The organism is Aliiroseovarius sp. YM-037 (genome assembly GCF_048060095.1).
Lineage (GTDB): Bacteria > Pseudomonadota > Alphaproteobacteria > Rhodobacterales > Rhodobacteraceae > JBLUOA01.
The window spans coordinates 1-56,185 of the sequence record NZ_JBLUOA010000003.1; the positions used below are offsets into that span (position 1 = coordinate 1).

Consider the following 56,185-nt stretch of genomic DNA (forward strand, 5'->3'; position numbering starts at 1 on the left):
ATCGCGGCATCGACGGCGTTGCCGCCTGCCTCCATCATCTGAACCGCCACCTTGGCCGCCAGCGGATGCGAGGTTGCGCACATTCCGTTGATTGCAATGACGGGGGATCGGCCGGGCAAATGAAGGTCGCGCATTCTGGGTCTCCGAAATCTTGGGGGAACCCTAGATGCGGTGCGGCGGTAAGAAAAGTCCTGTGGGGAAATACCTCGGCGTCGCGCACTGGGTGGGGGCTGTGAAACACGACGCCGAGGGAAGCTTTGTAGCTACCCTTTTTGTGTCGCGTTCGTATTTGTCGGCGATGCGGAGGATATGGGGCAGTTTTGTGGCATTGGGCCGGTTCGCACCCGTTTTCTGGCACGGCGTTTCGCAAAGGCTGAACGCAGCCTGTGGATAGTCAACCGGAACAGTGATCGGCATGGGGGATTGTGAAGCACAGACGATTCTGCCCGCCGGTGCGATGGTAATGCAGATCGGTCGTCATCTGCCGGATCAGGCACCAGCCGAATCCGCCTTCCGGTAGATCCGCGCGGATACGTTCTGGTGTGGTCGGCGTCGATGGTCGCAATGTATGCGTTGGCAAGGCGTGCCCGGCGTCATCAACCCGGCAGAGGATACCGTGAGGCGTCGGTGCAACCTCCAGCCTGATCGTTCGGGTGTCGTCGCCCGCATAGGCGTGTTCGACCACGTTGTTCAGAACCTCGGCCAGCACGAGTTCTGTCGTCTCGACCATATCCGCAGGCTGCCCGCCCTGCGCCAATGCATCCGCCACGGACGCCAAGGCGTGACGGACCGATCCGAAATTGGACTCGATCGTCAGCGTGGTTATGGCCTGCGCGTCCGTCACCCTGTTAGGCGGTCAAGAGGCCGCCGAATGGGACAGCGCCGCGTCAGTATTTTCGTGAATGACAAAGACCGAATCCATCCGCGTCAACCGGAACACCTTTTGCACCGTCTTGGTCAGCCCACAAAGTTCCAGCACCCGCCCCGGCCCCAACTGCTTCATCGCCGCGACGACCGCGCCAAGCCCGCTGCTGTCCAGAAAGTCGACCTGTGACAGATCAAGGATCACCCGCGGCGGGCTATCCCCGGTCAGTTCGCGCATCTTGTCCTTGAACTGAATGGCGGCCGATGCGTCGATCCGCGGCTCACCCACGGTGATCAGCCGCGCGCCGGGGACATCTTCGGATTGAAGGTTCATATTACTCTCCGTCCTTGGTATTCGATGGCACGCTAGACGGGATTTCTTACCATTCGGTATGCAAGCCTCGATGAACCAGACTTTCGCCAGAAGGATATGAGCCAATGAAAGACGTTGTGATTGTAGGCGCGGCACGGACGCCGATGGGTGGCTTTCAAGGGGATTTTGATGGTGTCGATGCGCCTGTTTTGGGTGGCGCGGCGATCAAGGCGGCGCTGGAAAATGCGAAAGTCGAAAGCACCGATGTCGAAGAACTGCTGATGGGTTGCGTTCTGCCCGCCGGGCAGGGGCAAGCCCCCGCGCGTCAGGCGGGGTATCAGGCCGGGCTGGGCGATCATGTGCCCGCGACGACGCTGAACAAGATGTGCGGATCGGGGATGAAAGCCGCGATGATGGCCTTCGATCAGGTCGCACTGGGCCAAAGCAGCGTCATGGTCGCGGGCGGGATGGAAAGCATGTCGATGGCGCCCTATCTGCTGCCAAAAATGCGCGGCGGCGCGCGGATTGGGCATCAGGCGGTGCAGGATTCGATGTTCCTTGATGGGTTGGAGGATGCCTATGACAAGGGCCGTCTGATGGGCACCTTTGCTGAGGATTGCGCCGAAAAGTTCCAATTCACCCGCGAGGCGCAGGATGAATACGCCCTGCGGTCGCTGTCAAATGCGCTCGACGCGGAAAAGTCCGGCGCTTTTGAAGGAGAGATTGCGCCGGTGACGCTCACGACCCGGAAGGGCGACATTGTGGTTGCGGCGGATGAGCAGCCTGCAAAGGCGCGGCCAGAGAAGATCCCCCAACTTAAGCCTGCGTTCCGCAAAGACGGATCGGTGACGGCGGCCAATGCGTCGTCGATTTCCGACGGGGCGGCCGCATTGGTTGTGGCAAGCCGGGAGGAGGCGAACGCGAAGGGGCTGACCGTCCGTGCGCATATTCGCGGCCATGCCAGCCATGCGCAGGAACCGGGTTGGTTCACGACCGCGCCCGTGCCTGCCGCGCAGAAACTTCTGAAACAGGTCGGTTGGTCGGTTGACGACGTCGATCTGTGGGAGGTGAACGAAGCCTTTGCCGTGGTCCCGATGGCCTTCATGCACGAAATGGGAATCTCGCGGGACAAGATGAACGTCAACGGCGGCGCCTGTGCGCTGGGCCATCCGATTGGCGCGTCCGGCGCGCGGATCATGGTGACGTTGCTGAATGCCCTCGAGAAACGCGGATTGAAACGCGGCGTCGCGGCGATTTGCATTGGCGGCGGTGAAGGAACGGCCATCGCCATCGAACGGCCATGAGGGCGGATTACCCGACGCTTGCCCAGACCATCGCAAGCCTGACCGAAGGCGAAACTGATACCGTCGCCCTGATGGCCACCATCGCGTGCGAGGTGCATCATTTCGACGACCGTTTTGACTGGACCGGGTTCTACCGCAACGTCGGCAACGACACCCTGAAGATCGGGCCGTATCAGGGTGGGCACGGCTGTCTTGTCATCCCGTTTTCGCGCGGGGTTTGTGGCGCTGCGGCCCGGACGGGACAGGTGCAGCTTGTGCCGGATGTCGATGCGTTTCCCGGCCACATCGCTTGCGCGTCGTCCACACGATCAGAGTTGGTGATCCCGGTCTATGACCGCGCGGGCGCATTGCTGGGTGTGTTTGACATCGACAGCGATCAACCGGATGCGTTTACGAAGGCGGACGCGGAGGCGCTCGGGGGGATTCTGCGGGGTGTGTTTGGGCGTCGGAACTGATTCAAATGAACGGGCTACCCTCAATCGGGCCGCTCATCTAAGATTGCTCTATGAACGATTCCGGGGAACGTCATGCAGGTGGGTGCCTGTGCGGGGCCGTGCGCTATGAAGTAAACGGTCCGCTCAGAGGTGTGGTGAATTGCCACTGCACCATGTGTCAGAAACTGCACGGAGCCTTTGGGGCGCATACAAAGGCCGACAAGGGGAATATCACCATACTCGAAAGCCGCGGTCTCAGGTGGTATGCAAGTTCGGATCGGGCGCGGCGCGGATTTTGCGGTGAGTGCGGTTCAAGCCTGTTCTGGGAACCGGTGAACCAGCCCGGAACCGGCATTCTTGCCGGCTCGCTAGATCAGCCGGCAGGGCTTCGCACCATCGGGCACATATTCGTCGGCGAAAAATGCAAGTTCACCGAGATCGCCGGCAATGCGCCACGTTTTGAAGAGTCCTCCGCCGGAGCGCTCGATGGCGATGAACTGTGACACGAAATGCGTCTTGTCAATCCGGTTTTGGGTCGGGATTTCCCTGCTGAGCATCCGGGTCGAATCCGATTTGGCACGAGGTAGTCAATATCGATCCAGCGCTGCGTGAAAATTATCTTGAAAATTTCATCGACTCACCGCATCGTGAAAAATATCACTGATTTTTCACGGTTCTCTGATGCAGCATTCCGACCCAACCCAAGCCCTGACCCTCGGTGCCGACCTTCGCGCGTTGCGGCGGGCGCGGGGGTTGACGCTTGCCGACCTGGCTGATCGTCTTGGCCGCTCGGTCGGTTGGCTAAGTCAGGTTGAGCGGGATAAATCCGATCCGTCGATCACCGACCTGCGTCATATCGCGGCGGCGCTTGACGTGTCGATCTCGGTGTTTTTCGGCCAGACGGCGACCCCTGCGGATGAGCAGGGCTATATCGTCCGCAAAGGCGCGCGCCGGGCGATTGGGTCCGGTGTGACCGGGTTGGTTGAAGAGCTGCTCTCCCCCGACCTTACCGACGATTTCGAGATGGTGCATTCAACGTTTGAGCCGCATTCCGATCCCGGTGAAACCATCACCCGCCCGACGCAAGAGGTCGGGTATCTGATCTCGGGCAAACTCGACCTCGAAATCGGTGATCGGCGCTTCACAGTGCATCCCGGCGATTCCTTCCGCATCCGGGGAGAGCCGCATCGCTGGCTGAACCCTTATGACGAACCCGCTGTCGCGATCTGGGTGATCGCGCCGCCGGTCTATTGAAAGGACACCTATGCTGACAGGAACATGCAATTGCGGCGCGGTCGGGTTTGAAGTGCACGGCACCCCGGCAAGCGTGACGGTCTGCCATTGCGGACAATGTCGCAAACAGTCAGGCAATACGTGGGCCTCTGCCGTGGTGAAACAAGCGGAGCTTCGGATGACCGAGGACACAGGGCTGAAATGGTATGCCGCATCCGACACCGCGCAGCGCGGGTTTTGCGGCACCTGCGGCGCGTTCCTGTTCTGGAAGCACAACGACGAAGATACGATTTCATTCAGCCTTGGGTCGCTTGACGCACCAACGGGGCTGAAAATTCAAAAACACATCTTTGTGGCGGACAAGGGCGATTACTACGACATTGCCGACGATCTGCCGCAGCAGCAACAATAGGGAACTGTCATGGCCGATCTTCCAACATCCGCCCGCGTGGTCATCATCGGTGGCGGGGCCGTCGGGGCCTCGTCCCTCTATCATCTGGCAAAGGTCGGGTGGACCGATTGCGTTCTGCTGGAAAAGAACGAACTGACCGCCGGATCAACTTGGCACGCGGCGGGGAACGTGCCGACGTTTTCGACCTCTTGGGCGATCATGAACATGCAGCGCTATTCGACCGAGCTTTACAAGCGGTTGGGGGAAGAGGTCGACTATCCGATGAACTACCACGTCACCGGGTCTGTTCGCCTCGCGCACAGCAAGGAGCGGATGCAAGAGTTTGAACGCGCCGTTGGCATGGGCCGCTATCAGGGGCTGGACGTCAAAATGATGTCGATTGCCGATATCAAAGAGGCTTACCCCTTCATCGAAACCCATGACCTTGCAGGCGGGATGTATGACCCCGACGATGGCGATATCGACCCGGCGCAACTGACACAGGCGCTGGCCAAGGGTGCGCGGGATCTGGGGGCGAAAATCTTCCGCTTTACCCCCGCAACCGGAGTCAGCCGCGAAAACGGCGAATGGATCGTTCACACTGAAAAGGGCGATATCCGCTGCGAATACGTGGTCAACGCCGCCGGATACTACGCCCAGCGGGTGGGTGAGTGGTTCAAACCCCATGGCGGGCGCACCGTTCCGATGATGGTGATGAGCCATCAATACATGCTAACCGATGAAATCCCCGAGATTGAGGCGTGGAGCAAGGAGACCGGCAAGAAGCTGCCCCTGCTGCGCGATGTCGACACGTCCTACTATCTGCGGCAGGAAAAATACGGGCTGAACCTCGGGCCGTACGAGAGGAACTGCAAGGCCCATTGGGTCGATCCGAGCGACCCGATGCCGGACGATTTCAGCTTTCAGCTTTACCCCGACGATCTGGACCGGCTGGAATGGTATATCGAAGACGCAATGGCCCGCGTGCCCTTGCTGGGTCAAAGCGGCATTGGTCGGGTCATCAATGGCCCGATCCCCTATGCGCCCGATGGCCTGCCCCTGATCGGCCCGATGCCCGGTGTGCCCAATGCGTTTGAGGCGTGTGTGTTCACCTTCGGCATCGCGCAATCCGGCGGCGCGGGCAAGGTGCTGGCCGAATGGATCACCGAAGGCGCGACCGAATGGGACATGTGGGCCGTCGATCCGCGCCGCTACACGGATTACACCGATCAGGATTACTGCGTCGCCAAGGGGATGGAGGTTTATGGCCACGAATACGCCATGCACTTCCCGCACCACGAATGGCCTGCGGGCAGGGATAAAAAGCTGTCTCCGGTCCATGACAAGGTCAAGGAACTGGGCGGCGTGATGGGCGCCTATAACGGCTGGGAACGCGCCAATTGGTTTGCGAAACCGGGCGACGATACCTCGCTAGAGGCGACGCATACTTGGGGCCGTTCCGGCCCGTGGGAACAACGGGTGAAGGAAGAATGCGAGGCGGTGCGCGACGGGTGCGGCGTTCTGGACCTGCCGGGCTTTTCGCGGTTCTGGATACAGGGCGATGGCGCTGACGACTGGCTGCGCGGTTTCTGCACTGGGGGCATTCCGAAGGCCGGGCGGATGAACCTGATCTACGTGTCCGATCACCGGGGCCGCATCCTGACTGAAATGTCCTGCATCCGTTTGGGCGAGGACAACTTCATCCTTATCACCGCCGCGACCGCGCAGTGGCATGACGGCGAGCTGATCCGCGCTTCGGTGCCCGAGGGCGTCACCGTCCGCGAAACAACGACAGAACGCGACGCGCTTATCGTGACCGGCCCGAAATCGCGCGACGTTTTGTCAGGCATCACCGATGCGGACCTGTCCCAAGGCTGGCTGACCCATCAGCATTGCACCGTCGCGGGGCAAAAGGCGTTCATAATCCGAGTGTCTTTCGCGGGCGAACTTGGTTGGGAAATTCACGCCGAAAACGCCAACATGCCGCCGATCTATGACGCGGTGCTGGCGGCGGGGGCGAAACCGTTTGGCATGTATGCGCTGAACAGCCTTCGGATCGAAAAAGGCTATCGCGCCTGGAAGGGCGATCTGTCCACCGATTATTCCCTGCTGGAAGGCGGGTTGGAGCGGTTCGTGAAGCTCGACAAGCCGCAGGATTTTACCGGCAAGGCGGCGATCCAGAACGAAAAGCAGCAAGGCGTGAAGAAGCGCTTTGCCATCATGACGGTTGAAGCGGGCGATTGCGACGCGCCATATATGTCGACCCTGTGGCATGATGGGCAGGTGGTGGGGGAAACGACCTCTGGCGCGTGGGGGTATCGGGTCAACAAATCCGTCGCGCTTGGCATGGTTCGGGCCGATCTGGCCGAACCGGGAACGGAGCTTGAGGTTGAGATTTACGGAGAGCGTCACAAGGCGACGATAGAGCCCGATCAACCGCTATGGGACCCGGAAAATGAGCGGTTGCGCGCATGACCGAACGCCTGACGCCCCCGGATGCTCCGCCAGATTGGTTTGATGTGCATAGCGGCCCGGTCGCCAACCCCGACTGGACCGCGCGACAGGCGTGGGAATACGCCGAACGGCACATGCCGCTATGGGCGATGGTGGCGATGGGTGTCCGTAGCCTCGTGGTCTGGCCATTGGGTCTGCATGCCGGGCGCGGGCAGACGAAGGGGATCGCGCTTAGCCGTCTGCCGGTCGTCGAGGAACGCGCGGGCGCCTTCGAAACCGGGCTGATCGACAGGCACCTGACCTTCACCCTGCGCACGGAACTGAAAGACAGCCATGCGACGATCACGACCCGGATCTGGTTCAACCACTGGCTTGGTCGCGTCTATCTGGGCGTTGTCTGGATCGGTCACAAGCTGATCCTGCGCCATGCGCTGCGCAGCCTTGCGACCGCCCGGAAAGGAGCACCCGCATGATCCTTCCGGCATCTGCCAAACACGTCATCGAAACCTTCCGGCTTGGCTATGTCGCGACCGTCACCCCCGGCGGGCGGCCCAGCGTGTCGCCCAAAGGCACGTTTGTCATCATTGATGACAACACGATTGCCTTCGGCGAAATCCGATCCCCGCAGACGCTGACGAACCTTAGCCACCTGCCGGAATGTGAGGTCAATTTCATCGATCCCTTCGCCCGCAAAGGTGTGCGGGTGCGCGGTGCGACCAGCACTGTCCGGCGCGACACCGAGGCGTTCGCCACCCTCTACCCGCAATGGGAAACCCTTTGGGGCGACCTTGCGAAACGCATCAACGTGATCGTGAAAATCGCGGTGGCAGAGGTCAAACCCCTGACCACGCCGCCCTATGACGACGGCGCGACCGAGGAAGAGATGGTCGCGCTCTACAAACAAAAATATGCGGAGATTTACCCATGACCGGCCTGCCTGACAAAGCCCGCGTCGTCATCATTGGCGGCGGCGTGATCGGCTGTTCTGTTGCCTATCACCTGACGAAGCTCGGCTGGAAAGACGTTGTTTTGCTGGAACGCAAACAATTGACCTCGGGCACCACATGGCACGCTGCCGGGCTGATCGGGCAGCTTCGCGCATCGTCGAACATGACGAAACTCGCCCGCTATTCGGCTGAGCTTTATCTGGGTCTGGAGGAAGAAACCGGCGTGGCAACGGGCTTGCGGCAGGTCGGGTCGGTATCCGTCGCGCTGACGGATGAGCGGCTGGAGGAGCTTTATCGCAACGCCGCCATGGCCCGCGCCTTTGGCGTTCCGGTTGAGGAGCTTTCGCCGTCCGAAGTCAAAGAACGCTATGATCACATGAACCTTGATGGCGTCACGGGTGGCGTTTGGTTGCCGACCGACGGGCAGGCGGACCCTGCCAATATTGCGCTGGCGCTAGCCAAGGGCGCCCGGCAGCGCGGCGCGACCATCAAGGAAAAGGCCAAGGTCACAGGGGTTACTCGCGAGGGGCGACGCGTCACTGGCGTTGATTATGAGATGGGCGGAGAGCCGCAGCAAATCGCCTGCGACATGATCGTGAATTGCGCCGGAATGTGGGGGCGCGAGGTCGGCAAGATGGCCGGCGTCAACGTGCCGCTTCATGCCTGCGAACACTTTTACATCGTGACCGAAAACATCACCGGCCTGACCCAACTGCCTGTTTTGCGGGTGCCGGACGAATGCGCCTATTACAAGGAGGATGCTGGAAAAATTCTGCTGGGCGCGTTTGAGCCGAACGCAAAACCGTGGGGGATGGATGGCATCCCCGACAGTTTTGAATTTGACCAGTTGCCCGAGGATTTCGACCATTTCGAGCCGATCCTAGAGGCCGCCTGCGAACGGATGCCGATGCTGGCAGAGGCGGGGATTCACACGTTCTTCAACGGCCCCGAAAGCTTTACGCCCGATGACGCCTATCACCTTGGCCTTTCGCCTGAGATGGACAATGTCTGGGTTGCTGCAGGCTTCAACTCCATCGGTATCCAGTCGGCGGGCGGTGCTGGTATGGCGCTGGCGCAATGGATGGAGGATGGCGAAAAGCCGTTCGACCTGGGCGATGTCGACATCAGCCGGATGCAGCCGTTCCAAGGCAACAAGACCTATCTGTTTGAACGCTCCAAGGAAACGCTGGGGCTGCTCTATGCCGATCATTTCCCCTATCTGCAAAAGAAAACCGCCCGTGGCATTCGCCGGACTCCGTTCCACGATCACCTCTTGGAGCAAGGCGCGGTGATGGGTGAAATCGCCGGGTGGGAACGCGCCAACTGGTTCGCGAAGCCGGGGCAAACGGCGGAATATGAATACAGTTGGAAGCGGCAGAACTTTTTTGACAACGTGGCCGACGAACACCGGGCGATCCGCGAAAATGTCGGCATGTATGATATGTCGTCCTTCGGCAAAATCCGCGTCGAAGGACCGGACGCCGAGGCGTTTCTGAACTATGTCGGCGGCGGCAATTACGCCGTCCCCGTCGGGAAGATCGTCTATACCCAATTCCTGAACTCCCGCGGCGGGATCGAGGCGGACGTGACCGTCACCCGCTTGTCTGAAACCGCGTATCTCGTCGTGACTCCGGCCGCGACACGGCTTGCCGATCAGGCGTGGATGCAGCGGCATGTTGGCGATTTTCGCGTTGTCATCACTGATGTCACTGCGGGCGAGGGTGTGCTGGCCGTCATGGGGCCGAATGCGCGCGAGCTGTTGCAGAAGGTCAGCCCGAACGATTTTTCCAACGATGTAAACCCTTTCGGCACCGCGCAGGAGGTTGAGCTTGGCATGGCCCTCGCCCGCGTCCATCGCGTGACCTATGTGGGGGAGCTTGGGTGGGAGATTTACGTGTCGTCCGACATGGCCGGCCACGCCTTTGAAACCCTGTGGGACGCCGGGCAGGACATGGGGCTGAAGCTCTGCGGGATGCACATGATGGATTCCTGCCGGATCGAAAAGGGCTTCCGCCATTTCGGCCATGACATCACCGCCGAAGATCACGTGATCGACGCCGGGTTGGGCTTTGCTGTGAAAACCGACAAGCCTGATTTCATTGGCCGGGAAGCGGTCTTGAAACGCAAGGAAACCGGCCCGAAAAACCGCATGGTGCAGTTCCGCCTGACCGACCCGGAACCCCTGCTTTATCACAACGAACCTGTGATCCGCGACGGAGAGATTGTGGGCTATCTCAGCTCCGGCAACTACGGCCACACGCTCGGCGGGGCGATGGGGCTGGGCTATGTTCCGTGCGAGGGCGAGAGTGCTTCGGAGGTGCTGGCCTCGACCTATGAAATCGACGTGATGGGGACGCGGATCAAGGCCGAAGCGTCTTTGAAACCGATGTATGATCCGAAGTCGGAGCGGGTGAAGGTTTAGCTCTCACGCCTCATCTGTTTCCCAAAGACCCCGGCCTCGGTTGGGGTCTTTTTGCGCGGACCCTAGTCGGGCTTGGAGTCGTAGGCGAGGTTTATCAGCGCGGCGGGGTCGTTCTCTCCCAAACCTGCTTTGATGGCGGCGTCGCCCGTCGCCTCAAACGCATCGAGCATCGGTGATGTCAGGCCGAAGGAGTCGACGACGCGCTTGAAGACATCGGTGTCCTTCAGCGCGGCGTTGATGGTGAAGCCAATCTCATCATCTTTGCCCAGAACCTTGTCGATCCGGTCCGCAACCATCGGCAATCCGGCAGGCCCGCCGCAGACGATGCGCAACACGGTTTCAAGGGGCAGGCCCGCCTTTCGGGCGAGCGGCATGAAATCCGCGAGGCCGTTGAAATAAGCCTGAATCATTCCGTTATTGATGACCTTCATCGCCAGCCCCGCCCCAAGTGGGCCAACATGGAAAATACGCCCAGAGATCGCAGAAAGGCAGACTTCGGCCCGTGCGGCGGCGTCTTGGTCGCCACCAATGAAGATGCCGCATTTGCAAGCCATCACCAGCTCCGGCCCGCCGGAAATCGGCGCGTCAACGGCGGTGGCCCCCAACGCTTTGATCTGATCAATGCGGGAGATGAGGACGTCGGGCACAACGGTGCTGGTTTCGATGATCTGTTTGCCCGCCAGATCGAGGGATAATAGCGCGTCGAGAACGGCAGAGACTGCCGCATCATCGAAAAGGCTGAGGATAAGCGTGTCACTGTTCGCGACCAACGTCTCCAGATCCGCGGCACTTTTCACGCCATCAACAGCCCGGCCACTACGAGTCCAGCCAAGAACCGACCGCCCCTCCGTCGCCATCCGCCGTGCGATGGCGCTGCCCATACGGCCAAGCCCGATTACGCCAATCCGATCCATCAACACGTTCCTTCGGAGTTTCAGAAGCCAACAAGTCTACGACAAAAGTGACGGGTCAGATACTACTGATTGGCTGGACTGTAATATCCGCCTGAAGAACATTATTTCAACCGCCGAGATTGATCACCCGACCGCCGATCATTGTGTGAGTCAATCGCCAGTCATCCGAACAATCCACCACGACAATATCGGCCCTGCGGCTTGGTGAGATCTGCCCCCGGTCGGTGAGGCCCATTGCGGCGGCGGGGTTTCCAGCGATGAGGGTCCATGCGTCGGAGAGGGGGAGGACGCCGCGTTGCGTCAGGCGCTCGGCGGCGTGGAACAGGCTCGGGTAGTAATAGTCGGAGGCGAGCACGGTGCAGAGGCCGTCGCGGATCGCGTCTTCGGCGGACAGATTGCCTTTGTGGCTGCGCCTGCGGAGGGTGTTCGGGGCGCCCATGACAACGTGTTCGCCCTTGGCAACCGCGTCGGTCGCGACCTCGGACGACAGGGGAAACTCGCTCACCCGCATCCCGAGGGCGCGATGTGCCTCTCGGTCGCTGACTGTGCTTTCGTCATGGGCCAGCATGATCGCGCCGTGGCTTTGGGCTAGGGCTGCGACCTCTTCGATCTTTGCCGGAACGTCGGGTGCGCGGGCCGCTGCCAACTCTGCCGCAGCGACATAATCGCTGAGCGAAACGCCAGCCCGGCGCGCCCATCTGTCGAGCGTTGCTTGCCCGCCCGCCCGCAGCGTATCAAGCGTTTCCGTCGCGTGATCGTTGAACGCAATCGACGGGGTCGGCCCGTGGGAAAGCCAGCCCGCGAGGTCGTCGATGGTGTCGTGGGCGAAGGTTTCCCACCGCAGTTGGACATGGTGATTGGCGATCAGGCGGGGGCGAAGGGCGCGGATACCCTCCATAAACTGCCGGGCGGCGGGCAGGCCGCGCGCACCGGGTTCCCACGACACCGAAAGGCCGTGGAACGCGGTGGTGATGCCATTCATAACAAGCTGCTTGTCGACCGATCCCATCGCGATGCGAAAGTCCATCTCGACGCCTGGACGGGGATGGAGTTCAACCTCAAACGCGTCGCCATGAACATCGACGATGCCGGGCAGCACGTGGCGCCCGCGACAGTCGATGCGCGTTGCATTTTGCGGCGCGGTGCCGACGATCAGGCCATCCGCGATGTGAACATCCGCGACGCCCAAACCGCCATCCGGGGTCAATACCGTGCCGCCGATCAGGCTTATTGCGTCGGTCATGTCACGCCCCTCCCATATTCAAAACGGACATTTCGCAGAGAACCGCATTCCCCTGCCGCCATCTGGGTGGCGCAGGCTAAGGCTTTCGGCGTGGAGCATTAGGCGCGGGGCGTTGCGGGCCTCTCCGCTTGAGTAGAACGGGTCGCCAAGGATCGGGTGGCCGATTTCCTTCATATGCACACGAAGTTGATGGCTCCGCCCCGTCTGGGGGTATAGCCTTATGCGTGTCGCACCCTCCTCATGCCGCACGACACGCCAGTCGGTGACAGCAGGTTTGCCATTTTCGTGATCCACATGCTGAAGCGGCCGATTGGGCCAATCGACGATCAGGGGCAGATCAACGGTGCCGGTTTTCTCGGTCACATGGCCCCAGACGTGGGCGACGTAAACCTTCTTCATTTGCCGCTTTTCAAATTGCAGCCCAAGATGCCGTTGGGCTGCGGGTGTCATCGCAAAGACCATAACGCCGGATGTGTCACGATCCAGCCGATGGACCAGAAGCGCTTCGGGGAACGCGGCCTGAACGCGGGCGATCAGGCAATCGGCCAGATGCGGACCCTTTCCGGGCACCGACAGCAACCCCGCCGGTTTGTTCACCAGCAAAAGCTCATGATCGTCGTGGATGATATCCAGCGGATCGGTTGGGGGATCATACTCTGCGCTCATCCCGTGGCGGGTAACACGCGCGAGGGGCAAAGGGGAAGGGGCGGACGGGATCACCTTTTCACGCGGGCTTTTCGATTTCTGGTAGAGTGGGAGAACCCCAATCGAACAGAGGGCGGCATGATCAAGACGGAGCGGCTTTTGCTACGCCGGGCGCGGATGGATGATCTGGAGGATCTGCACCGGATTTTCTCCGACCCTCGCGCCATGCGCTATTGGGATTGCCTGCCGTATGCGGACATCGCGCAGACCGAGCACCTGTTGGCGGCCATCGTCGCGGCCTCACCCCCTGCAAGCGATGATTTCGTGATTGAGCATGAGGGTCAGGCCATCGGCAAGGCAGGCTGCTGGCGCTCGGGAGAGATCGGTTTCATCCTGCACCCCGATCATTGGGGCAAGGGCTTGGCGCAGGAAGCGTTGAGCGTGGTCATACCCCATGCCTTTGAAAACCTGCCAATTGACCGGTTGGAGGCGGATGTCGATCCAAGGAACAGCGCGTCGCTTATGCTGCTTTCGCGGTTTGGGTTTCGCGAAGTGGGGCGTGCCAGCCGAACCTTTCTTGTTGGGGAGGAATGGTGCGACAGTGTCTATCTTGAATTACCGCGAACGCGGTTCTTGCAGACGCTCACCTGACAAAAAACGGCGCCCGAAGCGCCGCTTTTCTGGTCTTGATCCGAGTGGGGCGTTCAGTCCTCCCAGCCACTCACGGCTTTAACCTCAAGGAAATCCTCAAGCCCGAATGCGCCGCCTTCGCGGCCATTGCCGGATTGCTTGTAACCGCCGAACGGGGAGCCCTGGCCGAAGCCCTGACCGTTGGTTTCCACCATGCCGGAGCGTAGCTTGCGCGCGACGCGGCGACGTTTTTCAACGTCAGAGGTCTGGACGTAGTTCGTCAGGCCATATTCGGTGTCGTTGGCGATTTCGATGGCGTGCGCCTCATCCTCAAACGGCATGATCGACAGGACGGGGCCAAAGATTTCTTCGCGGTAGATCGTCATGTCGGGGGTCACGTCGCTGAACACGGTCGGGCGGACGTAATAACCCCGGTTCAGGCCATCGGGCCGACCCGTGCCGCCGGATAGCAGCGTCGCGCCTTCCTCGATGCCCTTTTCGATCAGGCCTTGAATCTTGTCGAACTGCGCCTCTGACACGACCGGGCCGATATGGCGGCCTTCCTCGGATGCGGGGCCGACGGTGGTGGCATCCGCGGCGGCCTTGGCCTGTTCTACCGCTTCGGCATAGCGGGATTTTTCGACCAGCATCCGGGTCGGGGCGTTGCACGACTGCCCGGTGTTGCGGAAGCAACGGACAACACCGCTGGTCACGGCCTTTTCGTCGGCATCGGCAAAGATAATGTTCGCGCCTTTGCCGCCAAGCTCCAAGCTGACGCGTTTCAACGTGTCGGCCGCGGATTTGGAGATCAGCTTGCCCGCGCGGGACGAGCCTGTGAAGCTGACCATATCCACATCAGGGTGTGCGGTCAGTTGGCTGCCGACGCCGGGACCGTCGCCGTTGACGAGGTTGAAAACCCCCTTGGGGAAGCCCGCCTGATCGACGAATTCGGCAAACAGAAGGCCAGATAGCGGCGCGATTTCAGACGGTTTCAGGATCATCGTGCAGCCCGTCGCCAGCGCCGGAATCGCCTTTAGCACAATCTGGTTCATCGGCCAGTTCCACGGCGTAATCAGGGCGGCGACGCCGATGGGTTCATAAAGAACCCGCTCTTTCGGGGCTTGAGGCCCGAGGGGACGTTCGAATTTGAAGTCCTTCAGCGCATTCAGGAACCCTTCAAGGTGCCAACTGCCCGCGCCGATCTGCTGTAGCTTGGCAAGCTTTTGCGGCGCGCCCATCTCAAGGCTGATCGCCTGGGCCATTTCCTCGGCCCGATCATTGTAGATTTTCAGCAGCTTTTCCAGAAGCGCCATGCGGTCCGCAAGCGGGGTCTGAGACCAGCCTTCAAACGCGGCACGGGCAGCCGCGACGGCCTTATCCGTATCCGCCTGACCGCCAAGCGAGATCGTCGCGCACACCTCTTCGTTCGAGGGGTTGATGACGTCAAAATCATTTGCGGTTTCGGGCGCGACCCACTGGCCGTCGATGTAGAAGTTCTTTGCGTTGTCCATATCGGCTCTCCTTCCGAATTTCGCGACACCCTGTCACTGTGACGCGGGGACTGCAAGCGCTCTGGAAACGCCGGGGCGGCGCACTTATAGTCTTTGATGAAACCGCCAGACTGCCTGAAGCGGTAAGACAGAAGAGGACGAAACCAATGGGCTTGCGCATTAACGACACCGTACCTGACTTCAAGGCGGACACGAGCCAGGGACCGATCAGCTTTCACGACTGGATCGGCGATAGCTGGGCGATCCTGTTTTCGCATCCGAAAGATTTCACGCCGGTCTGCACGACCGAGTTCAGCGCCGTCGCCAAGCTGGCGGATGAATGGGAAAAACGCGGCACCAAGGTGATCGGTGTATCAGTCGATGGTGTCGACGATCACAAGAAATGGATCGGCGACATCGAAAGCTATGGCGGGGCCAGCGTTGGCTTCCCGATCATCGCCGATGACGGGCTTGAGGTCGCAAAAGCCTTCGACATGCTACCCGCCGAAGCCTACCTGCCCGACGGGCGCACCCCCGCCGACAGCGCCACTGTGCGGTCGGTTTTCATTATCGGGCCGGACAAGCAGTTGAAACTGTCGATGACCTATCCGATGACCATCGGGCGCAACTTTGGCGAGATTCTCCGCGCGCTCGACGCCTTGCAAACCAGCACGGAGAAGGGCATCGCCACACCCGCCGACTGGACCGTCGGTCAAGACGTTATTATCCCGCCGGCTGTCTCGAACGAAGACGCCAAGGCGAAATTCGGCGACTATGACGCCGTGCTGCCCTATCTGCGCAAGACGAAGATCTAAGCGGATCGACGGATTTGAAATGGAAGGTCCCGGAAGATATCCGGGGCTTTTTTACGCCCGCTACAACGCCCCGCGCGCGCCTGTCACCACGTTCCCGAACGCCTCGAACTCCTCCCGCCTTGGGCTTGAGCGACGCCAGCAAAGGCCGATTTCACGGTGGGGTTCCGGGGCTTCGAGCCGCATGAGCTGGATGCCGGGGTTCCGGCTTTCGACGGGGACGGCCATTTCCGGCAGGAAGGTGACGCCCATACCGTTCGCCACCATTTGCACGACGGTCGCGAGGGTGGACGCGCCATAGGTGTCGATCTTGCCGGCCTTGCGCAGCTCGCAATAGGCAAGCGCTTGGTCGCGGAAACAGTGGCCCTCCTCAAGCAGCAGCAGGCGTTCTTCGCGGATCAGCTCGGACGGGACGCGCAGCGATTTGCCCTTGTCGAAATCAGTTGGCACGGCCAGCACGAACGGATCGTTGAACAGCGGCAGCGTTTCGATCCTCGTGTGGTCGATTGGCAGGGCGAGCAGCAGCAGATCAAGCGTGCCGTCCACCAGCTCCTCAACGATATTGTCGGTCTGCGATTCCCGGATGTTGAGTTGCAGATCGGGATAGTCGCGCCGGAGCTTCGGCAGAAGCGGCGGCAGCAGATAGGGCGCGATGGATGGAATCACCCCAAGGTTCAGCACGCCCGATAGCGGTTTTGCGTCCTGACGCGCTGCATCGGCAAGTTCCTGCATATCGGTCAGGATCGTCGCCGCCCGCGTCGCGACAAGCGCGCCGGTGCGCGTCAGTCTCGCGCCATCGTGCAGCCGTTCGAACAGCGGCGTGCCGAGTTCGGCCTCCATCCCCTTGATTTGCATGGACAGGGCAGGTTGTGAAATCGCGCAGGACTCAGCCGCGCGACCAAAGTGACCATGGCGAGCCACAGCATCAAAATAGCGGAGTTGTCTTATCGTTGGCATGACATCAGAAAAACTAATCGAAACCAGCAGCTATTCCAATTAGAACTTATCAAAACTCAAGTCTATCCTGTGAGTGAAATCTGAGGAGGATTCCCCCATGGCCAAGAAAATGACGACAAGCGCGGGCGCGCCGATCCCTGACAACCAGAATTCGATCACGGCGGGCGCACGCGGCCCGCTGCTGATGCAGGATTATCAGTTGATCGAAAAGCTCGCGCACCAGAACCGCGAACGTATCCCGGAACGGGCAGTTCACGCCAAGGGGTGGGGCGCGCATGGCACGCTGAAGATCACCGGGGATATTTCGAAATACACCAAGGCGAAGGCGCTTCAGCCGGGGGCGGAAACCCCGATGCTGGCGCGGTTTTCGACCGTGGCGGGGGAAATGGGCGCGGCGGACGCGGAACGCGACGTGCGCGGCTTTGCCCTGAAGTTCTACACCGAAGACGGCAACTGGGATCTGGTCGGCAACAACACTCCGGTCTTCTTTGTGCGCGACCCGGTGAAGTTTCCTGACTTCATCCACACGCAAAAGCGCCATCCGAAAACCAACATGCGCAGCCCGACGGCGATGTGGGATTTCTGGTCGCTTAGCCCGGAATCGCTGCATCAGGTGACAATCCTGATGTCGGATCGCGGTTTGCCAATCGATCCTATGCACATCAACGGCTATGGCAGCCATACGTTCAGCCTGTGGAACGACGCCGGCGAACGCTATTGGGTAAAGTTCCACTTCAAAACCCAGCAGGGCCACAAGCATTACACCAATGCCGAAGCGGAAGAGGTCGTCGGCCAGACTCGCGAAAGCTATCAAGAGGCGCTGTTTGGCGCGATTGAGGATGGCAACTATCCGAAATGGACCGTGCAGGTGCAGATCATGCCCGAAGCGGATGCGGAAAAGACGCCGTATAACCCCTTCGACCTGACCAAAGTCTGGCCGCATGGCGACTATCCCTGCATCGATATCGGTGTGATGGAGTTGAACCGGAACCCAGACAACTATTTCGCAGAGATCGAGAACGCGGCCTTCAGCCCGTCGAATGTCGTGCCGGGGATCAGCTACAGCCCCGACAAGATGCTTCAGGCGCGGATATTCTCTTACGCCGACGCACACCGTCACCGCCTTGGCACGCATTACGAAAACATCCCGGTGAACCAACCGAAATGCCCGGTGCACCACTATCACCGCGATGGGCAGATGAATACCTTTGGCGGGATCAAGACCGGTAACCCCGATGCTTATTACGAGCCGAATTCGTTTGACGGCCCGGTCGAGGATGCGAGCGCGCAGGAACCCCCGCTGCGGATCGACGGCGATGCGGATCGCTACAACCACCGCGACGGAAACGACGATTACGGCCAACCACGCGCATTGTTTGAATTGTTCGACGATGGCCAGCGCCAGCGGCTCTATTCAAACATCGCAGCCGCGATGGGTGGTGTCCCGGATGAGATTGTGGAGCGTCAGTGCAAGCACTTTGACAAGGTGCATGCTGATTACGGCGCGGGCGTACGTGCGGCTGTTCAGGCGAACAAAGACCGCGCCAATGCGGTGCCCGTGACCGACGAGACCTCCCAAACTGCTGCCGAGTGACCTTGGTAAATGGTGGAGCCGCCCCCGTGTCATGCGGGGGCGGTATTCTTTTATTCGGCGGCAGGCACTGCGTCTGCGTCAAGCAGCCCGGCCTTGAACAGTGACCCGGCGGCCAATCCGCCGAGGATCGGCGCGATGATGAACAGCCATAGCTGACCGATGGCCGTGCCCCCGGCAAACAGCGCGGGGCCAATGGACCGGGCCGGGTTCACCGACACGCCGGTCACGTTGATGCCGACAAGGTGGATCACCACAAGGGTCAAACCAATCGCAAGCCCCGCCATCGCTGTTGGCGCCCCACCCCCGGTTGAACCGAGGATCACGATCACGAACAGGAAGGTCGCGACCGCTTCGAACACGAAGGCGGCGATCATGTTGTATTCGCCGATATATCCTTCGCCCCAGCCGTTCTGACCAAGGCCCGAAGCGCCGATGTCATACCCGGCCAAACGCCCTTTGACGATGATCGTCAGGATCAGTGCGGCGACGACAGCCCCTGCCACCTGCGCGATGATGTAGCTGAACGCCTCTCCCATCGGCATCCGCCCCGACGCGACGACGCCCAGCGTCACCGCCGGATTGATGTGGCAGCCCGACACCGGGCCGATGCCATAGGCCATGCCGATCAGCGCCAGACCGAAGGCAAAGCTGATCCCAAGCACGCCGATTGCCTCGCCCGCAATAACAGCCGCGCCGCAGCCAAACAGCACCAATGTGAAGGTGCCGATAAACTCCGCGAGTGGTTTTTTCATGATCTGTCCCCGTTCGTTCTTTGCGATGTGGCCCAGCTTGGCGCGCGCGGCGGGCACAAGATAAGGGGAAATTTCGCAAACGCGCTGCACCAAAACAGAAAAAGCCCCGGCGTTTCCACCGGGGGTTTCCATTCAGAAAGGGCGAACGCTTATGCGTCGGCTTCTTTCTTTTCCTTCTCGGGCGAGACTTCTTCGCCGGTTTCCTGATCGACGACTTTCATCGACAGGCGGACCTTGCCGCGGTCGTCAAAGCCGAGGAGTTTGACTTTGACTTCCTGCCCTTCTTTCAGAACGTCCGAAGGGTGGTTCAGGCGGCGGTTTTCGATCTGGCTGACATGCACAAGGCCATCACGCTTGCCGAAGAAGTTCACGAAGGCGCCGAAATCGACGATCTTCACGACGGTTCCGGTGTAAACCTTGCCTTCTTCCGGCTCTGCGACGATCGCGTGGATCATGTCATAGGCCTTCTGGATGGCATCGCCATTCGGTGACGCAATCTTGATGATCCCGTCGTCGTTGATGTCGACCTTAGCGCCCGACACTTCGACGATTTCACGGATGACCTTACCGCCAGACCCGATGACTTCGCGGATCTTGTCGGTCGGAACCTGCATCGTTTCGATGCGCGGCGCGTGAACCGAGAAGTCGCCAGCCGAGCTAAGCGATTTGTTCATCTCACCCAGAATGTGCATCCGGCCGTCCTTGGCTTGGGCCAGGGCGTTTTCCATGATCTCTGGCGTGATGCCAGCGACCTTGATGTCCATCTGAAGCGAGGTGATGCCGTTTTCCGTGCCCGCAACCTTGAAGTCCATGTCGCCAAGGTGATCTTCGTCACCCAGAATGTCCGTCAGGATCGCGTAGTCGCCGCTATCCTCAAGGATCAGACCCATGGCCACACCGGCAACCGGTGCTTTCAGCGGAACGCCTGCGTCCATCATCGAGAGCGAGCCACCGCAAACCGAGGCCATCGAGGATGAACCGTTGGATTCAGTGATCTCGGACACGACGCGGATCGTGTAGGGGAAATCGGTCGCTGCGGGCAGAACGGCTTGCAGCGCGCGCCATGCCAGTTTGCCGTGGCCAATTTCACGACGACCCGGAGGGCCAACGCGACCCGCTTCACCAACCGAATACGGTGGGAAGTTGTAGTGCAGCAGGAAGTTCGACTTGTAGGTGCCTTGCAGCGCGTCGATCATCTGTTCGTCATCGCCGGTGCCAAGCGTGGTCACGACAAGACCTTGGGTTTCCCCACGGGTGAACAGGGCCGATCCGTGCGTCCGCGGCAGAAGGCCGGTTTCGCAAACAATCGGGCGAACGGTCGTGGTGTCACGCCCGTCGATCCGCTTGCCGGTTTTGACAACGTCGCCACGCAGAATGCCCGCTTCGAGCTTTTTCAGCGCGGAGCCGAGGTTCGGATCTTCGACCTGCTCTTCGCTCAGCGATTCGATGATCGCGTCGCGTGCTGCGGAAACGGCAGTGGTGCGTTCCTGCTTGTCGGTGATCGCAAATGCGGCGCGCATGTCTTTTTCGCCCGCTTTCTTCACCGCCTCATAAAGGTCGGAGTAGTCGGCGGGTTGGAAATCGAACGGCTCTTTCGCGGCGTCTTCGGCCAGATCGATAATCAGGTCGATCACCGGCTGGATTTGCTCATGCGCGAATTTCACAGCACCGAGCATTTCAGCTTCGGTCAGTTCATACGCCTCGGACTCCACCATCATCACGGCGTCTTTGGTGCCGGCAACGACGAGGTCCAGACGCTGATCGGGGTTGTTGCGCAGGTTGTGCATATCCTCGACATCGGGGTTCAGCACGTATTCACCGTCGGTGAACCCAACGCGGCAGCCCGCAATCGGGCCCATGAACGGCGCGCCGGAAATCGTCAGCGCGGCAGAGGCGGCGATCATCGCAACCATGTCCGGGTCATTGACGAGGTCGTGCGACAGAACGGTGCACATCACCAGTACTTCGTTCTTGAAGCCGGGCACGAACAGCGGGCGGATCGGACGGTCGATCAGGCGCGCGGTCAGCGTTTCTTTTTCAGTCGGGCGCGCTTCGCGCTTGAAAAAGCCGCCGGGCACTTTACCGGCTGCATAGTATTTTTCCTGGTAATGAACCGTCAGCGGAAAGAAATCCTGCCCCGGTTTCTGTTGCTTGGCGAATGTGACCGCGGCCATAACCGAGGTTTCACCGAGCGTGGCGATGACACAGCCATCGGCCTGGCGGGCAACCTTGCCCGTTTCGAGGGTGAGGGTTTCTTCCCCCCACTGCATTGATTTGGTTGATACGTTAAACATCACGTTTCCTATGTTGGCCTTTCGGGGCGTATCCCCTTGAGCCGTTTGCGTAGGGGCCGTATGCCCCTGGCCCTTATCGTTCATCCTGTCCTTGCCAGCCGGGCCTGTCTGGGGGACATGCGGATTGAAAAAGACGCGCCCGGGGGCGCGCCTTTGGAAACCTTAGCGGCGGATGCCGAGGCGCTTGATCAGATCCTGATACCGCGCTTCGTCTTTGCCTTTGAGGTAGTCAAGCAGCTTGCGGCGCTGGGCGACCATTTTCAGAAGGCCACGGCGACCGTGGTTGTCCTTCTTGTGGGTCTTGAAATGTTCCGTCAGCGTCGTGATGCGAGAGGTTAGAACAGCAACCTGAACTTCGGGCGAACCGGTGTCGCCTTCCTTGGTTGCGAATTCCTTCATGACCTTGGCTTTTTCTTCGATCGTAATCGACATCGGGGTCTCCTTGGTTAAAGGGTTGATGGCGCAGGCCGGGATGTCGTCCAGCACAGGCCCGTGGAGATGTCCGCCGGGGGAATCCCGGCAGATGCGCGCGTATAGGGGAATTTTTTGCAAATGAAAAGGAATTTCCCGCCCGTCAGGGGGCGTGGCGTGTTGATGCGTCAGCAGTTTTCGTCAACCCCGCCCGATCAACGCTCCGCGACCAGAGAGATTTGCCCCGCCGTCAGCCCCGGCGCATTGAGGACCGACGCCAGAACCTGCCCGTCCACCAGTACGTTCGCGGTGTCTGGGTCGTCTGCGTCGGGTTCGACGCTGACCTCGGGTTCGTCGCCTTCGCTGTCGTCATAGATCAGCACCAAAGTATCCTCGTCCGGGTTAAAATCCATGATCTGCGCGCCGCTTTCGACGTCGATCCAATCACCAAGTGCGAAGGTGTCCGCCCCGGTGCCACCCGACGCAATGTCTCCGGTGCCAAGCGCGATTGTATCGTTCCCCGCACCGCCGTTCAGATAATCTTGCCCGTCAAGGTCGATGCCGTCGGCGTCGGGCACCACCCCGGTCAGCGCGTCATTGCCGCTGCCGCCTTGTAGACTGTCCTGGCCAAGCCCGCCTTGCAGGGCATCGTCCCCCGCGCTGCCTTGCAACTGATCGTCCCCGTCGCCGCCGTTCAGCCAATCATCGCCGTCCCCGCCGACGAGCACATCATCGCCCATACCGCCCGAAAGAAAATCGTCATCGTTGTGGCCATAAAGCGCGTCATTCCCGGCATCCCCGGCCAGCCGATCATCGCCGCGACCGCCGTGAAGTTCATCATCACCTTCACCGCCGGTCAGATGGTCGTCGCCAAATCCACCGTCGATCCAGTCGTCACCGCCGTGTCCGGCGATCTGGTCGTCCTCCTCATCGCCATGCAGCAGGTCGCCGCCGGGGCCGCCCTGAACGGCGCCGCTATCGTCCAGCAGAATGTTGGTGTTGCCAGCGGTATTCGGCGCATCCTCGTCATCGCGGTCGTCGTAGTCCAATGCTTCGTCCGGCTCGTCATTGTTATTCGCGATGACGAACGACCCAGCCAAAAGCGCGCCCAAAAGGCCAGCTAATCCCAACATGATTCACCCACACAAGTTACCCCGCTGCGGCGTCCACCCAAGACGGTCCACAGCAAAGGTTATGGTAGCCGGAATCGGCTGTTTGGCGAGGAAAGAGTGCTTAGGATTTTAGCGACCAGCTGGCCACAGGGTCGGCGCGGTGGCGTAGCTGATGTAAAGCGGATGGCGCGGTGCGCGGTGTTTTGTCAGGCCAAGCGTGTGGAGCGGTTTGCCCGTTGCGCGCAGCAGCGCTTCGACTTCTGCCCCGCGATTCAGGTGTTCGCCATGTGCGCCCCAGCCGCAGATGATCCGGTCGGCCCAGTCGCAGCCTTCAAGTAGCGCCTCGTCATTCGCTGCGCCAATCGGCGCCTTGGCCTTTCGCAGCAGTTTCGGGCTCGTCTCGCGCCAAGCGAAAATGTTGGTGACGCGAAAGCCGCCAAAGCCAAGCGCCCGCGCCCGGCGCTCGCACCGTTCAACCGTCGGGTCGTTCTGAATTTCCGTGGCTTTCGAGGGGTTTAGCATGATGAACAGCACACGTTCCGCCGTATCGTCCCACACCCGCGTCAGCGCGTATCGGTAGCGTTCGCAGTCCGAATAGACGGCGGTGGAGGCGGCGTCGCCCTTCTGATGCATGCGGGTCATCATCGCGCGGTCTATCCCGGCAGGTTGAACACGCGGCTAGGGTGCAATTCGCCCGCCTTGTAAGTGCCCACGGCAACCGCCTGCCCGTCGAAGGACGCCCAAGCCTCGTCCCCATACTCAGCGTCCGAGGTCAGGACGAGTCCCGGATTGCCGTTGCGCAGTTTCGCGGCCCCGTCGGCGGTCGTGCGAAGTTCTGGCAGATCGGTTAGACCGGTTTCAAGCGGCAGCAGGTGGTCGTCGAGGTCGGGCGTTTTGGCAAGCGCTTCGACCTCGTCCATCGTGATCCCGTCTTCCGGTTCAAACGGACCCGACCAGATGCGCCGCAGATCGCGAACATGGCCGTAGCAGCCAAGCGCCTCGCCAAGATCACGGGCAATGGCGCGCACGTAACCGCCCTTGCCGCAGGTCATCTCAAGCGTCACATGGTCGGCGTCGGGTCGGTCGATCAGCAGCAGTTCCTCGACCCAGAGGGGGCGGGCGGCGATTTCAAACTCTTCATCATCGCGCGCGAGTTTATAGGCGCGTTCCCCGTCGATTTTGACGGCGGAGAATTTCGGCGGAATTTGCATGATGTCGCCGGTGAAGGCGGGCAGCGCATCGGTGATCTCCGCATCCGTCGGGCGGGTGTCGGACGTTGCGATCACTTCGCCTTCCGCATCGTCGGTGTTCGTCGCCTGACCCAGCCGTACGGTAAAGCGATAGGCCTTCAGCGCGTCGGTGATGTAAGGCACGGTCTTTGTCGCCTCACCCAGTGCAATCGCAAGCACACCCGTCGCATCGGGGTCGAGCGTTCCGGCGTGCCCCGCCTTTTTCGCATCGAACGCCCAGCGCACCTTGTTGACCACCGCATTTGAAGTGATCCCCGCCGGTTTATCGATCACCAGCCAGCCAGAAATATCGCGCCCTTTGCGCCTGCGTGCCATGTTGCGCTTCCTTGTCAGATCAGGCGGGCGTGCTAGCCCGGCAAATGGTATGCGTCAACGGGGGACGACGGTGCCGATGATCGGCCCAAGCGGAAAACCTGAGTCGGATCGATCCAGTTCCGGCACGAACAGCCGCGATACCTTACCGTCAAAATAAAGCGCGTTCGGATAGCCGAAGCGGTCGCGGAACAGCGTCGCAAAGTCGTGGAAATTCACCGCGCGGTTTGAAATCGCAAAAATCGCAGAGGTGCCATCGCGGCTAACGCCGACACCGTTGCGGATATTGCGGGAATCGGAATCGGGAATGAACTTCGGATGAAGCTCCCCATCCACCACAAGCATCGGGCCGGACTGCGTGGCAAAGCGGCAATCCGGGGTGTCGGCGCGGAAGGTGTTGGTTTCGATCACGGCAAAGCTGTCGTTGGTTGCGCAAAACACGCCATTCGGGACCAGCCCGAAATTGCCATAGCCACCGCCATCGACCAGCGGCGCGAATTCGCGGTATTCCTCGATATGAAGACCGACGGGTCGGCGATCCTGATGATACATCCCCGCATTCATCGCAAATCCGATGGTTTCATCATCGCCCAGCGCTGCGTCAACGGCGGCGAAACTGCCGTAAAGCTGGCCGTCCGCGTCCGAGTGCCAAAGGCGCAGGTCTTCGTCGGCCGTGACCTCGCAAACGGTGAAGGACGTGCCCTTATGGGTCAGGTCTTCGCAGTCGGCCATCGCCGGGGTCGCGGCGGCGATCAGAACCAAGGCGGCAAGGGCGCGGATCATGCGTTATCCTCGTCAGGTGTTTCGACATCGCGGCGGACCTTGTCTTCGGACAACAGCCGCCGGGTTTCGTCCATCCGGTCGAACGTCTCGTCGATAACATAGCGGATTTCGGGTGCGAATTTCAGGGTCAATTGCTTCGACACCGCGCGGCGCAGCTCATGCCGATTGCGCCGCAGCGCATCAAGCGCATCCTGCGCGCCATGCCCGCCGAGCGGCAGAACGAAAGCGGTTGCGACCTTGAGATCGGGAGAGGTCCGCACTTCGCCCACCGTGATCGACATGCGGTTGAGGTCAGGATCGTGGATATCGCCCCGGTTCAGCACGTCCGACAGGGTGCGGCGGATCAGCTCCCCCACCCGAAGTTGACGCTGCGAAGGGCCACGGGCCGACATATGTGTATTCTTTACCATGTCGCCCATCTAAGCCTTGTGCGGTTGCGGGGCAAGCGGGGCTTTGCAACAGGCCGCGCGACAGGCTATTGCCTGCTGAGAAAATGAAGGAGAGGACTCATGGCCGAAGAGCTTCCGGGAATCGTGGTGACAGGCGCATCGGGTCGCATGGGCCAGATGCTGATCGAAACGATCTGTGCCAGCAAAGGTGCGCGGTTGGTTGGCGCTGTCGAACGGGCGGGTCATGATTGGGTCGGGCAGGATGTCGGCACCGCAATGGGCGGCGCTGCGCTGGGCGTGACGGTCAGTGACGATCCGCTGGAAGAATTCGCGAAAGCCCACGCGGTGATCGATTTCACGTCACCCGAGGCGACGGTCAGCTTTGCCGAACTCACCGCGCAAGCCCGCGCCGTGCATGTGATCGGGACGACCGGGATGGAAGACTCTCATCTTGAGAAAATCCGGCTGGCCGCCCGGCATGCGGTGGTCGTGCGGGCCGGGAACATGAGCCTTGGGGTCAACCTGCTCGTGCAACTGACGAAAAAGGTCGCCGCGGCACTGGACGAGGATTTCGATATCGAGGTGATCGAGGCGCATCACCGCCACAAGGTCGATGCCCCCTCCGGCACGGCCCTTATGCTGGGCGAGGCAGCCGCCGAAGGACGGGGCGTCAAGCTGAGTGCGGCGCGGGACAGCGGGCGCGACGGCATTACCGGCGCACGCAAGCCCGGTGCGATTGGATTTTCCGCGATACGCGGTGGCGATATTGTCGGAGAACATGACGTGATGTTCGCGGCAGAGGGTGAGCGGATCATCCTGCGCCACATGGCCACGGACCGCGCGATTTTTGCGCGTGGGGCGTTGAAGGCCGCGTTGTGGGGCTTGGGTCAGAAGCCCGGCGAATATGATATGGTGGATGTGCTGGGCTTGTGAGCCGGCTGGCGGCAGACCTCAGAAATCGACCGCAAGCCCCTTCTTTTCCCAATCGCCGTAGCGCACAGGTTCTGGGCCGTCGCGTCCGCCAAGTTCCTTGGGCAAGGGCGGCTCTGCCTCGGCCTTCTTGCGACGCTCCTCGGCCTCGGCCAACGCCCGCTGGGCGGCGGCAGGAAGATCGGGGCGGTCTGGTTTGGTCATCGGACGCTCCTTGTCGCGGGTCTGGTGGTGATATAATGCCTCTGCGGCAGGAAAAACAAGCGGACGAAGGGTTTCAGAATGTCTCAGCAAGGGGTGGCGCCACGGCTGGCAGCAGCGCGGATGCTGGATTCCGTGCTGGAAGATGGCCGCCTGCTGGCAGAGCTTGAGGGCGACAAGGGGCCGCTCGCCCGGCTTGATCCGGCGGATGCGGCGCGGGCGCGGCGGCTTGCTGCGGAAACCCTGCGCTGGATGGACCGGATCGACCGCCTGCTGGGCCGCTACGTGCGAAAAATGCCGCCTGTCACCGTGATGAACGTCCTGCGCCTGTCGGTGCTGGAATTGTGCCACCACGGCGAAGCGGCGCATGGCGTCGTCAACGTCGCCGTCGGGCTGGTGCGGAAGGGCCGCCGGACCGGGCATCTGGGCGGCATGGTCAACGCGACCCTGCGCAAAGTGGCGGAGGAGGGGCCGGCGCTGTGGCCAACGCTTCCGGTGCCGCAACTGCCGAAGTGGATTCGCAAGCAGATGGTGGCGGATTATGGCAAGCCTGCTGTCACCGCGATGGAGGCCGCTCATGCCGCGGGTGCGCCGCTTGACCTGACGCCGAAGGATGGCGATGCGGCAACGCTTGCCGCTAAGGTTGCGGGCGTGGTACTGCCCTCCGGCTCAGTTCGAATGCAGGAGTTTGGCAAGGTGTCGGACCTGCCCGGATACGCCAGCGGCGATTGGTGGGTGCAGGACGCGGCGGCGGCGATCCCCGTGCAATTGTTGGAGTTGACCGAGGGCGAGCGCGTGCTTGACCTGTGCGCTGCGCCCGGTGGCAAGACGATGCAGATTGCGGCGAGCGGTGCGCATGTCACGGCGATTGACCTGTCCGAAAGCCGGATGGCGCGGGTGCGTGAAAACCTGACCCGGACGGGGCTAACCGCCGATGTGATCGTTGGCGATGTGCTGGAGCATTCTGCCGATCCTTATGACGCGATCCTGCTCGATGCGCCCTGCACCGCTACGGGCACGATCCGGCGGCACCCGGATTTGCCTTATGCCAAAGATGGTTCAGACTTCCCCGCGCTGTTTGCATTGCAGGAACGGATGATCGACCACGCGCTGTCGCTGTTGAAACCGGGCGGGCGGCTGGTGTTCTGCACCTGCAGCCTGCTGCCCGACGAAGGCGAAATCCAGGTCGAAGATGCGCTGAAACGCCACCCCGGCCTGACGGTCGACACCCCCGCGCTGCCATGGGTCGACGAAAGCTGGAAGTCACCCGAAGGTGGCCTTCGCCTAAGGCCCGATTACTGGGCCGATCAAGGTGGAATGGACGGGTTTTATATGGCGCGACTTCGCCCGTGAAAACAAACCGTCCGATTCGGCGGTGACAGGTCGCTTTGCCGCGCGTATGATGCTGAAAAACGTGTGCACAAAGTATGCACACAACGTGCACAACGCGTGCAGACGAGTGTTTGAGGGCGAGGCAGGCCGTGAACAGATCATTAACGTGGTCCGCGAAACTATCGCGGTTCCGAAACCGTTTAGAAGCGCGGCGCGCGGCCTTTGCGCGCCCGGCAGGTGGTTTCGTCTCGCAGCCCGAACCCCGCACCATCGGAACATTCGCCAGAGGGCGCCAGATTTGCGCCGGAAACTTCCTGTTCGCAGGCTACCTTGTCGAAGGCGGCAACCTGTCGATCTGGGACTTGCCGATGCCCGACAAAACGTTCGAGGAGGAGCTTCACGGCTTCACCTGGCTCGATGACCTTGCTGCCGTGGGTGACGGTCCGGCGCGGGAACGGGCACAGCGTTGGATGAACGAATGGGTTGAACGCTATGGCCGCGGCAAGGGGCCAGGCTGGACGCCCGACCTGACCGGGCGGCGGCTGATCCGCTGGATCAACCACGCGCTGTTTTTGCTGAACGGGCAGGAACGGTCGCGGTCCGAGGCCTATTTCCGATCCCTTGCGCAGCAGACCATATACCTCAGCCGGTGCTGGCGGTCGGCATCAAGCGGCCTGCCACGGTTTGAGGCGTTGACCGGGCTGATCTATGCCGGGCTGGCGCTGGAGGGCATGAACAAGCACGTAAAGCCCGCGACTGCCGCGCTCGCCCGCGATTGCGCGGCTGAGATTGATGCGGAGGGCGGCATCCCCACGCGCAACCCCGAAGAATTGCTTGAAGTGTTTACACTGCTGACATGGGCGGCGTCGGCGCTGGGTGAGGCGGGCAAGATGCCGGCGAAAGAGCATATGGCTGCGATCGAACGCATCGCGCCGACCTTGCGGGCGCTGCGCCACAGCGACGGGGCGCTGGCCCGGTTTCATGGCGGCGGGCGGGGGCTTGAAGGGCGGCTGGATCATGCGCTGGCGGCGTCGGGCGTTCGCGCCAAGGCAAGCGGCACCCTGTCGATGGGATACGCCCGGCTGTCGGCCGGGCGCACCAGCGTGATCGTTGATGCAAGTGCGCCGCCGAAGGGCCGCGCATCGTTCAATGGCCATGCCTCAACCTTCGCGTTTGAACTGACATCGGGGCGGCGGCCGCTTATCGTCAATTGCGGATCGGGCGTCAATTTCGGCACCGCTTGGCGTCGGGCGGGTCGGGCGACGCCGTCGCATTCGACGCTTGGGATCGACGGTTATTCCTCGGCCCGGTTGGGGGCGACGGTTCTGGTCGGCGGATGCGAGAGAGAGCTTTTGTCCGATCCACCCCGCGTTGCCTGGGCCAATCAGACCGTCGGCTTTTCCGGGGCGAGCCTTCAGGGTGGCCATAATGGATATGTCCGCACGCATGGCCTGACCCATGTGCGCAAGCTTGACCTGTCCGCAGATGGGCGCGCGTTGATGGGCGAAGATACCCTTGCGATTGCCGAGGATCGCGACAGTGCCCAATTCGACCGGATGATGGACCGCGTGCAGCTTCAGGGCATTGCTTACACCGTCCGCTTTCATCTGCATCCCGATGTTGACGCCGAAATCGACATGGGCGGGTCCGCCGTTTCGATGGCGCTGAAAAGCGGAGAGATCTGGGTGTTCCGCCATGACGGCGCGGGCGAATTGACGCTTGAGCCGTCGGTTTACCTTGAAAAAAACCGAATAAAGCCGCGTGCGACGAAACAAGTGGTTCTATCCGCCCGCGTCATGGAGTATGCGAGCCGCGTCAGCTGGTCCTTGGCCAAGGCGCAGGACACGCCCACCGCGTTGCGTGATCTGGTCGAGGATGAAGTGCTGATCCTTTGATCGTGTGCCACATGGGATGACCTGATGACCAACTCCGCCCCCGATACCGTCGCCGTTCGGCGTGCCCTGCTTTCCGTTTCCGACAAGACCGGATTGATCGAACTGGGGAAGGCGCTATCGGAACTGGGGGTCGAATTGTTGTCGACCGGCGGATCGGCCAAGGCGCTGCGCGACGCGGGGCTTGAGGTTGCCGATGTCGCCGATGTGACGGGCTTTCCCGAGATGATGGATGGGCGGGTCAAAACGCTGCACCCGAAGGTTCACGGCGGATTGCTGGCGCTGCGGAATGATCCGGGCCATGTCGCGGCGATGGAAGATCATGGGATCGGTGCGATCGACCTGCTGGTGGTGAACCTCTACCCGTTCGAAGAAACCGTCGCCAAGGGTGCGGATTACGCGACCTGTATCGAAAATATCGACGTTGGCGGCCCGGCGATGATCCGGGCGGCGGCAAAGAACCATGCCTTTGTGAATGTCGTGGTCGATGTCGAGGATTACGAGGCGCTGCTGGCCGAACTGGCGGAGAATGACGGGGCGACGACCTATGCCTTCCGGCAGCGGCTGGCGCAGATCGCCTATGCCCGCACCGGTGCCTATGACGCGGCGGTGTCGACATGGATGGCGGGCGCGCTGGGCGAGGCGACTCCGCGCCGCCGGGTCTTTGCCGGGACATTGGCGCAGGGTTTGCGCTATGGCGAAAACCCGCATCAGGCGGCGGCGTTCTACACCGATGGTTCGGCCCGCGCAGGGGTTGCGACGGCGGCCCAGCATCAGGGCAAGGAGCTGTCCTACAACAACATCAACGATACCGACGCGGCGTTTGAACTGGTGAGCGAGTTCGCCCCCGAAGACGGCCCCGCCTGCGCGATCATCAAACACGCGAACCCCTGCGGCGTGGCCTGCGGCACGACGTTGAAAGAGGCGTATTCGCGGGCGTTTGACTGCGACCGGACCAGCGCGTTTGGTGGGATTATCGCGCTGAACCAGCCGCTTGACGCGGAAACGGCGGAGGAGATCAGCGGCATCTTCACCGAGGTTGTCATCGCCCCCGGCGCGGATGACGCGGCGAAGGCGGTGTTTGCGAAGAAGAAGAACCTGCGCTTGCTGACGACGGATGGCCTTGCTGATCCGTCGGCTGTCGCGCTGGCCTACAAGCAGGTCGCGGGCGGGCTGCTGGTGCAGGACAAGGATAACGGACGCATCGCGCGGGACGATCTGAAGGTCGTGACGAAACGCGCGCCGAGCGATACCGAACTCTCCGACATGCTGTTCGCGTGGAGCGTGGCGAAGCACGTGAAATCAAACGCCATCGTCTATGTGAAGAACGGCGCGACGGTCGGTGTTGGGGCCGGACAGATGAGCCGGGTCGATTCCTGCCGCATCGCCGCGCGGAAGTCGCAGGATATGGCCGAGGCGTTGGGGCTGGATGCTCCGCTGACGCAAGGGTCTGTTGTGGCGTCGGACGCGTTCTTCCCGTTCGCCGATGGCCTGCTGACCGCGGCTGAGGCCGGGGCGACCGCGGTGATTCAACCGGGCGGGTCGATGCGCGATGACGAGGTTATCGCGGCGGCGGATGAGGCGGGGCTGGCGATGGTGCTGACCGGTATGCGCCATTTCAGGCATTAGGGGCGAACGGATGCGGCGGCTTTTCTGGACAGGCTTTTGGGTGTTTCTGGTCGATCAGGCCAGCAAGTATCTGGTCGTTCACGTCCTGAACCTGCGCATGTTGGGCGAAATCGACGTGCTGCCGCCGTTCCTGAACCTTCGCATGGCGTGGAACACGGGGATCAACTTCGGCATCCTCGACGTGTCGCGCTGGCTTTTGATTGCGCTTGCGGTCGTCATATCGGGTTGGGTGATCTACTGGGTCCGCAGCGATGGCGCGCAGCGACCGATCACCCAGATCGCCGGCGGCTTCCTTGTTGGCGGCGCAATTGGCAACGTGGCGGACCGATTGATTTACGGTGCCGTGGCTGATTTTCTGAATATGTCCTGTTGCGGGATCGAAAACCCTTACGCCTTCAATGTCGCGGATATTGCGATTTTCATTGGGGCGGTCGGGCTTATCCTGTTTACCGGCGAAAAGAAGACCCCGTGACGCGCACGAAATCATGCGCTAAAGACGGATAAGAAGGTGAGGGAGTGTTCGATGCAGAAAGCCTATCGCGGGATCGCAATCGCTTTGACGGCGGTTTTGGCGCTTTCAGCGTGTGGGCGCGACAAAGCCCCGGACCTCTTGAATATTCGCGCAAATACCGCCGGCCCGGACGAATTCGCGATTCTTCCCGGCAAGCCCCTGCAAGCACCAGAAACCTACGCGGAACTGCCCGCCCCAACACCGGGCGGCGGCAATCTGACCGATCCGACCCCGAACGCCGATGCGGTGGCCGCCCTTGGCGGACGCCCGAGCGCGTTGCAGCGGGATGGCGCGGTGCGCGCCGATCAGGCGTTCATCAACCATACGACACGGTTCGGCCTTGCGTCTGACATCCGTCAAACCCTCGCCACAGAAGATCTGGCCTTCCGGCGCAGGAACAACGGGCGCATATTGGAGCGGCTGTTCAACGTGAACGTCTATTTCCAAGCCTACGAGTCGCAATCGCTTGACCAGTATCGCGAACTTCAGCGCTTCCGCAGGCTGGGCGTGCGGACCTCTGCCGCGCCACCCGATCCGGAAATTTTCGAATAAGCGCTACTCACATCCTCGTATGAAGGGTTGCAGTCAAACTTTGCAGGGTTACCTTTTGCGCAACTGAACCGCGAAAGGATCGCCGATGCGCCGCCGACTCGGGCTGCTTGCTGCACTGTTCGTCACATTCGCCCTGCCCGCGCGGGCGGAGGTGGAGCCGACCACATTCACGCTTGAAAACGGGATGGAGGTTGTGGTTCTCGAAGACCACCGCGCGCCTGTTGTTGTCCACATGGTCTGGTATCGGATCGGCGCCGCGGATGAGCCGCCGGGAACATCCGGCATCGCGCATTTTCTGGAGCACTTGCTGTTCAAGGGCACCGATGACCTAGCGGCGGGCGAATTTTCCGAAATCGTGTCGGCCAATGGCGGGTCCGACAATGCCTTCACCAGTTGGGATTATACCGGGTATTTTCAGCGGGTTGCGGCGGATCGGCTGGACCTGATGATGACGATGGAAGCCGACCGGATGCGCGATCTACAAATCTCGGAAACCGACGTGCTGACCGAACGCGACGTGATCCTTGAGGAACGCAGCCAGCGCACCGACAGCGACCCCGGCGCCTTGTTCAGCGAACAACGCCGCGCGGCGCAGTATCTGAACCACCCCTACGGCATCCCCGTGATCGGCTGGCGGCACGAGATGGAGCAATTGTCGATGGAGGATGCGCTGTCCTTCTATCAAACCTTCTACGCCCCGAATAACGCCATCCTGATCGTTGCGGGCGATGTTGACCCGGCTGAGGTGCGGACGCTTGCCGAAAAGCACTACGGCCCGCTTGAACCGACGCTGGATCTGCCGGAACGATCCCGTCCGCAGGAGCCGCCGCAATTGTCCGAGCGGCGGTTGGTGCTGGAAGACGCGCGGATCGGGCAGCCTTATGTGATGCGGTCCTACCTTGCGCCTGAACGCGATAGCGGCGCGCAGGAAGAGGCGGCAGCGCTCGACATCCTCGCGGCGCTTCTGGGCGGTAGCCCGACGACATCTGTTCTGGCGAAAAAGCTGCAATTTGAAACGCAGGACGCGATCTTTACCTCGGCCTATTACAACGGGTTGTCGCTTGACGATACGACCTTCGGCCTGATCACCGTCCCCCGCGAAGGGGTCAGCCTTGAAGACGCCGAGGCCGCGCTTGACCAAGCGATTGCGGAGTTCATGGAGGAAGGCGTCGACCCGGATCAGCTTGAGCGGATCAAGATGCAGGCGCGGGCGTCGCGGATTTACGCGGATGATGACGTTGCGGCGATGGCCCGGCGTTACGGTCAGGCGTTGACCTCTGGTCTGACGCTGGAGGATATCGCGGCTTGGCCCGATCTGGTGCAGGCCGTAACGGCAGAGGACGTGATGGTCGCTGCCGAACGGATATTCAATCGCGACAACGCCGTGACGGGCTGGCTGAAAAAGCCAGAGAACGTGGCGGATGTGGAGGCATCGCAATGATCCGGTTTCTTGCAACCCTGACCCTTGGCTTGTTCATCGCGCTGCCGGCGAAGGCGGCGGTGGAGATCGAAGAAGTCACCTCGCCCGGCGGAATCACCGCATGGCTGGTCGAAGAACATTCGATCCCCTTCGCCGCCATCGAAATCCGTTTCAAGGGCGGCGGCAGCCTTGATGCAGAGGGCAAGCGCGGCGCGACCAACCTGATGATGGCGTTGCTGGAAGAAGGCACCGGCGACATGGACGCCCGCGATTTCGCCGCCGCCCGCGAAGCACTGGCCGCGAGTTATGAATTCGACACCTACGACGATTCAATCACCGTTTCGGCGCGGTTCCTGACCGAAAACCGGGATGAGTCCGTCGAATTGCTGCGCAAGGCGCTGATTGAGCCGTCCTTTACGCAAGACGCGATCGACCGTGTTCGCGCACAGGTTCTGGCCAATATCCGGTCGAACGCCCAAGACCCCCGGCGCATTGCGAACCGCGCGTTCGACGCGGCGGCCTTTGGCGATCATCCCTATGGCTCCCCCTTAAGCGGAACGCTTGAAAGCGTCGCGGCGCTGACCCGCGATGATGTTGTTGAGGCGAAAGCCCGCACGATGACGCGCGACCGCGTCTATGTCGGGGCCGTCGGTGACATCACGGCAGAGGAGCTTGGCACGCTGCTTGACGATCTACTGGGCGATCTGCCCGAGGAAGGCGCGCCCCTGCCGGACGACGTGGATTTCATCCCCGAGGGTGGCGTTCAGGTCGTGCCGTTCAACACACCGCAATCCGTTGCCGTGTTCGGGCACGAAGGAATCACGCGCGACGATCCCGATTTCTTTGCGGCGTTTGTTCTGAACCAGATTCTCGGCGCGGGCGGCTTTGCCTCGCGCCTGACCGAAGAGGTGCGGGAAAAACGCGGGCTGACCTATGGGATCAGCACCCACCTCGTGCCGTTGGATCACGCGGAGCTTTATATCGGGCAGGTCGCCTCGGCCAACGACCGCATTGCTGAGGCAATCGAGGTGGTCCGCGACGAATGGCGCCGCATGGCCGAAGAGGGCGTGACAGAACAGGAATTGCAGGACGCGATTACATACCTGACCGGTGCCTACCCCTTGCGGTTCGATGGCAACGGACCCATCGCGAATATCCTCGTCGGAATGCAGAAAGAGGGGCTGGGCATCGACTACATCACCACCCGCAACGACAAGATCGAAGCGGTCACGCAGGAAGACGTCGCCCGCCTTGCCAAACGCCTGCTGGACCCTGATGGATTATACTTCGTCGTGGTCGGTCAGCCGGAGGGACTGGAGAGCACAAACTAGTCGGTTTGTCGGTTCATCCCCCATAGTCGAATCGGGCCGCGACATGCTATCCCTAGTGGTATGCCTGGAGAAATGCCCAAAATAAGCGAAAATCGACCCGTTATTCGCCAACTTGACGACGCCGCGATCAACCGGATTGCGGCGGGCGAAGTGGTGGAGCGTCCGGCCAGCGCCGTGAAGGAGCTGGTGGAGAACGCGATTGACGCCGGGGCGGGCCGGATTGACGTCGCTTATGCCGATGGCGGCAAGACGCTGATCCGGGTTTCGGACGATGGCTGCGGGATCGACGGCGCGGACCTGCCGCTGGCCCTGTCGCGTCATGCGACGTCAAAGATCGACGGGTCGGACCTGCTGAACATCCACACCTTCGGCTTCCGGGGAGAGGCGCTGCCGTCGCTCGGCGCGGTCGGGCGGTTGACGATCACCTCGCGGGCGGATGGCGATGCGGCGACGATTTCCGTGACGGGCGGCAAGATGGGGCCGGTGCGCCCGGCGGCGATGGGGCGTGGCACTGTGGTGGAACTGCGCGATCTGTTCCACGCGACCCCGGCGCGGCTGAAATTCATGCGGACCGACCGGGCCGAGGCGCAGGCGATCACCGATATCGTCAAGCGCCTTGCGATGGCGGAACCGCGCATCGCGTTTACGCTTCGTGATGTTTCTGGCGGTGGTGAGGAACGCGTGACCTTCCGCGCCGACACCGAAACCGGCGATCTGTTTGACGCGCTGCACGGGCGGTTGCGCCGCGTGCTGGGGGCAGAATTCGCTGAGAACGCGCTAAGGCTCGATGCGGAGCGGGAAGGGTTGATGCTGACCGGTTACGCCGCGCTGCCGACCTATTCGCGGGGCTCTGCGGTCGCGCAATTCCTGTTCGTCAATGGCCGCCCGGTGCGGGACAAGCTGCTGATCGGGGCGCTGCGCGGGGCGTATTCGGATTTCCTCAGCCGGGACCGGCATCCGGCGGCAGCGCTGTTCCTGGAATGTGAACCGACGCAGGTTGACGTGAACGTCCACCCCGCGAAGTCCGAAGTGCGGTTCCGCGAACCCGGCATCGCGCGCGGGTTGATCGTGTCGACCATCCGCCACGCGCTGGCCGAGGCGGGGCACCGCGCGTCAACGACGGTCGCGGGCGCAACGCTCGGCGCGATGCGGGCGGAGCCGACAGAGGCGCGGGTCTACCAGATGGATCGGCCATCCTTCGGCGCACGGCAATCAAGCTATGCCGCACAGGCCCCGGCAGACGCGCCGGGCTTTGCCGAAGCCGCGATCCCCTCGGCCCGTGTTGAGGTTGCTGAGGAAGACACGCCGACCGACCTGCCGCTGGGCGCGGCGCGGGGGCAGGTGCACGAGAACTACATCATCGCACAGACCCGCGATGGTATGGTCATCGTCGATCAGCACGCGGCGCATGAACGGCTGGTCTATGAAAAGCTGAAACGGCAGATGGCGGAAAACGGCGTCGCGTCGCAAGCGCTGCTGATCCCCGAGATTGTGGAGCTGAGCGAAGGCGACTGCGCCGCGCTGCTTGAGCTTTCCGATGACCTGACCCGGCTTGGTCTGGTGTTTGAACCTTTCGGCGGCGGCGCGATTGCGGTGCGGGAAACCCCGGCGATCCTTGGCACCGTCAATGCCGAGGCGATGATCCGCGACATCCTTGACGAACTCGCCGATCTTGGCGACAGCCAGACGGTGCAGGCGCGGATCGAAGCGATCCTGTCGCGCGTCGCCTGTCATGGCTCGATCCGCTCTGGCCGACGGATGCGGGGCGAGGAAATGAACGCGCTGTTGCGCGAAATGGAGGCGACACCCCATTCCGGGCAATGCAACCACGGTCGACCCACTTATGTGGAACTGAAACTCAGCGATATTGAAAGGCTGTTTGGGCGGACATGATCGAAATTGCAGGCCAAACCTATGATCTGAGCGATCCGGTCGTTCTTTCTGTCCTGATTGGGGTGGGGGCGTTTCTGCTGGTGCTGATCCTGCTGATCGTGACCGTCAGGCGGGCTGGGCGGTCTGGAACAGCGGCGCAGGAACTGGCCGTGCAACTTGGGCGGCTTGGCCATGATGTGCAGACGCTGGGGCACCATCAGCAGCAGCTTTCCGGCAGTTTGCAGGCGGTATCTGACACCCAGGCCAACGCGCAGATGCAGATCATCCAGACGATGGAAGCGCGGCTCGCCACTGTCCAGCAACAGATGAGCGAACGGCTCCACGAAAACGCGATGAAATCGGCGCGCTCGCTGTCCGACATGCAGGACCGGATGAAGGAAACGCTGCACGGCTCCTCCAAACGCACCAGCGAATCCCTGACCCAACTGCAGGAAAGGCTCGCCACCATCGACAAGGCGCAGACGAATATCGAAAAGCTGTCGGGCGATGTGCTGGGCCTGCAGGATATCCTGTCGAACAAGCAGACCCGCGGCGCGTTTGGCGAGATTCAGTTGAACGACATCGTCGGCAAGGCGCTGCCCGCGGACAGCTACAGCCTGCAAGCGACCCTGTCGAACGGTCGGAGGGCAGATTGTCTGGTGCATCTGCCGAACCCGCCGGGGCCGATCGTGATCGACGCGAAATTCCCGCTGGAAGCCTACGAAACCCTCGTGAACGCCGACACCAAAGAAGCTGCGCAACGCGCACTCGGCGGGCTTAAAACGGCGGTCAGGGCGCATATCAAGGCGATCTCCGAACGCTACCTGATCGAAGGTGAAACCGCCGATGGCGCTTTGATGTTCCTGCCATCCGAAGCGGTCTATGCGGAGCTTCACGCGCGTCTGCCCGAAGTCGTCCGCGAAGGCTTTGCCGCGCGGGTCTGGATCGTGTCGCCGACGACCTGCATGGCGACCCTCAACACCATGCGCGCCGTGCTGAAGGATGCGCGGATGCGCGAACAGGCCGGCGCGATTCGGAAGGAGTTGGGGCTGCTGCACGCGGATGTCGAACGGCTCGGCACGCGCGTCGGTAACCTCGACCGGCATTTCAATCAAGCCGCGAAGGATGTTGAAGAAATCAAGATTTCCGCGGAAAAGGCCGGCAAGCGGGCGCATCGCCTTGATCAGTTCGACTTTGAGGAATTGGCCGAGGATGACGGCAAGGTCGTGCCGATCACGAGTTCTTAGCTATTCGGCCGCCAGCGGAATCTGGTTCCGCCCGATTGCAGCAATTTCGGCTGTGACCTGCCCGATCAGCTTACGCAGCGCCATGAAATTCCCGTTTGGGCGGATCGTCTTTTCGTTCATGTAAAGCGACCGATCAATCTCCACCTGAATCGCATGCTGCCCGCGTGAGGGCCGCCCGTAATTTTGCGTGATGAACGCGCCCGCGAACGGGGCGTTTCGCACGACGTTCAAGCCCGCGCTGACAAACGCGTCTTCGATCTGCGCCACGATATCGGCGTGGGCCGCGGCGCCGAACCGATCCCCCAGCACGACATCAGGCCGGGGCAGGCCGCGATGGCTGATCGCGTCGACGGCCTCATGCGGCATCGAATGGCAATCGACCAGAATCGCCTCGCCAAAGTCGCGTTTGCTCTCGTCCATCAGGTGTTGCAGCGTGCGGTGATAGGGATGCCAGATGTCGCGGATGCGGGCTTGGGCATCGGTCAGGGGCATCTTGCCGCGATAGATCGCGCGCCCGCTGGCGACGACACGGGGAATCACCCCAAGGCCCGAGGCGATGCGCGGGTTGTGCATCATCCGGCCCGCGCCTTCGATCAGGGCCGAGTCGAGTTCGTCCGAATTGCGGTTCAGATCAAGATAGGCCCGTGGGGCCAGTGCTTTCAGGAAGGGCGCGCCATGTTTCGGCGCATCTTCGAACAGCAGATCGACAAACGCGTCCTCGGACGTGCGGATGGATTGCTGGCACAAAACCGTCTGGCTAAGAAACGAATCTGAGTAGTCGCGCCCGCTATGCGGAGAGGCAAAAACCACGCTCGTCGTGCGTTTTTCCGGCAGCGAAACTATGTGATGCGCTTTTGGCATGTGTTGACCTCTCACAATATGTATTACGCGAAGTCGCAGCGTGCCAAAAGCCCTTGATCCCCCGTTCTGAACCTTTTATAGACCCAGCGACAGACGCGGTTCCGCCCGCGTCCCTTTTGTTTGGGGCAGGCGGCAAGGGACTGTTGACGGGCGATTAGCTCAGCGGTAGAGCACTTCGTTGACATCGAAGGGGTCACTGGTTCGATCCCAGTATCGCCCACCATCGCCCGCAAGGGCACGAATTTTAACCTGGCGCCCGCGCGCCGCGAAATGAGGAGAAGGCCATGAAGGTCAGGAACTCGCTCCGCTCGCTCAAGAGCCGGCATCGCGACTGCCGCGTTGTGCGTCGGAAAGGCCGTGTTTACGTAATCAACAAAACACAGCCCCGGTTCAAAGCCCGCCAAGGGTAAGAGCCGAGCGTATCGGAATGATGAAACGGCCGTCGGAGTGATCCGGCGGCTGTTTTTTGTTTTTTGGGAGGGTTAGCGGACGGAGCGGCCATCCAATTGGGTTGTGCCAAGGACTGTTCTCGGGAAAAGCAACGATGAATCGAAATGGTCAGACGGCGCCGCTTAGGAGGCCTTCGTTTCGAAAAATATTGTTGACCGAAGTCGCAGCGATTCCGAAAGATTTGAAAGTGTTTGCTGCGGTGAAGTCATCAAGTTCAAGATCACCAATAAAGACCTTGAAAACTCTCTTCTGACCGCCGAACAGACCCTTACCTCCGTTCTCGCAGGTGAACACAAAGTCTGACTGTATTTGCGGGCAGGTCAAAACGAAGATTCCGTCCTGCATCTTCGCGACAGCCTCCTGTGGAGAATCGGAAAACAACGGATGAAATCGAACAACTAGACCCTTTGCATATTGTTTTTTGACAAGAGAGAGTAGGAACTGAATATGCTGTTGTTCGAATGGCAGTAGGTTTGCGGATTTTAGTATCTCGTTCAATGAGCAGCGCTGCATCACTGTGCTCCTTTTAGGTGTTCTTCGCATCGCACAACGCGTTTTACCGCGCAAGGATCGATGGATTACCTGACGCAGAGTAATCAGACTGGTGGCAAGCCGACTGAACCAGATCAGCTTGCGGCCGGAGTGGCAATCTATAGGACAAATTTAGCTAAAAGCAGCAGTTGGCCGCGATCTTTAGTTCCAACGCGGCGCAAGCACTAACACCGCTTTCCATAGAGGAACATCAAAGCCCATATTTATCCACTATGCTGCTCAGTCAATCTGACCTCGAAGCAGCCCTTCGCTACCCCCCTTACCTTAAAATCGAATCCGCCAGCAGCCGCACGATCGCGTCTTGCGTCAGATACCCCGTCGGCTCCAGTTCGCGGGCGGTTTGGTAGCGGCGGATGGCGCGGCGGGTGTCGTCGTCGAAGGTGCCGTCGGCGGGGCCGGGTTTCAGGCCGAATCCGTCGAGCCGTTCTTCGATCAACCGTTTGGTGAGGGTGTTGAGGTTCAGCGCCGCTTCGCGGGCTTGGGCGGCGGCGATTTCTTCGGCGTTTTCATCGTCTTCGGTCAGCTCGGATAGCCGCGCGTTCGCGTCTTCGACAAAGGCACCTTGGGGGAACGCGGCGAGGTAGTCGCGATAGGCCGCTTCGGTGTCAGCGGTCGTTGCGGTGTCCCATGCGGCGCGGTCTTGGGCGGCTGCGGCTTCGCGTTTACCGGCTTCGATCACGTCCAGCCGTTCCTGCGCGACTTCGGCAAAGACGCCGTCGGGGTGGCGTTTGAGGTAGGCGCGCAGGCCGGCCTCATCCCCGCGTGATCCGGTTTCGGCCCAAAAGGCGCGGTCTGCGGCTTCTTGCTGGGCGCGGCGGGCTTCGGCTTCGGCCTCAAGCTCTGCGGCGCGGCGTTCGGCTTGGGCGTCAAGCTGGCTGATCTGGTCGCGGGTCAGGTAGCTGGTGGCGGCCATGCCATTGTCGCGCTGCCACGCCTTCACGGCATTGCGGCTGCCGGGGCCAAAGATACCGTCAATGCCCCGTGTGTTGTAATCAAGCAGCGACAAATCGCGCTGGATTTCGCGCCGGGCGTTTCGGTTGAGCGACAACGCCTCCTCCGCCAGGCGGTCGTCGCGGTTGGGTTCGGAGCGGATCGCGTCGATGCGGGATTTCGCCTCGGTCGCGTGGGTGCCGTTTGGGTAGCGGGACAGGTAGCCCTCGTAGGCGGCGGCGCTGTCGGTTTCGGTGGTGGCTTGCCAATAGGCTTCCTCCGCCGCGCTGAGCCCTTCGTCGGGGGCGGTGATCGACGGATCATCTGGTTTGTCGGCCACGAAAACGAAGTCCGCCGGCGCGAACCCCGAGACCGTCAGGTTGGCCTGGTTTGCCGCCGCAACGATCTGGCGGCCTTCCCGCGTGATCTGGTCTTCGACGAACGCCGCCGCGGACTGCGCTGTGCCGCGGATGACCGTCACGCCCTGCGGTGGGTGGATCACGCCAAGCCCGGTCGTCAGGAACGCGCCTGCCTCCTCTTCCGGTTCCGAATCCGTGCCGAGAACGAGAACTGCCTTGCCCGGATGGGTGGACAGCACGGACAGGATGGTGGAAAGCGCGATGGCCTGACGGGGCAGGTCGCGAAGGGATTGGGTTTCTTCCGCATCGACAGGCAGCAGCCATGTGTCCTGGCTGGAATGAACAAACCGCCCGCTGAGCGCGACGAGGATACGGTCCGCCCCCTCTGCTTCGGCCAGGAAATCGACAAGCGCCGCTTCGGTTTCCACGGTTGACGCGTCGGATTGCGCGATGGTCACGAACCCGAGATCGTCGAACGACTCCTCGGCGTCGGCCATGTCATCGCCGCGCCGGACGTCGGGCAGGGCCTCGTAATCCTCGTTTCCGATCAACAGGGCCAGATCGCTCGCCATGGCTCCGGTCGAAAGCAGAATACCAAGTGCGGTCGTTGTCAGCAGGTTTCTCACGGCAGTTCCTCCTCTACGGAAAACGCCGCGCGGCAAAGGTGGGTTCCCTAACCGTCGTACTGGCGCTGGTCGTCGATCACCTTACCATCATTCGGCAGGCTTCCGGGTTTCAGAATTTCGACTTTCGCCTTGAGTTTCAAGAGTTCTGCGACACTGGCCTCGAAATCGGCGCGATCGCCGCCCTCGGCTTCGATCTGAACGGTCATCACGTCCATCTCTCCCTCGCGGCTGGCGACGACGCGCGCCTTCTGCACCTCGCCGTGCTGGGCGACGAAATCGGCCACCTGTTCGGGGCGCACGAACATGCCCTTGATCTTGGTGGTCTGGTCGGCCCGGCCCATCCAGCCCTTGATCCGGGTATTGGTGCGCCCACACGGGCTTTGCCCCGGCATGACGGCCGACAGATCGCCGGTTGCAAACCGGATCAGCGGATAGTCGGGGTTCAGCGTGGTGACGACAACCTCGCCCACCTCGCCGGACTCGACAGGTTTTCCCGTTCCGGGCGTCACGATCTCGACGATGACGTGTTCGTCGATCACCATGCCGTCCTGCGCGGGGGTTTCGTAGGCGATGTTTCCGAGATCGGCGGTGGCGTAGTTCTGAAGACACATGATGCCGCGATCCGCGTATTCCTGCCGAAGGGAGGGGAACAGCGCCCCGCCGCCAACCGCCGCCTTGGTGATCTTCAGCGCCTCGCCCATCTGTTCGGCGCGGTCGAGGATCACCTTCAGATAGTCGGGTGTTCCGGCATAGGCGGTCGTTCCGATATCTGCCGCGGCCCGCACTTGCAGTTCCGTCTGCCCCGTTCCGGCAGGCACGACCGTCGCACCGACCGCCCGCGCGCCACTTTCAAAGATCATACCGGCGGGCGTCAGGTGATAGCCAAAGCAGTTTTGCACGATGTCGCCCGCACCGATCCCGCACGCGTGCAGAAACCGCCCGATGCGCCACCAGTCATGGCTGACATTGCCAGGCTCATAAATCGGGCCGGGGGATTGAAAGATATGTGCGAAATCCGAAGGCGCGCCGCCAGTGAAACCGCCAAAGGGCGGATGATCGGCCTGCGCGCTGACCAGCTCAGACTTTCGGATCACCGGCAGGGCCGCAAGCGCGTCGATACTGGTGATTGCCTTGGAATCAACGGCGTCTAGCAGTTTCGCCAGCCGGGGGGTCGCCTTGGCGCGTGCGATCTGATCCGGCAATGCCTTTGCATAGGTCGATTGCCGTTCATCGTCGCTGCGCGTTTCTAGTTCGTCATAGAATTGGCTCATAAACGCCCCCCTTGGCGGAGTCCGCGGACATGCGGCAAAACTTCGCAACATTGCAGCATACATTTGTATACATTTGATCGAATCGGATAAGATTAGCTAATCTTGCACCACCGTTGCGTGTGCCTGCCTTCTGTTTGAAAGGGCGACCGATATGACCAAGACGATCAACGATCGCATCACGTTCGACCATGATGCCGAGGTGATGGAGGTCGACTTTTCCGGGTTTCATTTCGACAGTTCGCACGACGTCAACGCGTTCTACGACCGACTGGAGGAACGGATTGCAGACACCGGCGAAACGCTTTGGTTTTTCCTCGTCAACCTGTCGGGTATGCGCATCGACCCGAGTGCGTGGGGCACTTATGCAAAGCGTGGCAAGGCGCTCAACATGGCGCATTCCCAAGGCTCCGTCCGTTTTGACGCGAGCGAGGAGACCCGCCGCCAAATCGAACGCGCCGCCCAGACCGAAGCGTTCGATCCGAACCTTTTTGCCGACCGCGACGGCGCGCTCGCGCGGATTGCAGTGCTTCCGTCGAAACGGACCCGCAAAATCCAGCACACGCTGAGCCTGTCCGCCGAAGAAATCGCCGCCCGCATCCACTTCTTGCCCGAGGCGGAGATTATGGATGTCGATTTTTCCAACGTCACCTTCGCCCATTCCGCTGACGTGAACGCGGTCTACGACGCGCTTGAGGCGCGGATCGCTGAAACCGGGCGCAAATGGTATTTCCTCGTCAATTACGAGAACTGCAAGATTTTTCCCGAGGCTTGGGTCGCCTTCGCCCAACGCGGCAAGGCGTTGAACATTGGTGGGGCGCTGGGGTCGGTCCGCTACGCGCCCGGTTCCGAAACCGAAGAAACGATCCGAATGCGCGCCGAAACGCAGGACTTCCGCCCCAATATCCGCAACACCCGCGAAGAGGCGTTGGCCCGAATTCAAGAGATGAAGAAAGAAACCGTCTGACATTTCGCCACGGCGCATCAGCTTAACCAGCGCTTGCGGCGGCGATAGGACCGCACGTCGCGGAACGATTTGCGCCCGTCATCCGACATGCCAAGGTAGAATTCCTTAACATCCGGGTTTTCGCGAAGCTCCGCCGCCGGGCCGTCCATAACGACCCGGCCAGATTCGAGGATATACCCGTAATGCGCAAACCGCAGCGCCACGTTGGTATTCTGTTCGGCTAGAAGGAAACTAACCCCTTCGTTTTCGTTCACGGATTTCACGATCTCGAAAATTTGTTCAACCAGTTGCGGCGCAAGGCCCATCGAAGGTTCATCCAGCAGGATGGTTTCGGGGCGGCTCATCAAGGCGCGACCGATTGCGCACATCTGCTGCTCACCACCGGACGTATAGCCCGCCTGCGACTTATAACGCTCTTTCAGACGCGGGAAGTACTCATAGACCATCTGAAGGTCCGCCTCGACCGCGCCCTTGCCGTCGCGCCGTGTATAGGCGCCGGTCAGCAGGTTCTCTTCAATGGTCAGGTGTTCAAAACAGTGGCGGCCTTCCATCACCTGAATAACGCCGCGCTTTACCAGCGCCGCCGGATTCAGATCCTGAACCCGGTCGCCGCGATAGGAGATGGTGCCCTTGGTGACTTCGCCACGTTCTGAATGCAGCAGGTTAGAAATCGCCTTGAGCGTGGTCGTCTTGCCCGCGCCATTGCCGCCGAGAAGCGCGGTGATCCCGCCCTTCGGAACCTTCAGGCTGACCCCCTTCAGCACGAGGATGACGTGATTGTAGATCACCTCAATATTGTTGACCTCAAGCAGGGTCTCTTTGGTCTCGGTGGCGTCCAGCATCTGACTTACCATTTTCCAAAAATATCCAAATTCCCCGGCCGCAACGGGCGCTGCGGCCGGGAAGGGGTGTTTAGCCTTCGCAGTCTTCGTTGACCGGCCATGGCGCGTTGGCGCTGGCGTATTCGGCGGCTGCAGCGGCCTCAAGCGGTGCGATTGCTTCGCTGTCGGGCATCAGCAGATCGCTGTCCTGCACGAACTTTTCGCCATCCCATTTCAGCATCCAGCCGCCGGAATGCCCGGTGTGGTTGGAGCATGAGGTAGAGAACGGCGGAACCATCCCCGTCATACCAAGCTCTGCCAGGCGTTCGTCGGTGACGTTCAGGTTCTCAAGACCCCAGCGAAGTTGTTCGGCGTCGATCATCGGCTCGCCGAAGTGATCCTGCGCGGTCTTGATGCCTTCAACGAGGATCATCGAGATGACGAGTCCACGCTGATAGAACACCCAGTTCAGCTCTTCTTCAGCGGCGAGGGAATCTCCGGCCTCAACCACATGGGTGCGGATATCAGCCATCACAGGCGCGTCCGGCACAGGGGCCGACCAGCTGATCGAACGGTAGCCAGCACCGTCGGCACCGACAGCCGCAAGGTCGGCGTCATGTCCGGCCCACCACACGCCAACGAACTGATCCATCGGATAGCGGGTCTTAACAGCTTCGGTAATCGCGCCGGCGTTCATCGCGCCCCAGCCCCACATCACGACATAGTCGGGACGTTCGCGGCGGATTTGCAGCCACTGCGCGGATTGGTTCTGCATTTCCTTCAGGCCAACCGGGATCGGCAGGAAGTCAAACCCGTGCTCGGACGACATCGCCTCAAAGAACGGGATCGGTTCCTTGCCGTAGGGGTGGTCCAGATGCAGGAAGGCGATTTTCTTGCCGGATAGGGTCGACAGGTCGTTGCCGCTAAGTTCGTTCAGGATCATCGACGCGCCGTCCCAGTAGGAAGACGGTGTGTTAAAGGCCCACTGGAACACCTTGCCGTCTGCCATCGGCGAAAAGCCGTAGCCGGGCGCAAGGATCGGGATCATATCGACATTGGTTTTCGGCAGAACCTGAAGGGTGATGCCGGTCGACCACGGCTGGGTCACGATCGCGTTGCCTTTGGTGGCCTCGTAACACTCGACCCCTTTTTCGGTCGAATAGCCGGTTTCGCATTCGTCAAAGTCGATCATGACGCCGCCGATGCCGCCGTCGCGGGCGTTCAACATGCTGACGTAGTCGCGCTGACCGTTCATCAGCGGAATACCGGTCGCCGCGAACGGCCCCGTCCGATAGCTGAGGTTGGGGACAAACAGCCCCTCGCCGTGGCTTTCTGCGACAACAGCGCTTGTGCCAGCAACCGCCAGCACCGCCGCTGCGGCCAGTTTGGTAAAGTGTTTCATGGTTCTCCTCCCATTGGTTTTCGTTTTTGGTCTTTCAGATGGCCGACCCCTAGTGCGGGAACGGCCAGATGATCAGTTTTTCACGGATCAGCGCCCAAAGCCGCGCCAACCCATGTGGTTCGATAATCAGGAAAAAGATGATAAGCGCGCCGATGGTCATCACGTTCAGATGGACCACGGTCGCGGATTCGATGTCGACGCCGAAAAACTCTGGCAGCGTGCGGATAATCACCGGCAGCGCGACGATCAGGATCGCGCCAAGGTAGTTGCCCATGATCGACCCCAGCCCGCCGATGATCGCGATGAACAGCACCTGGAAGCTGAGCGGTATGTCAAAAACGTTCGGCTCAGCCGCGCCCTTCCACATGAAGACGTAAAGCGCGCCAGCAACGCCGACCATGTAGGACGACACCGCGAATGCGGTCAGCTTGGATTTCAGCAGGTTGATCCCGATCAGTTCCGCCGCGATGTCCATGTCGCGCGTCGCCTTCCAGACACGCCCCTGCGTGCCGCGCGTCAGGTTGATCGCGAGAAGCGTCATCAGCGTGACGACAACCAGCACAAAATAGTATTGCGTGACAGACGACGCATTCGGCCCGGCAACCGGGCTTCCGAACATCTCAACCGTCGGTACCTGAATCGCGCCCGAGGCGTTGTAGTTGTAAAGCCACGCCCATTTTTCAAACAGCCAGACAAGGAAGAACTGCGCCGCGAGGGTCGCGATGGCCAGGTAGAAGCCCTTGATCCGCAGGCTCGGCAGCCCGAACATCACGCCGACAGCGGCGGAGAATGTTCCGGACAGCAGAACCGCGACCAGCAGATTCATATCGGGAAAGATGGTGACAAGCTTGTAGCAGGCATAGGCACCGACTCCCATGAAAGCGCCCGTGCCAAGGCTAAGCTGACCGGCATAGCCCGTCAGGATATTCAACCCCATCGCCGCCAGTGCGTAGACAAGCACCGGGATAAGCAACGTCTGGAACGTAAACTCGCTCGCGGTCAGGGGGAAGATCACCCAAGCGCAAAGCAGGATGACCCCAAGCAGGATCGCGTCTTGCCGGACCGGGAAAAGGGTCTGGTCCTTGACGTAGGATGTCTTGAATTGGCCTGCGGTTCTGTAAAGCATGCCTACACCCTCTCGATAATCTTCTCACCGAACAGCCCTTGCGGACGGAACAGCAGGACGATCAGGGCAAGCACGAATGCAAACCACGTTTCGGTGTTGCCGCCCATGAGGGGCTGGCCCCAGTAGATCTCAAACATCTTTTCAAGGACGCCGATCATCAGCCCGCCGATGATGGCCCCGGTGATCGATTCAAGCCCGCCGAGCATCAGCACGGGCAGCGCCTTGTAGGCGATGACCTCAAGCGCGAAGGACACGCCGGCGCGGGCACCCCAGACGATGCCCGTGGTCAGCGCGATGATACCGGCGATGAACCAGACGAGAATCCAGATGGTCTGCAGGCTGATCCCGACCGAAAGTGCGGCCTGGTGGTCATCGCCGAGCGCGCGGATCGCGCGGCCCATCCGAGTCTTGTTGAGGAACAGCAGCAGCAGAACCACCAGGACGACCGCGCCGACAACGGCGGTGATGTCCTTCTGTTCAAGCAGCAGCAGGCCGCCGAAAGGTTCGAAATCGAACGCGCCGGTCGGGATGCCAAGCTCCGTCGTTATCATCTGCTTGGTTTCGCCGCCGAAGATCAATTCCCCGAGGCCGATCAGGAACAGCGTGATGCCGATCGTCGCCATGAACAGGATGATGTCGGGCTGACCTACCAGCGGGCGCAGCACGACACGTTCGATCGACACAGCCAGCAGGAACATCACCCCGAGCGTCAGCGCGACCGATACCCATGCCGGGATGCCCATCGCGTGCAGGCCGACCAGCGTAAGGGCCGCGAACACGACCATGATGCCCTGCGCAAAGTTGAAAATGCGGGAGGAGCGGTAGATCAGAACGAACCCCAGCGCGATGAGAGCATAAAGCACGCCGGAGACCAGCCCCTCCCACAAGACTTGCATCAGGAAATCGGGTGCCGCGAACATGTCCGCGAACGGTGCGACGAAGACGTTGTGTAGAAAATCCATTCTTCAGTGTTCTCCCTTGCGGCACCGACATGCCGATGCTTTGGCGACGTTCATCCGGCGCCCGAAATTCAATGTGCGACACCCAGATAGGCGTCGATCACTTCCTGATTGTTGCGCACCTCGTCCGGGGTGCCGTCACCGATCTTTTTGCCGTAATCCATCACGACCACACGGTCAGAGATGTCCATGACAACACCCATGTCGTGTTCGATCAGTGCGATTGTCGTGCCGAATTCGTCGTTCACGTCCAGGATGAAGCGGCTCATGTCCTCTTTTTCCTCGACGTTCATACCGGCCATCGGTTCATCCAGCAGCAGCAGCTTCGGCTCAGCCGCCAAGGCGCGCGCGAGTTCGACGCGTTTCTTGAGGCCATAGGGCAACCGCCCCACGGGTGTCTTGCGGATCGCCTGAATCTCAAGAAAATCGATAACCTTTTCAACGACCTCTCGGTTTTCGGTTTCTTCCTTCAGCGCCTTGCCCCACCACATCGCTTGGCTCAGCAACCCGGATTTCATGTGGGTCAGCCGCCCGGTCATGACGTTGTCAAGAACGGTCATGCCTTCGAACAGCGCGATGTTCTGGAACGTGCGGGCAACGCCCTGCCGCGCGACCTCATAGGGTTTCATCGGCGGGCGGGGTTCGCCGTGATACCAGACCTCACCTTCCTGCGGATGGTAAAAGCCGGAAATCACGTTCAGCATTGATGATTTCCCGGCCCCGTTCGGCCCGATGATCGCGCGGATTTCGCCCTGCCGGATATCGAAGGAGATATTCTCAATCGCCACCACACCGCCAAAGCGCAGCGTGATGTTTTTCATCTCCATCATCACCCCGCCGATCTCACGGCCGTCCTCGGTGGTGTAGGGTTCGACGGTGTCTTTCATGCGTTCGCTCCGACCAAGTATAATTGTACCAAATACCCGATCGCGGCCCCAGTGATGCCCGCCGCGTAAACTATCAGTTGCCGGATTCCAAAGATTGCAATCGCGAGCGCTGCTCCGGCGAAGAAGCCCATCACCATTTCTCTGAACGGCATGTCGGGGTGGGTCCATGCAAACCAGATCGGCAGAGTGTTAAATGCAGCAATCAATGTGCGTGGAATGATACCAGTCGGTTTCACGCCGCCACCTTCTGCGTTTCGGCGGGCAGCGTTTTCACGTCCCGGATTTCCAGTGTCGCTTTGATCTTGCCTTTGCGGCCGTCTTCATAGGTGACTTCGGTTTCGGTGTAGATGCTGTCCGACCCGTCGTAGAGCGCGGTGATGAGGTCCGCGAACTTCTCCTCTACGATCTTGCGGCGCACCTTGCGGGTGCGGGTCATCTCTCCGTCATCAGCGTCGAGTTCCTTGTGAAGGATCAGGAAGCGGTGGATCTGGCAGCCTGACAGCATCGGGTCGACGGCGACGGATTTGTTGACCTCTTCGATATGGCTTTGGATCGTTTCGTAGACGCGCGGATGCTGCGCGAGTTCCTGGTAGGACGCATAGGCGATGTTGTTGCGTTCCGCCCAGTTGCCCACCGCCGTCAGGTCGATATTGATGAAGGCGGTGCAGCGGTTGCGGCCATTGCCGAAAACCACGGCCTCCAGAATGTCGGGGTAGAACTTCAGCTTGTTTTCAACGTATTTCGGGGCGAACAGGCTGCCATCGGCCATTTTGCCGACATCCTTCGCGCGGTCGATGATCCGCAGGTGGCCGGAGTCTTCCTCAAAAAAGCCCGCGTCACCGGTTGCGACCCAACCTTCCGGGTCTTTCGTGTCGGCGGTTGAATCGGCATTCTTATAGTATTCCATAAACGTGCCGGGAGAGCGGTAGAAGACCTCTCCGTTATCGGCGATCTTGATTTCTACGCCGGGGGAAGGAACGCCAACCGTGTCTGACCGGACCTCACCATCAGGCTGTTGGGTGATGAAAACACTGGCCTCGGTCTGGCCGTAAAGCTGTTTCAGGTTGATGCCGAGCGAGCGGTAGAAATCAAAAATCTCCGGTCCAATGGCCTCGCCCGCGGTATAGCCGACGCGCACCTTGGAAAAGCCGAGTGTGTTCTTGAGCGGGCCATAGGTGCAAAGCGATCCGACCGCGTATTTCGCGCGATCCCACAAGCCGACTTTCTTCCCGTCGAGCATGGCGGGGCCGACCTTTTTTGCGTGGGCCATGAAATAGTCGAACATGCGTTTCTTGAACTTGCTCGCGTCTTCCATCCGGATCATGACGCTGGTCAACTGGCCCTCGAAAATCCGGGGCGGTGCGAAGTAATAGCTCGGCCCGATTTCGCGAAGGTCTGTCATCATCGTGTCGGGGCTTTCGGGGCAGTTGACGCAAAACCCGTTCCAAAGCGCCTGACCCATCGAAAAGATGAAATCCCCGACCCATGCCATCGGCAGATAGGCGAGGATTTCGTCGGTCCGGCGCAGGCCGTCGAAATCCGAAGAGTTTTTCGAGGTTTCGATGATGTTGCGGTTCGACAGAACCACGCCCTTGGGCTTGCCCGTGGTGCCTGACGTATAAAGCATCACGCAGGTGCTATCGAGGTCGAGCCTGGCGATGCGGCGCTCCAACTCAGGACGATATTCGTCCTCTGCGGCGCGGCCTTGGGCCTGAACATGGGTGAAATCATGCAGCCGCGAATGGTCGTATTTCCGCATCCCGCGCGGGTCGAGGTAGATCATATGTTCGAACTGATGCAGGTCTTCCTGCACTTCGATCACCTTGTCGACCTGTTCCTGATCGCCGGCCACGACGAACCGCGCACCACAATGGCCAAGGACATAAGCCATCTCCTCCGCGTTGGCGTCCTGGTAGAGCGGCACGGGGACTGCGCCGCACATTTCGGCGGCGATCATCGACCAGTAAAGGTAGGGGCGGTTGCGGCCGATCACAGCGATGAAATCGCCTTCGTTGACGCCAAGGTTCAGAAAGCCGAGGGCCAGCGCCTCGATCTCTTGCTGCGCTTCGGCCCAGGTCCAGCTTTGCCAGATCCCGTATTCTTTTTCGCGATAGGCGGGGGCCGTGCCGAACGCCGCAGCATTTCGTTTCAGAAGTGCGGGGATAGACGTCAGCGCGTCTGTGCCAGCTACCGGTTGTGCCAAATTTTGCCCTCCCTAACGCCGTGCGGGCGCCGTTACCCCTATAAGGCGATTCTATCGCCCATGAAGGTTCACCTGTTTTTTCTCGCCGTCAAAGATTTCCTGACTTTTTCTCAATCCTTACGAATTGTTACAAAGGGCAAAGCCCTTCCTTGGCGGCAAAAGCGGTGGTAGCGATAGCGATAGGGAGAAGTTGCCGTTGGCCATCGGAACCGTCGATACATCATCGCTGACGCAGGCTGGTCTGAACCTGATCCAGCAGGCGCTGTCGATCTATGACAGTGACCTTCGCCTTGCCGTGTCCAACGCCCGCTTTCAGGAGATGTTCGATCTCCCCAAGGCGCTGGTGACACCCGGCGCCGCGTTTGAAGATACGATCCGGTTCCTTGTCGATCGCGGTGAATACGGCGCGGTTGAAGATGTGGAAGAGGCGGTCAAAATCCGCGTCGAACAAGCCCGCGCATTTGAGCCGCATTATATGGAGCGCATTCGGGCAAACGGGCAGGTGATCTCGGTCGAGGGGAACCCCTTGCCGACGGGCGGGTGGGTGACGGTCTACACCGACATCACAGCGATCAAGGCGCAGGAAAAACTGCTACGCGCCCGGTCGGAAGAGCTTTCGGATCAGGTTTTGACCCACGCCGAACGTCTGTCACAGACGAACCGAGAACTTGCCGCGACGATCACGGCCCTTGAAGAAACCAAGCGCCAGTTGACAGAAACCGAGGCCCGCACGCGGATGACGACGCAGATGATGCCCGCGCATATCGCCCATGTGGACCGCGACGGGCGCTATACGTTTTCAAACCGGCGCTTGTCGTTGGTTCTGCCGGACCGCCCGACCGATGTGCTGGGGCTGCATATCAGCGAGGCGCTCGGCCAGAACGCCTATTCCCACATTGCGCCCTATCTTGCCCGCGCCCTTGAGGGCGACGCGAGCGTTTTCGAGTTCACCCACGAGGACAGCAGCCGTCGCATCCGCGTCGCGTTCACGCCGGACAGCCGCGAAGGGCCGATCAACGGCGTCTATATCCTGTCGATGGACATAACAGAGGAAACACAGGCGCGGGCTGCGCTGACCCAGACCCACAAGCGGGAACTGGCGGCGCAACTGACCTCGGGGCTTGCCCATGATTTCGCGAACCTGTTGACGATCATCCTCGGGATGCAGTCGCGCCTGTCCCGCATGGATCTGCCGGAGGAGGCGCAGAACCTCGTCGGTGCGACCCAGTCGGCGGCTCGTCGCGGCGGCGCATTGCTTGACCGGCTGGCAGAAATGTCCGGCCACCGCGAAGCGCGGCCCGTCGCGACCGACATAGCGGCACTGCTGGAAGAGATAGAACTGCTCGCCCAGCCGAACATGCCCGAAAACGTAACGCTGAAGATCGGGCATGAGGAACTGTCTTCGCCGCTTCTGATTGATCCCGGTTTCTTGCAGGATTCGCTTCTGAACCTGTTGCTGAACGCCCGTGATGCGATTGGTGACGCGCAAGGTGCGATAACGCTGAACGCACGCGCCATTCGCGATACGTGGTTGGAAATTTCGGTCACGGATAGCGGGCCGGGGTTTAGCGAAAAAGCGTTGAAACACGCGCTTGATCCGTTCTTTACGACGAAAGGGGTCGAAGGGTCCGGCCTTGGCCTGTCGATGGTGTATGACATGACAAAATCGGCGGGTGGGCATGTGATGCTTGCCAATAAAAGCGGCGCACGCGTGACGTTGCGCCTGCCCTTGCGCTGGGCCGCCACTGATCCGACTCCCGGCCTTGTTCTACTGGTTGAGGATTCGCCGGACATCCGCACTTCGGTCCGCGAAATGCTGGTTGAAATTGGCCATAGCGTGATCGAGGCTGCGACGGCGGAAGAGGGTGAAGCACTGGCCGTGATGCCGGGGATTGACCTGATCCTGTCGGATATTTCGCTGGCGGGCGGGCGCAGTGGCGTCGAAATGCTGGAAGCGCTGCGCAGTCGCGATGTCAAAACTCCTGCCTATCTGATGACCTCACTGCCGATGGCCGATCCCGTTCGCCGTTCCGCTGCTGATCGGTTCCCGCTGATCGGAAAGCCCTTCACCGCGAGAGAGCTTGGCGGGTTCCTTAGCGCGGAGGATGCCGCATGACCGCGCCAATGATCGCCATTCTGGATGACGAACCCGAGATCCGCGTCATGCTGTCCGATGCGTTGGAGGAGGCCGGGTTCCGAACGAAGGCATTTGCCCGCGCGACGGAGTTTGAGGCTGCGCTGAAAACTACGGCACCCGACGTGTGCCTTGTCGATCTGGGATTACCGGATCGCGATGGCCTTGCCCTTGTCCATCGGCTCGCGCTGGAATCCGGCGCGGCGATTATCATCATCTCGGGTCGTGCGCAGGTGCAGGATCGGGTGACGGGGCTGGAGCTTGGGGCGGATGACTACATCATCAAGCCGTTTGACCCAGCCGAGGTCGTCGCCCGTGTGCGTGTGCGGTTGCGGGGTGGGCGCGACACCGGGAAGGCGCAGACCATCGCGACTTTCGCGGGCTGGACCGCCGATTTCGACCGCTATGCGCTGACCGACGAAGATGGAAACGAAACACCCTTCAGCCATGCCGAGGGCGAAGTGCTGCGGCTGTTTCTGGGCAGCTCCAAGCGGTTGATTACCCGCGCGCAGATGCAGGAAAGTCTTGGCGGCGCGGCGGGCGAGAGTTTTGACCGGGCGATGGATGTGCGCATATCCCGCCTGCGCACAAAGCTAGGCGAAGACCCGAAAAACCCGCGCCTGATCAAGACGATTTACGGCGCCGGATATATCTTCTTGGGCGACGTGAATTGGCAGTGAAACGGCAGTTCGATCTTGCCTCGCGATTCACGCCTGAGTAGAATCGAAACATGGCTGTCTGCTTTCTGACGCGCGTTCCCTCTGCCAAGGGGATGCCGACATACTACCGGGTTGAAATCACGCTGAATCTGTTCGGCGAATGGTCCGTCGTATTCGATTGGGGGCCACGCGGAAGCATGGGCCGCCGGCGTATCGCGCTGTTCAACGATCTACGCGCCGCATCGGTCGCCGCAGATGACGCGCGGGAACGAATGCTGCAGCGCGGATACCAACGGGCGTAGCGTTTGGAGCAATCGCCGCCGCTATTCCGCAGCGATATTGTCCGTCACGGGTTCGATCTTGACCGCAGCGAATTTGAACTCCGGTATCTTGCCGTATGGGTCGACTGCGGGGTTCGTCAGGACGTTGGCCGCGGCTTCAACATAGGCGAAGGGAACAAAGACCATATCCGGCGCAATCGCGCGGTCGGCACGGGCCATGATTTCGATGCTTCCGCGCCGGGTGGTCAGACGCACCATGTCGCCGGGCTCAACCCCAAGGGTTCGCAATGTGGATGGGTGCATCGAACAGTTTGCTTCCGGTTCGACCGCGTCCAGCACCTTGGCGCGGCGGGTCATCGACCCCGTATGCCAATGTTCCAACTGGCGGCCCGTTGTCATAATCATCGGATAATCCGCATCCGGTGCCTCGTCCGGCGGTATGATCGCGGCGGGGGTGAATTTTGCGCGGCCTTCAGGGCGGGGGAAGCCATCGCCGAACACCACCGCCTGACCGGGATCTTCCGGGGACAGCGACGGGTAAGTCACAGCTTCACCCTCCAGCCGTTCCCACGTGATATTGTCGAGGCTTTTCATGTTGAGGGCCATTTCCGCGAAAACCTCTCGCGGGTGGGTATAGGTCCAGCCAAGCCCCAGTCGATTGGCGATGTCGGTGGTGATCTGCCAATCCTCCCGCGCCTCGCCCGGAGGGGCGACGGCGGGGCGCACCATCTGCACCTGCCGATTGGTATTCGAAACCGTCCCGCTTTTCTCATAAAGCGTAGACGCTGGCAGAATGACATCCGCATAGTTTGCGGTTTCGGTCAAAAAGATGT

Annotated in this window: 55 protein-coding genes and 1 tRNA gene (1 of these 56 cut by a window edge); 28 read left to right on the plus strand and 28 right to left on the minus strand. The window is 61.0% G+C overall.

The features are described 5' to 3' along the window. Positions 1-394 precede the first annotated feature (394 nt). The gene (locus ACEWPJ_RS13180; protein WP_416513574.1) at positions 395-844 is read right to left on the minus strand and encodes an ATP-binding protein; all 450 of its coding nucleotides are present in this window, start codon (positions 842-844) and stop codon (positions 395-397) included. Positions 845-856: 12 nt separating this feature from the next. Next, positions 857-1,198 (minus strand): STAS domain-containing protein, encoded by a 342-nt coding sequence (locus ACEWPJ_RS13185; protein ID WP_416513575.1) that lies wholly within the window; start codon positions 1,196-1,198, stop codon positions 857-859. A gap of 104 nt (positions 1,199-1,302) precedes the next feature. On the opposite strand from ACEWPJ_RS13185, the gene ACEWPJ_RS13190 reads away from it, so the two are divergent. From ACEWPJ_RS13190 to ACEWPJ_RS13230, 9 genes are all read left to right on the plus strand, one after another. Next, complete coding sequence (locus ACEWPJ_RS13190; protein WP_416513576.1) at positions 1,303-2,481, plus strand: thiolase family protein; 1,179 nt, start codon at positions 1,303-1,305, stop codon at positions 2,479-2,481. Further along, positions 2,478-2,936, plus strand: a complete 459-nt coding sequence (locus ACEWPJ_RS13195; RefSeq protein WP_416513577.1) for a GAF domain-containing protein — start codon at positions 2,478-2,480, stop codon at positions 2,934-2,936. Before ACEWPJ_RS13190 ends, ACEWPJ_RS13195 begins: the two co-directional genes overlap by 4 nt. Before the next feature lie 50 nt (positions 2,937-2,986). Further along, complete coding sequence (locus tag ACEWPJ_RS13200) at positions 2,987-3,418, plus strand: GFA family protein (protein WP_416513578.1); 432 nt, start codon at positions 2,987-2,989, stop codon at positions 3,416-3,418. Positions 3,419-3,596: 178 nt separating this feature from the next. Next, on the plus strand, positions 3,597-4,169 hold the full coding sequence (locus ACEWPJ_RS13205) for a helix-turn-helix domain-containing protein (protein ID WP_416513579.1): 573 nt from the start codon (positions 3,597-3,599) through the stop codon (positions 4,167-4,169). Positions 4,170-4,179: 10 nt separating this feature from the next. Further along, complete coding sequence (locus tag ACEWPJ_RS13210) at positions 4,180-4,560, plus strand: GFA family protein (protein WP_416513580.1); 381 nt, start codon at positions 4,180-4,182, stop codon at positions 4,558-4,560. Between the two features lie 9 nt (positions 4,561-4,569). After that, positions 4,570-7,014 carry a GcvT family protein gene (locus ACEWPJ_RS13215; RefSeq protein ID WP_416513581.1) on the plus strand — a complete coding sequence of 815 codons (2,445 nt, stop codon included), beginning with the start codon at positions 4,570-4,572 and terminating at the stop codon, positions 7,012-7,014. Then, positions 7,011-7,466, plus strand: coding sequence for a DUF2867 domain-containing protein (locus tag ACEWPJ_RS13220; protein WP_416513582.1), 456 nt, complete (start codon positions 7,011-7,013; stop codon positions 7,464-7,466). Before ACEWPJ_RS13215 ends, ACEWPJ_RS13220 begins: the two co-directional genes overlap by 4 nt. Next, positions 7,463-7,921, plus strand: a complete 459-nt coding sequence (locus tag ACEWPJ_RS13225) for a pyridoxamine 5'-phosphate oxidase family protein (RefSeq protein WP_416513583.1) — start codon at positions 7,463-7,465, stop codon at positions 7,919-7,921. The genes ACEWPJ_RS13220 and ACEWPJ_RS13225 overlap by 4 nt, the downstream gene beginning before the upstream one ends. Continuing rightward, positions 7,918-10,362 (plus strand): GcvT family protein, encoded by a 2,445-nt coding sequence (locus tag ACEWPJ_RS13230; RefSeq protein ID WP_416513584.1) that lies wholly within the window; start codon positions 7,918-7,920, stop codon positions 10,360-10,362. Before ACEWPJ_RS13225 ends, ACEWPJ_RS13230 begins: the two co-directional genes overlap by 4 nt. Positions 10,363-10,424: 62 nt before the next feature. On the opposite strand, the gene ACEWPJ_RS13235 is transcribed toward ACEWPJ_RS13230, so the two are convergent. From ACEWPJ_RS13235 to ACEWPJ_RS13245, 3 genes are all read right to left on the minus strand, one after another. Continuing rightward, positions 10,425-11,276: an NAD(P)-dependent oxidoreductase gene (locus tag ACEWPJ_RS13235; protein WP_416513585.1), complete on the minus strand. Its 852-nt coding sequence runs from the start codon at positions 11,274-11,276 to the stop codon at positions 10,425-10,427. A gap of 106 nt (positions 11,277-11,382) precedes the next feature. Continuing rightward, positions 11,383-12,519: an alpha-D-ribose 1-methylphosphonate 5-triphosphate diphosphatase gene (locus tag ACEWPJ_RS13240; RefSeq protein WP_416513586.1), complete on the minus strand. Its 1,137-nt coding sequence runs from the start codon at positions 12,517-12,519 to the stop codon at positions 11,383-11,385. An 18-nt stretch (positions 12,520-12,537) separates the two neighbouring features. Continuing rightward, positions 12,538-13,185, minus strand: coding sequence for an RluA family pseudouridine synthase (locus ACEWPJ_RS13245; protein ID WP_416513587.1), 648 nt, complete (start codon positions 13,183-13,185; stop codon positions 12,538-12,540). Between the two features lie 117 nt (positions 13,186-13,302). Between ACEWPJ_RS13245 and ACEWPJ_RS13250 the strand changes: the two genes are divergently transcribed. Next, on the plus strand, positions 13,303-13,815 hold the full coding sequence (locus ACEWPJ_RS13250) for a GNAT family N-acetyltransferase (RefSeq protein ID WP_416513588.1): 513 nt from the start codon (positions 13,303-13,305) through the stop codon (positions 13,813-13,815). Between the two features lie 53 nt (positions 13,816-13,868). Here the strand turns inward: ACEWPJ_RS13250 and ACEWPJ_RS13255 are convergent, their stop codons facing one another. After that, the gene (locus tag ACEWPJ_RS13255; protein WP_416513589.1) at positions 13,869-15,305 is read right to left on the minus strand and encodes an aldehyde dehydrogenase family protein; all 1,437 of its coding nucleotides are present in this window, start codon (positions 15,303-15,305) and stop codon (positions 13,869-13,871) included. 146 nt (positions 15,306-15,451) lie between these two features. On the opposite strand from ACEWPJ_RS13255, the gene ACEWPJ_RS13260 reads away from it, so the two are divergent. Beyond that, the gene (locus ACEWPJ_RS13260) at positions 15,452-16,099 is read left to right on the plus strand and encodes a peroxiredoxin (RefSeq protein WP_416513590.1); all 648 of its coding nucleotides are present in this window, start codon (positions 15,452-15,454) and stop codon (positions 16,097-16,099) included. 60 nt (positions 16,100-16,159) lie between these two features. On the opposite strand, the gene ACEWPJ_RS13265 is transcribed toward ACEWPJ_RS13260, so the two are convergent. Continuing rightward, on the minus strand, positions 16,160-17,053 hold the full coding sequence (locus tag ACEWPJ_RS13265) for a LysR substrate-binding domain-containing protein (protein WP_416513591.1): 894 nt from the start codon (positions 17,051-17,053) through the stop codon (positions 16,160-16,162). A gap of 97 nt (positions 17,054-17,150) precedes the next feature. Between ACEWPJ_RS13265 and ACEWPJ_RS13270 the strand changes: the two genes are divergently transcribed. After that, positions 17,151-18,647 carry a catalase gene (locus ACEWPJ_RS13270; RefSeq protein WP_416513592.1) on the plus strand — a complete coding sequence of 499 codons (1,497 nt, stop codon included), beginning with the start codon at positions 17,151-17,153 and terminating at the stop codon, positions 18,645-18,647. A 50-nt stretch (positions 18,648-18,697) separates the two neighbouring features. Here the strand turns inward: ACEWPJ_RS13270 and ACEWPJ_RS13275 are convergent, their stop codons facing one another. From ACEWPJ_RS13275 to rbfA, 8 genes are all read right to left on the minus strand, one after another. Further along, positions 18,698-19,399: an aquaporin gene (locus tag ACEWPJ_RS13275; protein ID WP_416513593.1), complete on the minus strand. Its 702-nt coding sequence runs from the start codon at positions 19,397-19,399 to the stop codon at positions 18,698-18,700. 149 nt (positions 19,400-19,548) lie between these two features. Then, positions 19,549-21,693, minus strand: coding sequence for a polyribonucleotide nucleotidyltransferase (gene pnp / locus ACEWPJ_RS13280; protein WP_416513594.1), 2,145 nt, complete (start codon positions 21,691-21,693; stop codon positions 19,549-19,551). Between the two features lie 162 nt (positions 21,694-21,855). Beyond that, positions 21,856-22,125 carry a 30S ribosomal protein S15 gene (gene rpsO, locus ACEWPJ_RS13285; protein ID WP_416513595.1) on the minus strand — a complete coding sequence of 90 codons (270 nt, stop codon included), beginning with the start codon at positions 22,123-22,125 and terminating at the stop codon, positions 21,856-21,858. 194 nt (positions 22,126-22,319) lie between these two features. After that, positions 22,320-23,237 (minus strand): calcium-binding protein, encoded by a 918-nt coding sequence (locus tag ACEWPJ_RS13290; protein WP_416513596.1) that lies wholly within the window; start codon positions 23,235-23,237, stop codon positions 22,320-22,322. Between the two features lie 108 nt (positions 23,238-23,345). Beyond that, the gene (locus tag ACEWPJ_RS13295) at positions 23,346-23,861 is read right to left on the minus strand and encodes a DUF1643 domain-containing protein (protein WP_416513597.1); all 516 of its coding nucleotides are present in this window, start codon (positions 23,859-23,861) and stop codon (positions 23,346-23,348) included. An 8-nt stretch (positions 23,862-23,869) separates the two neighbouring features. After that, on the minus strand, positions 23,870-24,781 hold the full coding sequence (gene truB / locus ACEWPJ_RS13300; protein WP_416513598.1) for a tRNA pseudouridine(55) synthase TruB: 912 nt from the start codon (positions 24,779-24,781) through the stop codon (positions 23,870-23,872). A gap of 54 nt (positions 24,782-24,835) precedes the next feature. After that, positions 24,836-25,561 (minus strand): phosphodiester glycosidase family protein, encoded by a 726-nt coding sequence (locus ACEWPJ_RS13305; RefSeq protein WP_416513599.1) that lies wholly within the window; start codon positions 25,559-25,561, stop codon positions 24,836-24,838. After that, the gene (rbfA, locus tag ACEWPJ_RS13310) at positions 25,558-25,971 is read right to left on the minus strand and encodes a 30S ribosome-binding factor RbfA (RefSeq protein ID WP_416513600.1); all 414 of its coding nucleotides are present in this window, start codon (positions 25,969-25,971) and stop codon (positions 25,558-25,560) included. Before rbfA ends, ACEWPJ_RS13305 begins: the two co-directional genes overlap by 4 nt. Positions 25,972-26,070: 99 nt before the next feature. Between rbfA and dapB the strand changes: the two genes are divergently transcribed. Continuing rightward, positions 26,071-26,883 carry a 4-hydroxy-tetrahydrodipicolinate reductase gene (dapB, locus tag ACEWPJ_RS13315; RefSeq protein ID WP_416513601.1) on the plus strand — a complete coding sequence of 271 codons (813 nt, stop codon included), beginning with the start codon at positions 26,071-26,073 and terminating at the stop codon, positions 26,881-26,883. An 18-nt stretch (positions 26,884-26,901) separates the two neighbouring features. Here the strand turns inward: dapB and ACEWPJ_RS13320 are convergent, their stop codons facing one another. Beyond that, positions 26,902-27,084 (minus strand): DUF1674 domain-containing protein, encoded by a 183-nt coding sequence (locus ACEWPJ_RS13320; RefSeq protein ID WP_416513602.1) that lies wholly within the window; start codon positions 27,082-27,084, stop codon positions 26,902-26,904. A gap of 78 nt (positions 27,085-27,162) precedes the next feature. Between ACEWPJ_RS13320 and ACEWPJ_RS13325 the strand changes: the two genes are divergently transcribed. The 9 genes from ACEWPJ_RS13325 (at position 27,163) to ACEWPJ_RS13365 (ending at position 38,867) form a co-directional block, all read left to right on the plus strand. After that, positions 27,163-28,434: an RsmB/NOP family class I SAM-dependent RNA methyltransferase gene (locus ACEWPJ_RS13325; RefSeq protein WP_416513603.1), complete on the plus strand. Its 1,272-nt coding sequence runs from the start codon at positions 27,163-27,165 to the stop codon at positions 28,432-28,434. 128 nt (positions 28,435-28,562) lie between these two features. Next, complete coding sequence (locus tag ACEWPJ_RS13330) at positions 28,563-30,308, plus strand: heparinase II/III family protein (RefSeq protein ID WP_416513604.1); 1,746 nt, start codon at positions 28,563-28,565, stop codon at positions 30,306-30,308. Positions 30,309-30,332: 24 nt separating this feature from the next. After that, a complete protein-coding gene (purH, locus tag ACEWPJ_RS13335; RefSeq protein WP_416513605.1) occupies positions 30,333-31,934 on the plus strand; it encodes a bifunctional phosphoribosylaminoimidazolecarboxamide formyltransferase/IMP cyclohydrolase in 1,602 nt (533 codons plus the stop codon). A 10-nt stretch (positions 31,935-31,944) separates the two neighbouring features. After that, the gene (gene lspA, locus ACEWPJ_RS13340; protein ID WP_416513606.1) at positions 31,945-32,406 is read left to right on the plus strand and encodes a signal peptidase II; all 462 of its coding nucleotides are present in this window, start codon (positions 31,945-31,947) and stop codon (positions 32,404-32,406) included. A gap of 51 nt (positions 32,407-32,457) precedes the next feature. Next, positions 32,458-32,997, plus strand: a complete 540-nt coding sequence (locus ACEWPJ_RS13345) for a DUF3035 domain-containing protein (RefSeq protein ID WP_416513607.1) — start codon at positions 32,458-32,460, stop codon at positions 32,995-32,997. 85 nt (positions 32,998-33,082) lie between these two features. After that, positions 33,083-34,438 carry a M16 family metallopeptidase gene (locus ACEWPJ_RS13350; protein WP_416513608.1) on the plus strand — a complete coding sequence of 452 codons (1,356 nt, stop codon included), beginning with the start codon at positions 33,083-33,085 and terminating at the stop codon, positions 34,436-34,438. Then, complete coding sequence (locus tag ACEWPJ_RS13355; RefSeq protein WP_416513609.1) at positions 34,435-35,748, plus strand: M16 family metallopeptidase; 1,314 nt, start codon at positions 34,435-34,437, stop codon at positions 35,746-35,748. The genes ACEWPJ_RS13350 and ACEWPJ_RS13355 overlap by 4 nt, the downstream gene beginning before the upstream one ends. Before the next feature lie 60 nt (positions 35,749-35,808). Next, positions 35,809-37,641 carry a DNA mismatch repair endonuclease MutL gene (mutL, locus tag ACEWPJ_RS13360; RefSeq protein WP_416513610.1) on the plus strand — a complete coding sequence of 611 codons (1,833 nt, stop codon included), beginning with the start codon at positions 35,809-35,811 and terminating at the stop codon, positions 37,639-37,641. Continuing rightward, positions 37,638-38,867: a DNA recombination protein RmuC gene (locus ACEWPJ_RS13365; RefSeq protein WP_416513611.1), complete on the plus strand. Its 1,230-nt coding sequence runs from the start codon at positions 37,638-37,640 to the stop codon at positions 38,865-38,867. The genes mutL and ACEWPJ_RS13365 overlap by 4 nt, the downstream gene beginning before the upstream one ends. Here the strand turns inward: ACEWPJ_RS13365 and ACEWPJ_RS13370 are convergent, their stop codons facing one another. Next, positions 38,868-39,728 (minus strand): N-formylglutamate amidohydrolase, encoded by an 861-nt coding sequence (locus ACEWPJ_RS13370; RefSeq protein ID WP_416513612.1) that lies wholly within the window; start codon positions 39,726-39,728, stop codon positions 38,868-38,870. A 148-nt stretch (positions 39,729-39,876) separates the two neighbouring features. Between ACEWPJ_RS13370 and ACEWPJ_RS13375 the strand changes: the two genes are divergently transcribed. After that, positions 39,877-39,951, plus strand: a tRNA-Val gene (locus ACEWPJ_RS13375). Between the two features lie 61 nt (positions 39,952-40,012). Beyond that, positions 40,013-40,138 carry a type B 50S ribosomal protein L36 gene (gene ykgO, locus ACEWPJ_RS13380; protein ID WP_258289138.1) on the plus strand — a complete coding sequence of 42 codons (126 nt, stop codon included), beginning with the start codon at positions 40,013-40,015 and terminating at the stop codon, positions 40,136-40,138. Between the two features lie 148 nt (positions 40,139-40,286). Here ykgO and ACEWPJ_RS13385 read toward each other — a convergent pair whose 3' ends face one another. The 3 genes from ACEWPJ_RS13385 to ACEWPJ_RS13395 form a co-directional block, all read right to left on the minus strand. Further along, positions 40,287-40,691, minus strand: a complete 405-nt coding sequence (locus tag ACEWPJ_RS13385) for a hypothetical protein (RefSeq protein WP_416513613.1) — start codon at positions 40,689-40,691, stop codon at positions 40,287-40,289. 298 nt (positions 40,692-40,989) lie between these two features. Continuing rightward, positions 40,990-42,645: a peptidoglycan-binding protein gene (locus ACEWPJ_RS13390; RefSeq protein ID WP_416513614.1), complete on the minus strand. Its 1,656-nt coding sequence runs from the start codon at positions 42,643-42,645 to the stop codon at positions 40,990-40,992. Positions 42,646-42,692: 47 nt separating this feature from the next. Then, on the minus strand, positions 42,693-43,916 hold the full coding sequence (locus ACEWPJ_RS13395) for a phenylacetate--CoA ligase family protein (protein ID WP_416513615.1): 1,224 nt from the start codon (positions 43,914-43,916) through the stop codon (positions 42,693-42,695). A 151-nt stretch (positions 43,917-44,067) separates the two neighbouring features. Here ACEWPJ_RS13395 and ACEWPJ_RS13400 point away from each other — a divergent pair, with 151 nt between their 5' ends. After that, positions 44,068-44,880: a hypothetical protein gene (locus tag ACEWPJ_RS13400; protein ID WP_416513616.1), complete on the plus strand. Its 813-nt coding sequence runs from the start codon at positions 44,068-44,070 to the stop codon at positions 44,878-44,880. Positions 44,881-44,897: 17 nt separating this feature from the next. Here the strand turns inward: ACEWPJ_RS13400 and ACEWPJ_RS13405 are convergent, their stop codons facing one another. The 7 genes from ACEWPJ_RS13405 to ACEWPJ_RS13435 form a co-directional block, all read right to left on the minus strand. Then, positions 44,898-45,722 (minus strand): ABC transporter ATP-binding protein, encoded by an 825-nt coding sequence (locus tag ACEWPJ_RS13405; RefSeq protein WP_416513617.1) that lies wholly within the window; start codon positions 45,720-45,722, stop codon positions 44,898-44,900. A gap of 70 nt (positions 45,723-45,792) precedes the next feature. After that, positions 45,793-47,103 (minus strand): ABC transporter substrate-binding protein, encoded by a 1,311-nt coding sequence (locus ACEWPJ_RS13410; RefSeq protein ID WP_416513618.1) that lies wholly within the window; start codon positions 47,101-47,103, stop codon positions 45,793-45,795. A gap of 49 nt (positions 47,104-47,152) precedes the next feature. Further along, positions 47,153-48,229, minus strand: coding sequence for a branched-chain amino acid ABC transporter permease (locus ACEWPJ_RS13415; protein ID WP_416513619.1), 1,077 nt, complete (start codon positions 48,227-48,229; stop codon positions 47,153-47,155). A gap of 2 nt (positions 48,230-48,231) precedes the next feature. Continuing rightward, positions 48,232-49,191 (minus strand): branched-chain amino acid ABC transporter permease, encoded by a 960-nt coding sequence (locus ACEWPJ_RS13420; RefSeq protein ID WP_416513620.1) that lies wholly within the window; start codon positions 49,189-49,191, stop codon positions 48,232-48,234. Positions 49,192-49,259: 68 nt separating this feature from the next. Beyond that, entirely contained in the window at positions 49,260-50,075 is an 816-nt protein-coding gene (locus ACEWPJ_RS13425) for an ABC transporter ATP-binding protein (RefSeq protein ID WP_416513621.1), read from the minus strand. Beyond that, the gene (locus ACEWPJ_RS13430; RefSeq protein WP_416513622.1) at positions 50,072-50,311 is read right to left on the minus strand and encodes a hypothetical protein; all 240 of its coding nucleotides are present in this window, start codon (positions 50,309-50,311) and stop codon (positions 50,072-50,074) included. The genes ACEWPJ_RS13425 and ACEWPJ_RS13430 overlap by 4 nt, the downstream gene beginning before the upstream one ends. Beyond that, complete coding sequence (locus ACEWPJ_RS13435) at positions 50,308-52,278, minus strand: AMP-binding protein (RefSeq protein ID WP_416513623.1); 1,971 nt, start codon at positions 52,276-52,278, stop codon at positions 50,308-50,310. The genes ACEWPJ_RS13430 and ACEWPJ_RS13435 overlap by 4 nt, the downstream gene beginning before the upstream one ends. 196 nt (positions 52,279-52,474) lie before the next feature. Here ACEWPJ_RS13435 and ACEWPJ_RS13440 point away from each other — a divergent pair, with 196 nt between their 5' ends. Genes ACEWPJ_RS13440 through ACEWPJ_RS13450 form a run of 3 tightly spaced genes read left to right on the plus strand, consistent with a single transcriptional unit; the run spans position 52,475 to position 55,373 of the window. Then, positions 52,475-54,394 carry a PAS-domain containing protein gene (locus ACEWPJ_RS13440; protein ID WP_416513624.1) on the plus strand — a complete coding sequence of 640 codons (1,920 nt, stop codon included), beginning with the start codon at positions 52,475-52,477 and terminating at the stop codon, positions 54,392-54,394. After that, positions 54,391-55,092 (plus strand): response regulator transcription factor, encoded by a 702-nt coding sequence (locus tag ACEWPJ_RS13445; protein ID WP_416513625.1) that lies wholly within the window; start codon positions 54,391-54,393, stop codon positions 55,090-55,092. The genes ACEWPJ_RS13440 and ACEWPJ_RS13445 overlap by 4 nt, the downstream gene beginning before the upstream one ends. Positions 55,093-55,142: 50 nt before the next feature. Further along, positions 55,143-55,373: a WGR domain-containing protein gene (locus tag ACEWPJ_RS13450; RefSeq protein ID WP_416513626.1), complete on the plus strand. Its 231-nt coding sequence runs from the start codon at positions 55,143-55,145 to the stop codon at positions 55,371-55,373. Positions 55,374-55,394: 21 nt separating this feature from the next. Here ACEWPJ_RS13450 and fdhF read toward each other — a convergent pair whose 3' ends face one another. Continuing rightward, positions 55,395-56,185, minus strand: the final stretch of a protein-coding gene (gene fdhF / locus ACEWPJ_RS13455; protein ID WP_416513627.1) for a formate dehydrogenase subunit alpha. 1,987 nt of this gene lie beyond the right edge of the window; 791 of the gene's 2,778 nt are visible here — the last part of the coding sequence; the start codon falls outside the window, past its right edge; its stop codon occupies positions 55,395-55,397.

Bases quoted from the DNA above. Each gene is read 5' to 3' on its own strand.
- lspA (WP_416513606.1), top strand. From the start codon at position 31,945: ATGCGGCGGCTTTTCTGGACAGGCTTTTGGGTGTTTCTGGTCGATCAG.
- ACEWPJ_RS13325 (WP_416513603.1), top strand. From the start codon at position 27,163: ATGTCTCAGCAAGGGGTGGCGCCACGGCTGGCAGCAGCGCGGATGCTG.
- pnp (WP_416513594.1), bottom strand. From the start codon at position 21,693: ATGTTTAACGTATCAACCAAATCAATGCAGTGGGGGGAAGAAACCCTC.
- ACEWPJ_RS13345 (WP_416513607.1), top strand. From the start codon at position 32,458: ATGCAGAAAGCCTATCGCGGGATCGCAATCGCTTTGACGGCGGTTTTG.
- rbfA (WP_416513600.1), bottom strand. From the start codon at position 25,971: ATGGTAAAGAATACACATATGTCGGCCCGTGGCCCTTCGCAGCGTCAA.
- ACEWPJ_RS13395 (WP_416513615.1), bottom strand. From the start codon at position 43,916: ATGAGCCAATTCTATGACGAACTAGAAACGCGCAGCGACGATGAACGG.
- ACEWPJ_RS13425 (WP_416513621.1), bottom strand. From the start codon at position 50,075: ATGAAAGACACCGTCGAACCCTACACCACCGAGGACGGCCGTGAGATC.
- ACEWPJ_RS13295 (WP_416513597.1), bottom strand. From the start codon at position 23,861: ATGATGACCCGCATGCATCAGAAGGGCGACGCCGCCTCCACCGCCGTC.
- rpsO (WP_416513595.1), bottom strand. From the start codon at position 22,125: ATGTCGATTACGATCGAAGAAAAAGCCAAGGTCATGAAGGAATTCGCA.
- ACEWPJ_RS13235 (WP_416513585.1), bottom strand. From the start codon at position 11,276: ATGGATCGGATTGGCGTAATCGGGCTTGGCCGTATGGGCAGCGCCATC.
- ACEWPJ_RS13370 (WP_416513612.1), bottom strand. From the start codon at position 39,728: ATGCCAAAAGCGCATCACATAGTTTCGCTGCCGGAAAAACGCACGACG.
- ACEWPJ_RS13245 (WP_416513587.1), bottom strand. From the start codon at position 13,185: ATGAGCGCAGAGTATGATCCCCCAACCGATCCGCTGGATATCATCCAC.
- ACEWPJ_RS13290 (WP_416513596.1), bottom strand. From the start codon at position 23,237: ATGTTGGGATTAGCTGGCCTTTTGGGCGCGCTTTTGGCTGGGTCGTTC.
- ACEWPJ_RS13385 (WP_416513613.1), bottom strand. From the start codon at position 40,691: ATGCAGCGCTGCTCATTGAACGAGATACTAAAATCCGCAAACCTACTG.
- ACEWPJ_RS13200 (WP_416513578.1), top strand. From the start codon at position 2,987: ATGAACGATTCCGGGGAACGTCATGCAGGTGGGTGCCTGTGCGGGGCC.
- ACEWPJ_RS13270 (WP_416513592.1), top strand. From the start codon at position 17,151: ATGGCCAAGAAAATGACGACAAGCGCGGGCGCGCCGATCCCTGACAAC.
- ACEWPJ_RS13275 (WP_416513593.1), bottom strand. From the start codon at position 19,399: ATGAAAAAACCACTCGCGGAGTTTATCGGCACCTTCACATTGGTGCTG.
- ykgO (WP_258289138.1), top strand. From the start codon at position 40,013: ATGAAGGTCAGGAACTCGCTCCGCTCGCTCAAGAGCCGGCATCGCGAC.
- ACEWPJ_RS13210 (WP_416513580.1), top strand. From the start codon at position 4,180: ATGCTGACAGGAACATGCAATTGCGGCGCGGTCGGGTTTGAAGTGCAC.
- ACEWPJ_RS13355 (WP_416513609.1), top strand. From the start codon at position 34,435: ATGATCCGGTTTCTTGCAACCCTGACCCTTGGCTTGTTCATCGCGCTG.
- ACEWPJ_RS13320 (WP_416513602.1), bottom strand. From the start codon at position 27,084: ATGACCAAACCAGACCGCCCCGATCTTCCTGCCGCCGCCCAGCGGGCG.
- ACEWPJ_RS13445 (WP_416513625.1), top strand. From the start codon at position 54,391: ATGACCGCGCCAATGATCGCCATTCTGGATGACGAACCCGAGATCCGC.
- ACEWPJ_RS13195 (WP_416513577.1), top strand. From the start codon at position 2,478: ATGAGGGCGGATTACCCGACGCTTGCCCAGACCATCGCAAGCCTGACC.
- ACEWPJ_RS13420 (WP_416513620.1), bottom strand. From the start codon at position 49,191: ATGGATTTTCTACACAACGTCTTCGTCGCACCGTTCGCGGACATGTTC.
- ACEWPJ_RS13225 (WP_416513583.1), top strand. From the start codon at position 7,463: ATGATCCTTCCGGCATCTGCCAAACACGTCATCGAAACCTTCCGGCTT.
- ACEWPJ_RS13205 (WP_416513579.1), top strand. From the start codon at position 3,597: ATGCAGCATTCCGACCCAACCCAAGCCCTGACCCTCGGTGCCGACCTT.
- ACEWPJ_RS13190 (WP_416513576.1), top strand. From the start codon at position 1,303: ATGAAAGACGTTGTGATTGTAGGCGCGGCACGGACGCCGATGGGTGGC.
- ACEWPJ_RS13260 (WP_416513590.1), top strand. From the start codon at position 15,452: ATGGGCTTGCGCATTAACGACACCGTACCTGACTTCAAGGCGGACACG.
- ACEWPJ_RS13265 (WP_416513591.1), bottom strand. From the start codon at position 17,053: ATGCCAACGATAAGACAACTCCGCTATTTTGATGCTGTGGCTCGCCAT.
- truB (WP_416513598.1), bottom strand. From the start codon at position 24,781: ATGGCACGCAGGCGCAAAGGGCGCGATATTTCTGGCTGGCTGGTGATC.
- mutL (WP_416513610.1), top strand. From the start codon at position 35,809: ATGCCTGGAGAAATGCCCAAAATAAGCGAAAATCGACCCGTTATTCGC.
- ACEWPJ_RS13230 (WP_416513584.1), top strand. From the start codon at position 7,918: ATGACCGGCCTGCCTGACAAAGCCCGCGTCGTCATCATTGGCGGCGGC.
- ACEWPJ_RS13240 (WP_416513586.1), bottom strand. From the start codon at position 12,519: ATGACCGACGCAATAAGCCTGATCGGCGGCACGGTATTGACCCCGGAT.
- ACEWPJ_RS13250 (WP_416513588.1), top strand. From the start codon at position 13,303: ATGATCAAGACGGAGCGGCTTTTGCTACGCCGGGCGCGGATGGATGAT.
- ACEWPJ_RS13365 (WP_416513611.1), top strand. From the start codon at position 37,638: ATGATCGAAATTGCAGGCCAAACCTATGATCTGAGCGATCCGGTCGTT.
- ACEWPJ_RS13215 (WP_416513581.1), top strand. From the start codon at position 4,570: ATGGCCGATCTTCCAACATCCGCCCGCGTGGTCATCATCGGTGGCGGG.
- ACEWPJ_RS13220 (WP_416513582.1), top strand. From the start codon at position 7,011: ATGACCGAACGCCTGACGCCCCCGGATGCTCCGCCAGATTGGTTTGAT.
- ACEWPJ_RS13305 (WP_416513599.1), bottom strand. From the start codon at position 25,561: ATGATCCGCGCCCTTGCCGCCTTGGTTCTGATCGCCGCCGCGACCCCG.
- ACEWPJ_RS13450 (WP_416513626.1), top strand. From the start codon at position 55,143: ATGGCTGTCTGCTTTCTGACGCGCGTTCCCTCTGCCAAGGGGATGCCG.
- ACEWPJ_RS13185 (WP_416513575.1), bottom strand. From the start codon at position 1,198: ATGAACCTTCAATCCGAAGATGTCCCCGGCGCGCGGCTGATCACCGTG.
- ACEWPJ_RS13255 (WP_416513589.1), bottom strand. From the start codon at position 15,305: ATGGACAACGCAAAGAACTTCTACATCGACGGCCAGTGGGTCGCGCCC.
- ACEWPJ_RS13350 (WP_416513608.1), top strand. From the start codon at position 33,083: ATGCGCCGCCGACTCGGGCTGCTTGCTGCACTGTTCGTCACATTCGCC.
- ACEWPJ_RS13410 (WP_416513618.1), bottom strand. From the start codon at position 47,103: ATGAAACACTTTACCAAACTGGCCGCAGCGGCGGTGCTGGCGGTTGCT.
- dapB (WP_416513601.1), top strand. From the start codon at position 26,071: ATGGCCGAAGAGCTTCCGGGAATCGTGGTGACAGGCGCATCGGGTCGC.
- purH (WP_416513605.1), top strand. From the start codon at position 30,333: ATGACCAACTCCGCCCCCGATACCGTCGCCGTTCGGCGTGCCCTGCTT.
- ACEWPJ_RS13415 (WP_416513619.1), bottom strand. From the start codon at position 48,229: ATGCTTTACAGAACCGCAGGCCAATTCAAGACATCCTACGTCAAGGAC.
- ACEWPJ_RS13400 (WP_416513616.1), top strand. From the start codon at position 44,068: ATGACCAAGACGATCAACGATCGCATCACGTTCGACCATGATGCCGAG.
- ACEWPJ_RS13405 (WP_416513617.1), bottom strand. From the start codon at position 45,722: ATGCTGGACGCCACCGAGACCAAAGAGACCCTGCTTGAGGTCAACAAT.